Source organism: Pseudonocardia nantongensis (genome assembly GCF_046546495.1).
Classification (GTDB): Bacteria; Actinomycetota; Actinomycetes; order Mycobacteriales; family Pseudonocardiaceae; genus Pseudonocardia; species Pseudonocardia nantongensis.
In genome coordinates, this window is sequence record NZ_JBKGXT010000017.1 from 57,672 (window position 1) to 113,663 (window position 55,992).

Here is a 55,992-nt window from a genome sequence, read left to right on the forward strand (position 1 = left end):
CCGGGACCTCAACATGATCGAGACCGCGACGTTCTGGAAGGACGGCCCGGAGATCGAGACGGGCGAGCTGCGCACCGCCGACATCGGCACCGAGGTGTTCTTCCTGCCCGCGGCGAACCACACCGAGAAGGACGGCACGTTCACCAACACCCAGCGGCTGCTGCAGTGGCACCACAAGGCCGTCGAGCCGCCCGGGGACTGCCGCAGCGACCTGTGGTTCTACTACGAGCTCGGGAAGCGGCTGAAGGCCCGCGTCGCGGACTCGACCGACCCGTACGACCGGCCGTTGCAGGACCTGACCTGGGACTACCCGACCGAGACCGGCGCCACCGGGATCGTCGAGCCGAGCGCGGACGCGGTGCTGCGCGAGATCAACGGCACCGACGCGCAGGGCCGGGCGTTGAGCTCCTACACCCAGATGCGGGCCGACGGCTCGACCCGCGCCGGCTGCTGGATCTACTGCGGGGTCTACGCCGACGAGGTGAACCAGTCGATGCGCCGGCGGCCCGGCTCCGAGCAGGACCTGCCAGCACACGAGTGGGGCTGGGCGTGGCCGGCGAACCGGCGGGTGCTCTATAACCGGGCCTCCGCCGACCCGGACGGCAACCCGTGGAGCGAGCGAAAGAAGCTCGTCTGGTGGGACGGCGAGCGCTGGACCGGCGGCGACGTCCCGGACTTCCCGGTGGGCACCGCGCCCGGCTACCGGCCGGAGTCCGAGACCGAGGGCGTCGACTCGATCGGCGGGGACGAGCCGTTCATCATGCAGGGCGACGGCCGGGCCTGGCTCTACGCGCCGGCCGGGCTGCTCGACGGCCCGATGCCCACGCACTACGAGCCGCAGGAGTCCCCGGTCGGCAACGTGCTGCACCCGCAGCAGCGGGCGAACCCGGCGGCGCAGCTCTTTTACCGGCCGGACAACCGTTACCACACGCCCGGCGGTACCGCCTTCCCGTACGTGTTCACGACGTTCCGGGTCACCGAGCACCACACGGCGGGCGGGATGAGCCGCTGGACCCCGCACCTGAACGAGCTGGTCCCGGAGATGTTCCTGGAGGTCTCCCCGGAGCTGGCCGCCGAGCGCGGCCTGACCCACCGGGACTGGGCGCACGTCGTCACCGCGCGCTCGGCGATCGAGGGCCGGGTGCTGGTCACCGAGCGGGCGACGCCGCTGCGGGTCGCTGATCCGGCGGGCGGTACCCGGGTGATCCACCAGATCGGGGTGCCCTGGCACTGGGGTGAGAACGGGCTCTCCACCGGGGACTCCGCCAACGAGTTGCTGTCGGTGGCGCTGGACCCCAACGTGCACATCATGGAGACCAAGGCCGCGACCTGTGACATCCGGCCCGGGCGGCGCCCGCGCGGACCGGACCTGGTCACCTTCCTCGCCGACCGCCGGCGCGCCGCCGGCATGGAGGACTGAATGGGCAACTCGCTGTCCGGTCCGCTCGCGGACCCGAGCGCGGACGCCGGGTACCCGGACGACCACCCGCCGCGGGTCGGCTTCTTCACCGACACCAGCGTCTGTATCGGCTGCAAGGCCTGCGAGGTCGCCTGCAAGGAGTGGAACGCGCTGCCCGCCGACGGGGTGACCGACCACGGCGCCGGCGGGGACGTGTTGTCGATGACCGGGATGTCCTACGACAACACCGGCGGCCTGGGTGCCTCGACCTACCGGCACGTCGCGTTCGTCGAGCAGCGGGTCCCGGCGACCCGGTCCGCGACGACCGACCTCGGGATGCCGTCGATGGACCTGCCCGGCTCGGCCGGGTCCGGCGAGGACCGGGCGGACGCCACCGAGGTGCGCTGGCTGATGTCCTCGGACGTCTGCAAGCACTGCACACACGCCGCCTGCCTGGACGTCTGCCCGACCGGGTCGCTGATCCGCACCGAGCACGGCACCGTGCTGGTGCAGGAGGACATCTGCAACGGCTGCGGCTACTGCATCCCGGCCTGCCCGTACGGGGTGATCGACCAGCGCAAGGGCGACGGCAGGGCGTTCAAGTGCACGATGTGCCAGGACCGGCTCGGCGCCGGCATGGCACCGGCCTGCGCGACCGCCTGCCCGACCGAGTCGATCCAGTTCGGACCGCTGGACGAGCTGCGGGCCCGGGCCGACGAGCGGCTGGCCACGCTGCAGGGCCAGGGGGTGAGCGAGGCCCGGCTCTACGGCGACGACCCGGACGACGGCGTCGGCGGGGACGGAGCGTTCTTCCTGCTGCTCGACGAGCCCGAGGTCTACGGCCTGCCGCCGGACCCGGTCGTGACGACCCGGGACCTGCCCTCGATGTGGCGGCACGCCGGCGCCGCGGCGCTGACCGTGGCAGCGACCGTCGGTGCCGCGTTCCTGGGAGCGCGCCGGTGACCGCCCTTCCGGAATCGAGCCGGACCGAGCGGCGGCGCCGCAAAGGTGGCAGCGGCGAGCGCCTGATGGTGCCCGACACCGACTTCGCGAGCTATCACGATCGGCCCATCATCAAGCCGCCGGTGTGGAAGACCCCGGACGTCCCGGCCTACCTCTACCTCGGCGGGACGGCCGGGGTGGCGGCCGCGCTGGCCGCGCTCGGTGACCTCACCGGCCGGTCCGGGTTGTGTCGCAGCAGCCGGCTGGTGGCGGCGGGCGGCGCGGTCAGCAGCGTCGGGTTCCTGATCCACGACCTGGGCCGCCCGGAGCGGTTCCTGAACATGATGCGGGTGGTCAAGGTGACCTCGCCGCTGTCGGTCGGCTCCTGGATCCTCGCCCCGTTCGGCACCGCGACCGGCCTGGCCGCGGCGTCCGAGGTGACCGGGCTGCTGCCCGGGGCCGGGCGGGCGGCCGGGATCGCCGGGGGCGTCCTCGGCCCGGCGATGACCACCTACACCGCCGTGCTGCTGGCCGACACCGCGGTGCCCGGCTGGCACGAGGCCTACCGGGAGCTGCCGTTCGTGTTCGCCGGGTCGGCGCTCGCCGCGGGCGGCGGGTCGGCGCTGCTCACCGGGCACGGCGACGGCCCGGCCCGCCGGGTCGCGGTGGCCGGGGCGGCGCTGGAGCTGGCGGCGAGCCGGCGGCTGGAGACCTCGATCGGGATGAGCGCGCACGCCTACCGGACCGGGCGGGCCGGGCGGTTGCTGCGCGCGGCCCGGGCCGCGACCGTCGCCGGTGCCGCGGCCGCGCTGGCCGGCCCGGTCGCCGACGCCGTCCGCCGCCGCGCACCGCGCCGCCGCCGGGCGCTGGACGCGGTCGCCGGGCTGCTGCTCAACGCGGGCTCGGCGACGACCCGGTGGGGCGTGTTCGACGCCGGGATGGCCACCGCGCGCGACCCGGCCTACACCGTCGTCCCGCAGCGCGAGCGGCTGCGCCGGCGTGAGGCGGCCGCGGGGGAGTGACGGACCGGGACGCCTGCCCGAAGCGGATGGAGTTCGGGCCGTGCGGCGGGGTGCGCGACGACCTGATCTGCGAGCTGGGCACCGTGCCCTGCCCGTTCACGGCCGGGCCGGTCGTGCCGTGGACCGGCCCGCCCGGACACCCGGTGCTGCCCGGTGCGTTCGACGGCGGCGGGCCGGTGGTGCTCACCGACCTGACCTCACCGCCCTACGACGCCCGGGCGCTGGAGCGGGTCGTGGACACAATGAGCGGGACCTGCGACGCGCTGCTGGTCGGCCAGCACCACGACCAGCCGGACTTCCCGCCGACCATGCTGGCGGTGCTGGTGCGGGAGGCCGGCGGGCGGCCGTGGATCACCCTGACCTGCCGGGACCGGAACCGGGTGGTGCTCGAGCAGGACGTCGCGGGGCTCGCCGCGGCGGGCGCGGACGCCGTGTTCTGCGTGACCGGTGACGCCCGCGGACCCGCCGTGCGCCCGGAGGTCACCCAGGTGTTCGACCTGGACGGCCCGCGGCTGGCCGGGCTGGCCGCCGGGGCCGGTCTGGCGGCCGTCGTGCCGGAGTCGCCCGGCGCCGCGCCCCGCGAGATGCGGCCGGCCCGGCTGGCCGAGAAGCAGCGGGCCGGGGCGGGTGCGGCGGTGCTCAACCACGCGGGCCCGCCCGCCGCGGTCGCGGAGTTAGTGGCCGCGGCCCGGGCGTGCGGGGCGACCCTGCCGGTGCTGGCCGGGGTCGCGGTGTTCACCGACGAGCCGGGCGCGCGGACCCTGCAGGCATTCCCCGGACTGGACCTCGACGGGGACGTGGTGGAGCGGGTGCTCACCGCGGCGGACCCGGTGGAGGCGGGTATCGCGGCCGCCGTCGACGAGGCGGTGGCGCTGCTCGCGATCGACGGCGTGGCCGGTGTGAACCTGTCCGGGCGTGGCACCACCGGCGACGACGACACCGCCGCCGCCATCAAGGCCGAGATCGGGCGGCGGATCCGGGACCGGGTCGGGCGTAGAACGGCGCATGCGGGGTAGCCGTGGCCGTGAGCGAGGACGTACCGGAGCGGATGGAGCTGGAGTTCGACACCGTGGCCCGGTGGACCCGCGATGCGGTGGCCGAGCTCGGGCCGGAGCACGCCGTCCCGGCCGCGTGCCGGGGCAGCGCCAGCCCGGCCGGGCTGGACTGGCTGGTCCGGGCCTGCGGGCTGCGGGACGGGACCCGGCTGGCCGACGTCGGCGGCGGGGTCGGCGGGCCGGCCGCCTACGCCCGCGCGTCCGCCGGGGCCGTCCCGGTCGTCGTCGACCCGATGCCGGACGCCTGCGCGGCGGCCACCGGCATGCTCGGCGTTCCCGCGGTCGTCGGCGACGGCGCGCGGTTGCCGCTGGCCACCGGGTCGGTGCCGGTGTGCTGGTGCCTGGGGGTGCTGTGCACCGTCGAGGACAAGGCGGCGCTGCTCGACGAGCTGCACCGGGTGCTGGCCCCGGGCGGCGCGCTGGGGCTGCTTGTGTTCACCGCGGACACCGAGCGGCCGGCCGGGGCGCCGGACGGGAACCACTTCCCGACCGCCGCCCGGACCCGCACGCTACTGGCCGGGTCCGGGTTCGACCTGGTGCGCGAGCGGACGACGGGCACGCTCCCGCCGGCTCCCGCCGACTGGCAGGAGAAGATCGCCGAGGTGGAGGGGGTGCTCACCCGCGTGCACGGCGACGACCCCCGGTTCGCCGCTGCCGAGGACCAGTCGGCCCGGATCGGGCGGCTGATCGGCGACGGGACCGTCGTCGGGTACCTCATGCACGCCACCGCGCGCTGACCGGTTCGGCGTTCGGCTCACCCCGCGACGACCTCGAACCCGACCGGGACCACGTCCCCGGCGACCGCGCGGTGCCGTCGCGGGGCGCTCGGCAGGACCGCGAGCAGCGGGGGCCGGGGCAGCGCGGCGTCGGTCAGCACCCGGCCGGCCCGGCTCAGGGCCCGGTGCACGAACCGGTCCGAGCGTGCGGAGGGGCCGTGCACCGACAGCACCACCCGCTGGCGGACGACGTCGTCGACCGGCACGGCGATCGACCAGGTCAGGACCAGCCCGTCGGTGCGGCGGTCGACCGGACGGCGGTCGTAGGCCGTGCGCGGGTGGATGGTGGCGTGCGCGAACCCGAGCCGGGCGAGGTCGTCGTCCTCGGCGAGCAGCAGGAATGCCACGTCCCGGGCGAGCTCATCGGCGGGCAGCGTCGTCGTCATGGGGCCTCCTCGTTCGCCGTGCTCGCGTACGACGCTAGGGAGGTCCGGGCCAGCCACCCGCCAACCGCGGGTTAGCGGACGGTAAGGAGGTCAGGGGCCGCCCGAGCCCGCCGGCAGCAGCAGCGTCACCACGGACGGCGCGCGGCGCGCGGTGAGCCGCCCGCCTTCGGCCTCGGCGAGCCGGCGCGCCAGTGCGACACCCATCCCACCGGCGCCGTCGGACCCGGCCAGCGTGCCGTCGGCCGGTCCCGGGCCCTCGTCGGTCACGTCCAGCGCGATCGCGTCCGGCCCGGCCTCCCGGACCGCGAGCGCCACCGCGCCGGCGCCGTGCCGGTGCGCGTTGTCCAGCAGCACCCCGACGATCTGGCGGACCGCGGCCGCCGAGGCCTGCGGGGCGGGCAGGTTCGCCGGGCGGGTGGTGCGGAACGACCGGCCGTCCCGGGCCAGCCGGTCGGTCCACTCGGCCTCGGCCTCGGCGAGCAGCCGGTCCAGGACGACCGGGTCGGACCGGGTGCGCCGCTCGCGGGCCAGTTCCAGCAACTCGTCGATGGTGCGTTCCAGCCGGTCGACCGAGGCCAGCCCGTCCTCGACGGTCGCGGCCGTCAACCGGTCCGGGCGTTCCAGCGCGGACTCCAGCCGCAGCCGCAGCCCGGCCAGCGGAGTCCGGAGCTGGTGCGAGGCCTCGGCGGAGAACGCCCGTTCGCGGGCCAGGAGGTCGTCGAGCCGGCGTGCGGTGTCCCCGATCGCGGTGCCGACGAGATCGACCTCCCGGATCCCGGACGGCGTGGGCCGCACCCCGAAGTCGCCGTCGCCGAGCCGTCCGGCGTCGGCGGCGATCCGCTCCAGCGGCTGGGAGAGTCGCCGCGCCAGGCGCCGTGCGAGCAGCCACACGGCGAGCAGCACGACCGCGGCGAGCCCGGCGGTGCCCAGCTGGAGCGGCAGCAGCCGGGCGGCGAGCGCGCCCGGCGGCGACGCGACGCGCACGACCCCGACGAGGTCGTCGTCGGAGTCGGTCACCGGCGCGGCCACCACCAGGTCCTCGCGTGGGACGGACGGCAACCCGCGGTTCAGCGTGCGCTCCACCGGCTCGTCGGCGTGGACGGGGCCGTCGCCGAGCACCCGGTCACCGTCGTCGTCGTAGATCCCGACGAGCGCGGCGCCGGATCCGGCGGGCAGGGTCACCGGGGTGCGGTGCTCCTCCAGGTCGTCGCGCACCGAGCGGGCCGTGAAGTCGGCGAGGCGCTGCAGCGAGTCGTGCTCGCCGGTGGTGACGAACGCGGTCAGCCCGACCGCCAGCGGCGCACCGAACAGCACCACCGCGACGGTCGCCGCGAGCAGCGCCAGCCCGACGATCCGGGACCGCATCAGTCCTCCGGAGCCGGTGGCGGCTCGAGCCGGTAGCCGTGCCCGCGCAACGTGGTGATCACCGGGACCCGGCTCCCGGGGTGCTCGGCGAGGTGCCGGCGGATCGCGGCGACGTGCACGTCGAGGGTCTTGGTCGAACCGAACCAGTGCTCGTCCCAGACGTCGGCCATCAGCACCTCCCGGCGCAGCGCGACGCCCGGGTCGCGGGCGAGGCGGGCCAGCAGGTCGAACTCCCGAGCGCGCAGCGCCAGCTCGGCTCCGGCGACGGTCACCCGTCGGCTCGCGGTGTCCACCTGCAGGTCACCGATCTCGAGCCGGGACGCCTGCGACCCGTCGTGCCCGGCCCGCCGCAGGTGCGCGCGCACCCGGGCTAGCAGCTCGGTGAGCCGGACCGGCTTCGTCAGGTAGTCGTCGGCGCCGGCCTCCAGCCCGAGCACGACGTCCATCTCCGCGGCGCGCGCGGTCAGGACGACCAGCACCGCCTCCGGGCGGTGCTGCCGTATCCGCCGGCAGACCTCGAGGCCGTCCAGGTCGGGCAGGCCGAGATCGACCAACGCCAGGTCGACGTCGTCCTGCGCGGCGGCGTCCAGCGCGCCGGCCCCGTCCCGGACCCAGCGGGTGACGTAACCGCGGTCGGTGAGGCTGGCGTGCAGGACGTCGCCGATCGTGCGGTCGTCCTCGACCAGCAGGACGTGCGGCGCGGCTCCGGGCACGCCCGCCATTGTGGTCCCCGGACCGGTCCGCATGTGCCGGGAAATTCGTGCACCGCTCATGCCACCCTCGCGTAGTCGGATTGTCGTCGTGGTCGTTGCTGGGGGTCGATCCAGCGGGGTGGGACGAACTCCGGGAGCCCGTCGCGGATCCGCACGATCCAGGCCGAGTGGTGCAGCAGCCGGTGGTGGACCTTGCAGAGCATCACGCAGTTGGCCAGCGAGGTCTCACCCCATAGTTCCCACGGCACGATGTGGTGGACCTCGCACCAGGACGGGGGCCGGTCGCAGCCTGGATGGGCGCATCCACGGTCGCGGGCGGTGACCGCCCGCCGGATCCCCTCCGGAACGGTGCGGGTGGCCCGTCCGATGTCGAGGGGCTGGCCGGCGCCGTCCAGCACGATCGGCACGACCGCCGCGTCACAGGCCAGCATCCGCAGGCTCTGCGGGGTGCACTGCCCGCCGAAGTCCAGTATCGCGCCACGGGCCCGGCGCTGCAGGTCCTCCAGCCCGATCAGTACCGAGATCACCGGACGCCGCCCGCCGGTCTCGGGCAGCCGGCCGTCGTCGAGGCTGTTCGCGCAGACCTCGGCCAGCGCCTCGGCCTGCCGCTCCTCCGGTGAGCGGTCGTCGGTGGCGGTGCGGGGCGCGGCGAGTGCGTCGACCGCGGTCGCGATCGCGTCGAACAGGACCGGATCGTCGAACCGGCCCCGCAACGTGCCCCCGGAACCATCCCGGTGCGGGACGACTTTCAGGGTGTTGCGTTGTGGTGGCGGGGTGTCGTCGGGGGCCGGGCCGTCCTCGTCGAGGGCGTCGATCAGCCGGGTCGCCCAGGTGTGCAGCTCGGCCGGGGTGAACACGCACGCGTGTTCGGCGATCTCGGCCTCCGCGCCGGCGAGCCGCTCCGGATCGACCCGCCGCGCGGCATGGCTACCGAGCACGGTGGCGATCACGTGCACGTGCCGCAACCCGATCCGGCCCTCGGCGAAGCGCTGCGCGGTCGCCGGCAACACGGCCGGCAACTCGGTGCCGTCCAGGGCGATGCGCGGGTGCACCTGCTCGGCGACCACGGTGCGGCGGCGAGCCTCGGCCCGGTCCCAGTTCAACAGGTCGGCCAACGCCAGAGCCGGGTTGCGGTAGCCGCGCTCGGCGAAGGCACCGTCGCGGTCCAAGGACGCGACCGTGGACACCGTGACCCGGTCCAGCCGGCGCACCGCACCCTCGCACACGGTCAGCACCGACAGCCGCTCGTCGGCGGTCGCGCCGGGACCGGCGGCCCCGTCCAGCGCAGCGACCGCCTCGACGAGCAGGCGGTGCGCGGCGGCCAGCCGGTCGGTGGACATACACCCATCGTACTCGAACTAGTGTTCGAGTGCGGGTTCGTCGTCGCAGGTCACCGACCGTTCGGCGCGCCATCAACGCCATCCATGGTCAGCGGCACCAGGACTGTCCGATCTCCGCCCCACGGTCCTGTTGCGCCGTTGACCGTGACGCCGGGTGCCGGACGCCTCAAGTGCCGGTCGCTCCTGGCCGGCCCGCTGATGGCGGGCGGTCCTGGACCGAGGGGGTCCGGGCCCGTCGTCGTCGCAGGCCGACGATCGTTCGGCGACGTGCACACTGGAGCCGAGCCCGCCCCACCCGGAGGACCCGTGATCGTCACGTTCGACCTGTTCAGTGCCCTGACCGACTCCCGCGCCGGTGCGTCGGCGGCGTTCGCCGGGATCGCCGCCGAGCGCGGCTGGAGCCTCACCGGCGAGGAGCTCTACGACGTCTGGGACCGGCACAACAAGCAGGCCCAGCGCACCGCCCGGGCCGACCGCTGGGTCTCGTTCCGCGCGCTGTCCCGGCACGCGCTCGCCGCCGCGTACGCCGAACTCGGCCTGGGCGCCGATCCCTACGCCGACCTGAACCGGGTACAGGACGTCGCGAGCTGGCCACTGTGGCCCGACGTCGCCGACGGCGTGCGGGCCGTCGCGCAGCGGGCCCGGGTCGGCATCCTGTCCAACGTGGACGACGACTTGGCCGCAGCGACCCGGGCGTACCGGCTGGTCGAGCCGGATCTGGTGCTCACCTCGCAACGGCTGGGCGCCTACAAGCCGCACCCGGAGATCTACCAGCGGGCCCGCGAGCACGCGGGGGAGCTGGTGCACGTCGCGGCGTCCGCCCGGGACGTCCGGGGCGCGCTGGACGCCGGCATCGCCACCGTCCGCCTCGTCCGGCCCGGGCACCGGCTCGATCCCGCCGGGCCGGTCCCGGACGTCGAGGTGTCCGATGCCCGGGACCTCCCGGCCGCGCTCGACCGGCTCGGCTGACCGGGATCAGGACCCTGTCCAGCTCGGCGGGTGTCCCGCACCGAACGCCGCGACCGCGTCACGGAAGTCCCGCGAGCCGTAGACCCGGGACACCACCGCCTCCTCGTCGACCCCGGGGCGCAGCAGCTCCTTGGTGGCCCACTGGGTCAGCGGCGCGTTCGCGGTGAGCCGGCCGAGCAGCTCCGCCAGGCCGTCGTCGAGGTCGTCGACCACCCGGTGCAGGAACCCGGGCACCCGCGCTGCCTCGTCGGTCTCCAGCAGCCGACCGGTCAGCATCAGGTCCCTGGTCAGCGGGGTGCCGAGGGCGTCGACCAGCAATGCGAGGGTATCCGCGGACAGGCAGTTGCCCAGCGTCCGGGCGATCGGCACGCCGAACCGGGACCCGGGGGTGGCGATCCGCAGGTCGGCCGCGCAGGCGATCCCCATCCCGCCGCCGACGCAGTATCCCTGCACGGCCACGACCGTCGGGACCGTCACCGCGCGGAACCGGTCGAGGATCTCGGTGACCCGGTGCTCGTAGCCGACGCCGTCGCGCCCGGAGGTGAAGGCGGCGAACTGGGAGATGTCGGTGCCGGCGACGAACGCCTTGCCGCCGTCACCGCGGACCACGAGCGCGCGGATCTCGTCGTCGGCGTCGGCCCGCTCGCACGCGGCCACCAAGGCGTCGTACATCGCCCAGGTCAGCGCGTTGTGCCGGTGGATTCGCCGGAAGGCGAGGGTCAGCACGCCGTCCCCGGCCCGGGTCTCGACGTCGGCGTCCGCGGTGTCGCTCACTGCGTCGTTCATGCGGTGGCCTCCGGACCGGCGAACTCGGCGAGCACGTCCGCGGTGGCGGCCCCCAGCGAGGGCCCGGCGTCCCCCCGGCGCACCGGTGTGCGGGAGAACCGCATCGGCGAGCCGAGCTGGCGGACCGGCCCGACCCGAGGATGGTCGGCGTCCCAGAAGAAGTCCCGCTCGCCGAGTACCGGGTCGGTGAACACGTCGTCGTAGCCGCCGATCAGGGCGCACGGGACACCGGCGCCGCGCAGCGCCGCGATCACCTCGGCGGAGGACGTCGTCGTGGTCACCTCCTCGATCCGCCGGATCAGCTCGACCCGGTTCGCCAGGCGGGCGGACGGGTCCGCGAAGTCCGGATCGGAGACCAGCTTCTCCAGGTCCAGCGCGGAACACAGCGCCGCCCACAACCGTGGGGTGTTCGCACCGACCGTCACGTACCCGTCGCCGGTGCGGATCGCCTGGTACGGCGCGTAACGCTGGTGCGCCGATCCCTGCCGGTGCGCCACCGCGCCGTCGCCGAACCACATCCCGGCCTCCCAGACCGCGAGCGAGACCCCGGACTCCAGCAGCGAGACGTCGATGTGCTGACCGAGCCCGGAACGGTCCCGCTCGCGCAGCGCCGCGGTAACGGCCAGCGCCACGTACAGCGCGGTGGTCAGGTCGCAGAGCGGCACCCCGACCTTGGCCGGCTCGCCGTCCGGGTCGCCGGTGACGCTCATCAGCCCGCTGGCGGCCTGGGCCATGATGTCCAGCCCGGGCCGGTCCGCGGCCGGGCCGTCCTGCCCCCACCCGGACGCCGACGCGACGACGAGGCCCGGGTTCCGCTCGCGCAGCGCGGCCTGGTCGAGACCCAGCCGGGCCATCGCACCGGGACGCATGTTCTCCACCACGACGTCGGCCCGGTCGGCCATCCGCAGGAACGCGTCGTGGTCGCGGGCCTGCTTGAGGTCCAGGACGACCGACTCCTTGTTCCGGTTCAGCCGCAGGAACGGGGAGCTCTCGCCGTCCACGAACGGACCGCTCGCGCGGGTCTGGTCGCCGCCGTCCGGCGGCTCCACCTTGATCACCCGGGCGCCGAGGTCGGCCAGCTGCATGGTCGCGAACGGCGCGGCCATGAACGCGCCGACCTCGAGCACGAGGATCCCGCTCAGTGGTGGTTCCTGGGTCATGCTGTGCCTACTCCCTGTCGTCGCTGGGGTCGTCGCTACCGGGGTCGTCGAGAACGGGCGCTATACGGTATACAGAAGTGGAGCGGAGAGGAGCTGCGATGACTGCCGTCGACATCGGTGGCCGGGGCCGGATCGTCGCCCCGCCGAGCATGGCCGAGTTGGCGACCTCGGCGCTGCGCGGGATGATCCTCTCCGGCGAGCTGGCGCCGGGGGAGCGGCTGGTCGAGACGAAGCTGACCGAGCTCCTCGGGGTCTCCCGGCCGCCGCTGCGCGAGGCGCTGCAGACGCTGGGGTACGAGGGCCTGGTCGTCGCGCATCCCCGGCGCGGGGCGTTCGTGCGCAGCCTGACCCGGCACGACGTCTACGAGATCGTGACCCTGCGCGAGGAGCTGGAGGCCTTCGCCGTGCGGCTCGGCGTGCCGGTCCGCGACGAGCGGCGCCTGGTGGCGTGCCGGGAGGCGCTCGCCGCCTTCGCCGACGCCGGCCGGTCCGGTGACGAGGGACTGTTCACCCAGCGCAAGTACGACTTCCACCTCTCGATCGTGGCGGTCGCCGGGCACCGGCGGCTGACCGAGACCTACCGGTCGCTGTCGCTGCAGATGCAGCTGTGCATGGCGCTCAACCGCTCCGCCCGCCGGGACCGGGAGAGCCTGCTGCAGAACGTCGAGCGGCACCGCGAGCTCCTCGAGATCGTCGAGGCCGGGGATCCGGACGCGGTGCAAGAGGCGCTGGCCGACCACGGTCACGGCAGCTTCCTCGTCGACGTCGTCGACCGGCTCGAGGGCGGCACGCCGGAGTCCGAGGAGTGGCTGGCCGCCCGCCGGGCCGGAGCGGGCTCCGGGCACGCGAACTGACCGGTCATCCGGGCGGCCGCGGCCCGCAGCAGCGCCGCGGCCTCGCCGGCCCGGTCGCGGGAGAACCGGGTGGTCGGGCCGGACACCGACAACGCCGTCGGTGACGGAGCCCCCGGAACGGGTACCGCGACGCAGAACACGCCGAGTTCGTGCTCGGAGTCGTCCAGGGCGTGGCCGCGGTCCCGGGCCGCCGCGAGCTCGGCCAGCAACGGCTCGATCCCGGTGATGGTGTGCGCGGTCAGCCGGGGCGTGCCCGCGCCTGCCAGGAGCCGCCGGGCGGTCTCGGCGGGCATCTGGGCCAAGAGCGCCTTCCCGACCCCGGTGCTGTGCAGCGGCACCCGCCGGCCGATCTCGCTGAACATCCGCATCGAGTGCCGCGGCGACGGTGCCTGGGCGGTGTAGACCGCCCGGTCGCCGTCCAGGACGGCGAGGTTGGCGGTCTCGCCGATCGTCTCGGCCAGCGCCTTCAGACCCTCCGCGGCCCGCAGCCCCAGCATCCGGGAAGCCCGCTCGCCCAGCCCGACCAGCCGCGGCCCGAGTGTGTAACGGCGGTTGGCCAGCTGGTGCACCTGTCCGAGCTCCTGCAGGGTGCGGACGATCCGGTGGATCGTCGGCAGTGGCAGTCCGGTCGCCTCGGCCAGCTCGCTGACCGACAGCTCGCCGCGCGCCTCCGCCATGACCTCGAGCAGCGCGAAGGCGCGGGCGACGGACTGCACACCGGACGTGCCGCGTTCGGAGGCGCTCATCGGTGAGCTACAGCCAACCCGGGACGACGAACACCAGGCAGGTCACCAGCGGCGCGATCGCGCACATCGAGAAGCCCCAGATCATCAGGCCGCGGAAGACCCGCTCGTTCTGCTCGACCGGCGAGTTCGCGACGACCAGGGCACCACTGGTGGAGAACGGCGAGGAGTCCACCACCGACGACGAGATCGCCAGCGCGATGATCATCCCGACCGCACCGACCTCCCCGGCGAGCAGGAACGGGACGGCGAGCGGGATGAGCGCACCGAGGATCCCGGTGGTGGAGGCGAACGCCGACACGATCCCACCGATCAGGCAGATGATGATCGCCGCGAGCAGCGGGGCGCCGATCCCGGTGACCAGGTTGCCCAGCCAGTCGATCGTGCCGACCCGCTCCATCAGCGAGACGAACGTGACGATGCCGCAGATCAGCAGCACGGTGGGCCACGCGACCTGGCCGACGGCCGCCTTCGCCGACACCGGCGAGATCACCGACAGCACCGCGGCGACGGTCAGCGCGGTGAAGCCGACGTCGAGACCGAACGCCAGCGCCCCGACGGCCAGGGCCGCCAGCCCGATCAGGGTGAACCAGTGGTCGCGGGTCAGCGGCTCCACCCGCATCAGGTCGTCCGCCTCGGCGCCGGTGGCCCCGCTGGCGGCCCCGCCGGTGGCCCCGCTGGCGGCCCCGCCGGTGGCCCCGCTGGCGGCCCCGCCGGTGGCACTGCCGGTGCCGGCCCCGCCCGGCGACGCCGCGTCCCCGGCCCCGCCGCCGGACGGGGTCGCCGGTCCGCCGGCCGCGACCGTCGTCGAGGAGGCCGTCGCGCCGGAGAACGCCGCCGTGGCGGGCTCGGTCGAGGTCGTACGGCCGCCGGTCGCCGTGCGGCCGGATCCGGGAACCGTCGTGGTCGCCATCTCGGCGGAACGCTGCATCAGCTCGCGGCCACCGAAGATGAAGAACACCACGACGCTGAGCACCAGATTGAACAGGAACGACGAGACGAACAGCAGTGCCGGACTGCCCGGCAGGTTGTTCCGTTCCACCACGCCGTTCGTGATGCTGCCGAAGATGCTCATCGGCGAGAATCCGCCTGCGCTGCCGCCGTTGATGATGAGCAGGCCCATCAGCATCGGATTGATCCGGTAGCGCAGCGCGAATCCCATCCCGACCGGGGCGATGATCGCGACGGCGGCCGGGACGACCGCGCCCACCGCCGTGAGCGCGGCCGTGACCAGGAACATCACCCAGGGGATGAGGGCGATCCGGCCGCCCACCGCCCGCACCGCGAGCTGGATGAGCCGGTCCACCGTCCCGTTCCCCTTCGCGATCGCGAAGAGCAGCGTGACGCCGACCAGGATGATGAACAGGTCACCGGGGAATCCGGCGACGATGTCGTCGGCGTCCTCGCCGACGAATGCCGTCCCGACCACGAATGCGGCCACGAACGCCAGTGCGCCCATGTGGACCGGGAGAACGGTTGCGATCACGAATACGAGCGCCAGTGCGACGACCGTGATGAGTTGGATGGACATCGGGTCAGATCCTCTGTGGTCGACGGTGACGCAGGGGACTGGAATGCGAGTGCACAGCACTACGAATGCACGGCAATGCGAGTGCACGGCGGAGTCCGACTTTCCGCATGACGGAAGAGCCGTTCCCTTATTCGAGTATTAGCCGGGTCACATCCGGAGTGTCAACCCCCTCGACGGCGTGCTGTAGACGGTATACCGTTCGACCGGCGGGACCAGCGTTCCGTCATGCGGAACCGCTCAGAGCCGAGCGTCGGAGGACAGATGACGTACGCCGCAGGGCGCCACTTCCTGCAGATCCCGGGCCCGACCAACGTGCCGGACCCGGTGCTGCGAGCGATGTCGGCGCCGACCATCGACCACCGCGGTCCCGAGTTCCAGGGGCTCGCCCTCGAGCTGCTGCACGACATCCGGCCGGTCTTCGGCACGACGAACCCGGTGATCATCTACCCGGCCACCGGGACCGGCGCGTGGGAGGCCGCGCTGCGCAACACGCTCAGCGCCGGGGACGCCGTGCTGAGCTTCGAGACCGGGCACTTCGCGACGCTCTGGCAGGAGATGGCGCGCGGCCTCGGGCTCGAGGTCGATTTCGTGCCCGGCGACTGGCGGCACGGCGCCGACCCCGGCGTGGTCGCCGAGCGGCTCGCCGCCGACACCGCGCGCCGGATCAAGGCCGTGTGCGTGGTGCACAACGAGACCTCGACCGGCGTGGTGAGCCGGATCCCGGAGATCCGGGCGGCGATCGATGCGGCGGAGCACCCGGCGCTGCTGCTGGTCGACACGATCTCCTCGCTCGGGTCGATCGACTACCGGCACGACGAGTGGGGCGTCGACGTCACCGTCGCCGGGTCGCAGAAGGGGCTGATGCTCCCGCCCGGGATGAGCTTCAACGCGGTCAGCGACAAGGCCCTCGCCGCCTCCCGCGACGCGGGCCTGCGCTCGACGTTCTTCGACTGGTCCCCGATGCTCGCCGCGAACGAGCGCGGCTTCTTCCCCTACACCCCGAACACCAACCTGCTGTACGGCCTGCGGGAGGCGCTGCGCCTGCTCTACGACGAGGGACTGCCGAACGTCTTCGCCCGGCACGCGCGGCACGCCGAGGCGACCCGGGCCGCCGTCCGCGGCTGGGGCCTGGAGGTGCTCTGCCTCGACGAGCGCGAGCACTCCGGCTCGCTGACCGCGGTGCTGGTCCCCGACGGGGTGGATGCGGACAAGATCCGCGGCGTGGTCCTGGACCGGTTCGACATGTCGCTGGGGGCCGGGCTGGGCCGGCTCGCCGGGAAGGTCTTCCGGATCGGGCACCTGGGCTCGTTCAACGACCTCACCCTCGCCGGCACGCTCGCCGGCGTCCAGATGGGACTCAACCTGTCCGGTGTTCCGGCCGGTCCGGCCGGGATGGAAGCCGCGCTGGAGCGGCTGCAGGCCGACTGACCACCTCCGAGACCCGGCCGAACCGCGCGAGAGGACCCACCACCGCATGACCGCCGCACCGATCGCCGCCGCCACCGACGCTCGTCCCGCCGCGGACCTCGAGCAGGCGCTGCGCGCCCGGGTGCGCGGCGAGGTCGCCTTCGACGACTACACCCGGCACCTGTTCTCCCGGGACGCCAGCATGTACTCGATCATGCCGGCCGGCGTGGTCTTCCCGCTCGACCACGACGACGTCGCCGCCGCGGTCCGGACGGCGGGGGAGTTCGGGGTGCCGGTCGTCGCGCGCGGCGCCGGCACCAGCCTGGCCGGCCAGACCGTCGGGCCCGGCCTGGTGCTGGACACCTCCCGGCACCTGAACCGGATCGTCGAGCTCGACCCGGATGCGGGGACCGCCGTCGTCGAGGTCGGGGTGGTGCAGGACCAGCTCAACGCGGCCGCCGCGGCGCACGGCCTGATGTTCGGCCCGGACACCTCCACCAGCAACCGGGCGACGATCGGCGGGATGCTCGGCAACAACTCCGCCGGCAGCGGGTCGCTCACCTTCGGCATGACGATCGACCACATCCGGGCGCTCGACGTCGTGCTGTCGGACGGGTCCACGGCGCGGCTGGAGCCGGTGGACGAGGCCGAGCGGCTGCGCCGGGCGCAGGCCGACACCCTCGAGGGTCGGATCTACCGGGAGCTGCCCGAGCTGGTGAGCGCGCACGAGAAGGCGATCGCCGGGGGCATGCCGCTGTTCTGGCGACGGGCCTGCGGCTACCGGCTGGACCGGCTGGCCGGCTACGGCGAGGCGAACCCGTTCGACCTGGCGAAGTTCGTCGTGGGTGCGGAGGGGACGCTGGTGCTGGCCACCCGTGCCGTCGTCGACCTGGTGCCGAAGCCGAAGCGCACGGTCTACGCGGTCGGGCACTTCGACACCACGCACGGCGCGATCTCGGCCACCCTGGACGCGCTGAGCTGCGCGCCGCACCAGGTCGAGATGATGGACAGGACCATCCTCGACCTGTCCCGGGAGAAGATCGAGTACGCCGACCTGGGCAACCACCTGGTCGGCGACCCGGCTGCGCTGCTGTTCGTGTCGTTCTCCGGCGACGACGAGGCCGCCCTCGTCGAGAAGGTGGACGCGGTCGCCGACCTGTGGGAACGGCACGGGCACGGCTACCACACGCTCAAGCTGGTCACCCCGGCCGAGCAGGCCGCGCTGCTGAAGGTCCGCAAGTCCAGCCTGGGGCTGCTGATGGCCGCCGGGGAGGGGACGAAGCGCCCGCTGGCCTTCATCGAGGACACCGCGGTCGCGCCGGAGCACCTCGCCGCCTACACCGAGCGGTTCGCCGCGATCCTCGACGAGCACGGGCTGGAGGCCGGCTTCTACGGTCACTGCTCGGTCGGCTGCCTGCACATCCGGCCGTTCGTCGATCTCACCGATCCCGAGCAGGTCGACACGATGCGGGTGGTCGCGGAGAAGGTCAAGGACCTGGTCGCGGAGTACGGCGGCGTCAACTCCAGCGAGCACGGCGACGGCCTGGCCCGGTCCGAGTTCAACCGGGAGGTCTTCGGCGACGAGCTGTACGAGGCCATGCGCGCGGTCAAGCGGCTGTTCGACCCGGCAGGCGTCCTGAACCCGGGCAAGATCGTCGATGCACCGCCGATGACCGACAACCTGCGCGACCGGGACGCGCTGCCGCCGGCGCCGCCGCTGAGCACGGCGCTGTCGTTCGAGGTGGTCGGCGGTCCCGGTGCGGGGATGCGCGACGTGGCGGACCGCTGCATGAACATCGGCCTGTGCCGCAAGACCACGTCCGGGGTGATGTGCCCGTCGTACCAGGCCACCCTGCGCGAGGAGGACTCCACCCGGGGCCGGGCCAACGCGCTGGTGAAGGCGCTCTCCGAGCCGGACCCGGCGGCCGCGCTGGGCGACGACCGGCTGCACGAGATCCTCGATCTCTGCCTGATGTGCAAGGCCTGCAAGAGCGAGTGCCCGATGAGCGTCGACATGGCCTCGCTCAAGGCCGAGGCGCTGCACCAGCAGCACGAGACGCACGGCACCCCGCTGCGCTCACGGTTGTTCGGCGCGATCCGCTCGCTCAACCGGCTCGGCTCGGCGACCGCCCCGCTGTCGAACCTGCCGGGCCGGATCCGGCCGCTGCGGGCGCTGGCGGAGCGGACCGTCGGGATCACCGCGGCACGGCCGCTGCCGCGGTTCGCCCGGAACAACCTGGTGCGCTGGTACCGCCGCCGCGGCACACCGGTCGCCGGCGCCCCGCCGACCGGCACGGTGAACTGGCTGGCGGACTCCTTCACCACCTACACCGAGCCGCACATCGGCCGGGCCGGCATCGAGCTGCTGGAGGCCGCCGGCTGGCGGGTCGAGCTCGCCGGCGGTGGCTGCTGCGGGCGCTCCAGCCTGTCCAAGGGGATGGTCGACGACGCGCGGGCCAAGGCGTCCGGGCTGGTCGCCTCGCTGATCATCAACACCGAGTCGGACTCACCGATCGTCGGGTGCGAGCCGTCGTGCGTGTTCACGTTGCGCGACGAGACGCTCTCGCTGCTGCCCGACCGGCCGGAGGTGCGCCGGGTCGGGGAGCGGGTCCGGCAGGTCGAGGAGCTGCTGGTGGAGGCGATCGACGCCGGATCGCTGACGCCGTCGCCGTCGTCCTGGCTGGCCGGACGGCGGGTGGTCTTCCACGGGCACTGCCACCAGAAGGCCGAGGTCGGGACCGCGGCGACGGTGGCGCTGCTGCGCCGGATCCCGGGCCTGGAGGTCGCCGAGATCGACTCGGGGTGCTGCGGCATGGCCGGCTCGTTCGGCTTCGAGGCCGAGCACTACGAGACGTCCATGACGGTCGGGCGGGACCGGCTGCTCCCGGCCATCGAGCGCGAGCCCGACGACGTGCTGGTCGCCGCCACCGGCGTGTCCTGCCGGCAGCAGATCTTCCACGGCTCCGGGCGGACCGCCTGGCACCCGCTGGAGCTGCTGCGCTCCGCGCTCGACGGCGCCGGCGAGCGGCCGTGAGGCTCGTCCGCTACGCCCTCGACGGACGGGCGGGAGCCGGGTTCCTGGAGGCCGGACCGGACGGCGACGTCGTGCGCGCGCCCGGGACGGGCAGGGTGCTGGCCCGGCTCGAGGAGGTGCGGCTGCTCGCGCCGTGCGAGCCGCGCACGATCGTGTGCGTGGGTAGCAACTACGGGTGTCAGGTCGCGGAGAAGGGTCGCCCGCACCCGGTCGAGCCGGCGCTGTTCCTGAAGGCGCCGAACGCCGTCATCGGTCCGGAGGAGTCGATCCTGCACCCGGCCGAGGTGCACCGGCTGGAGTACGAGGGCGAGCTGGCGGTGGTGATCGGGCGGACCGCGCGGGAGATCCCCGAGGACGACGCATTGTCCTACGTGCAGGGCCTGACCTGCGCGAACGACGTCACCGCCGACGACTGGCGGGCCGACGGGCAGTGGACCCGGGCGAAGAGCGCGGACACCTTCTGCCCGCTCGGGCCGTGGATCGAGACCGACCTCGGCGACCGCGGAGCCGGCGGGCGCACGCTCAGCACCGAGCTCGGCGAGCGGACCGTGCAGCGCTCCGACACCGGTCGGATGATCTTCTCGGTCCCGGAGATCCTCGCCCACGTCACGCGGTGGATCACCCTGCGGCCCGGCGACGTCGTGCTCACCGGCAGCCCGGCCGGCGTCGGGCCGATGGTGCCCGGTGACCGGGTCACCGTCGAGATCGACGGGCTCGGGCGGCTCGCCAACCCGGTCGCCGCCCGGGCCGGAACGGGATCTCAGGTTCTGGGTGACCGGGTGTCGTAGCCGATCCGCGTCCGGACCCGGCGCGGACGGCCGCGCAGCACCTCGCGGAACGTCGCGGTGGCACCGAGGACGACGGTGGCGGAGAGCAGGATCTGCGTCCACATGGGACAACCTCCGGACTGGCTGTGTGCGGGACCGTTCCCGTCGACGTCGAGGATCCGCGCACCGGTCCCTGGCCAGAAGGGGCAGGGACGACGAGGGTCGTCAATATCCCGCCATCTGCATCCCGCCATCTGCCCGGCGACGTCCCGCCACCGCGCGCCGCGGTCGGCCGGTCGCGGCACTAGGGTTCGCACCGCACACGGCGTGGAACGGGGTGGGTGCATGGAGTCGCGGGAAGGTCACGCCTGGGGGACGGTGCTGCGTCCGCAGCAGCCGGGGACCGACGGCGCCCGGACCCGGGGCGCGGCGATCGGTGCCGGCCTCACCTGGATGGCGGCCTGGGGCCTGCGGATCGCGCTGATCGCGGTCGGGTTCGTGGTGCTGGGCTACGTGATCGGCATGTTCTGGTCGGTCGTCTGGCCGGTCGTCCTGGCGATCCTGCTGACCACGGTGCTGCGCCCGCCGGCCGGCTGGCTGATCAGGCACCGGCTCCCGCCCGCGCTGGCCTCGGCCGTCGCGCTGCTGGTCGCGGTCGGCGTGGTCACCGGGATCTTCGTGGCGATCGCCCCGTCCGTCGTCGGGCAGGGACAGCAGATCGCGAACGGCGTCGTGGCCGGGATCGGGCAGATCCGGGGCTGGCTGGCCGGTCCTCCGTTCAACCTCGGCGAGGGCGAGCTCGGCGGCCTGCTCGACACCGCCACCCAGCAGGTGCAGCAGAGCGCCACCACGATCGCCGGCGGCGTGCTGACCGGGGTCTCGGCGTTCGCGTCCGGGTTGCTCAACGTGGTGCTGGCGCTGGTCCTGTCGTTCTTCTTCATCAAGGACGGCCCGCGCTTCCTGCCCTGGCTGACCGCGATCAGCGGCCCGTCGGTCGGCCGGCACCTGAGCGCGGTGCTGAGCCGGATGTGGGCGGTGCTCGGCGGGTTCATCCGGGTGCAGGCCATGGTCAGCCTGATCGACGCGGTGCTCATCGGGATCGGGCTGGTGGTCATGAGCGTGCCGCTGGCGCTGCCGCTGGCGGTGCTGACCTTCCTCGGCGGCTTCATCCCGATCATCGGAGCGCTGGTCGCCGGTGCGCTCGCGGTGCTGATCGCGCTGGTCACCCAGGGGCTCACCACGGCGATCGTGGTGCTGGTGATCATCGTCGCGGTGCAGCAGCTGGAGGGCAACGTGCTGCAGCCGTTGCTGCAGGGCCAGAGCCTGCGGCTGCACGGTGCCGTGGTGCTGCTCGGCGTCACCGCGGGCGGGTCGATGGGTGGCATCGGCGGGGCGTTCCTCGCGGTGCCGGTGGTCGCCGTCGTCGCCGTGCTGCTGCGGTACACGGGCGAGCAGATCGACCGCAACGACCCGCGGAACGACGGCGCGGTCCCGCCGGCCGACGACGACGGCAGCGGCCGGTCCGAACAGGACGGTGCCGGGACGGGGACGGGGACGGGGACGGGCACGGGGACGGAGACGGAGACCGGGGCCGAGTCGACGAGCGCTGCCGCCACGGCGGTGGCGGCGTCGGAGGACGACCGCGCACCGGATGCGGACGCGCGCGGGGGCCATGCCTGACGTCCCGCCCGGTGGCCCGCCCCGAGCAGCGCGGAGAACGAGTCGTCGACGAGCACGATGTCGGCGACGCCGCGGGTCACCGCGCTGCCGCTGCGCCGGCTGTGCGTCGTCCGTCGATCGGGGACGACGGAACATCGGGCCGTGCGACCGTGTTGGACGGGACGGATCCGACATCAGGGAGGCACATCCATGACCGAGACCGCCATCCTCGCCGGCGGCTGCTTCTGGGGCGTGCAGGAGCTACTGCGCCAGCGGCCCGGGATCGTCTCCACCCGCGTCGGCTACTCCGGCGACCCGAACACCCCGAACGCGACCTACCGCAACCACGGCGACCACGCCGAGGCCGTCGAGATCGTGTTCGACCCGGCGGGGATCTCCTATCGCGAGATCCTGGAGTTCTTCTTCCAGATCCACGACCCGTCGACCAAGGACCGCCAGGGCAACGACATCGGCCGCAGCTACCGCTCGGTGATCTCCTACACGACCGAGGAGCAGAAGAAGGTCGCCCTGGACACCATCGCCGACGTCGACGCCTCCGGGCTCTGGCCGGGGCGCGCCACCACCGACGTGGAGCCGGCCGGTGACTTCTGGGAGGCCGAGCCGGAGCACCAGGACTACCTGCAGAAGTACCCCTACGGCTACAACTGCCACTTCCCGCGCCCGCACTGGGTGCTGCCGAAGCGGACCGCGACGACGAGCTGACGCCCCTCCCACCACGAGCGCCCGTCCCCGTACCCCGGGGGCGGGCGCTGCGTCGTCTGCAGGCCCGGCGTCGGGATCGGGTGGTTCGGATACGCCGTGCGTCGTAGGACGCTGCGCTGGACGCAGCAGCATCGTCAGTTCTGATGACCTCCGGTCCCGGAGCGCCTCGATCGTTAACGAGCCCCCGGCCCCTGGCGACGACGAGGTGTGTCCGGCGACGAGCGGGCACTCCGTTCCGCACACTGAGCTGGACCGTCGTCGCGCCGCTGATCTCCTTCTACAACACCGGCCGCCGGATCGCCGACGCCCAGCGTTCGGCCGGGATCCCGGTCACCTGCAACCCGGTGGTCGGGCTGCTGCTGTGCTTCGTGTTCGGCCTGCAGAGCCTCTACTACCAGGCCGAGCTGAACCGGATCGTCGACGCGTACGGGGCGCCGGAGCGGAGCCAGGTCGCCCTGGTCGGCTGACACCGCGTGCCGCACGGCCTGCCGGACCCGCAGATCGTCGAACGGCGGGGCCGCGTTGTTGGGAGCAGCGCGAGCGCCACGATCGGCACGAGCAGGCGTGCGGCCATCCGTTCCCCCGGCACCGACTGATCCACTGGTCCTGCCAGCACCCACCCCGGCAGTGGGGGTGGGGCGCCCGGGATCAGGTGGTGTGGGGGTGGAAGCGGCGCAGGCGCAGGCTGTTGGCGACGACGCACAGCGAGCTGACGGCCATGGCCGCGCCGGCCAGCATCGGGTTGAGCAGGCCGAGCGCGGCCAGCGGGATGGCCGCGGTGTTGTAGGCGAACGCCCAGAACAGGTTGGTCCGGATGGTGCCGAGCGTGCGACGGGACAGCCGGACGGCGTCGGCGGCGGCCCGCAGGTCCCCGCGGACCAGGGTGATGTCCGAGGCCTCGATCGCGACGTCGGTGCCGGTGCCCATGGCCAGGCCGAGGTCGGCCCTGGCGAGCGCGGCGGCGTCGTTGACGCCGTCGCCGACCATCGCGACGACCCGGCCCTCACCCTGCAGGCGTTCGATCACCGCGAGCTTCTCGGCGGGCAGCACGTCCGCGATCACGGTGTCCGGGCCGGTGCCGATCCCGACCTCGGCCGCGACCGACTCGGCCACCGCCCGGTTGTCCCCGGTCAGCAGCACCGGGGTCAGCCCGAGCCTGCGGAACTCCGCGACCGCCTCGGCCGAGGTGTCCTTCACGGTGTCCGCGACGACGAGCACCGCGCGGGCGGCGCCGTCCCACGCCACCGCGACCGCGGTCCGGCCCTGCGCGATCTCCCGCCGGGCCGCCTTCGCCAGCGTGCGGGTCAGCGGCACCGAGCACTGCTCCAGCAGACCCGGCCGGCCGACCAGCACCGCACGTCCCTCGACGGTGCCCCGCACCCCGAGGCCCTCGTGGTTGGCGAAGTCCCCGACCGTGGGGAGGTCGCCGGTGCGCCCGGCCGCGGCGGTCGCGATCGCGGCCGCGATCGGGTGCTCGGAGGCCCGTTCCAGCGCCCCGGCCAGCCGCAACGCCTCGTCGTCGGGCACCCCGGGGGCGGCGTGCACGCCGACCAGCGCCATCGCGCCGGTGGTCACGGTGCCGGTCTTGTCCAGCACCACGGTGTCCACCCGCCGAGTCGACTCCAGCACCTCCGGGCCCTTGATCAGGATGCCCAGCTGGGCGCCGCGACCGGTGCCGACCAGCAGCGCCGTCGGCGTGGCCAGGCCGAGCGCGCACGGGCAGGCGATGATCAGCACCGCGACCGCGGAAGTGAACGCGCCGGTCGCACCGACCCCCGCACCGAACCAGAAGCCGAGGGTGGCGAACGCGACCGCGATCACGATCGGCACGAACACCCCGGAGATCCGGTCGGCGAGCCGCTGCACGGCCGCCTTGCCACTCTGCGCGTCCTCGACGAGCCGGGCCATCTGCGCCAGCCGGGTCTGCGACCCGACCCGGGTCGCCCGCACGACCAGCCGGCCGCCCGCGTTGACGCAGGCCCCGACGACGCCCTCGCCGGTCCGGACCTCGACCGGCACCGACTCGCCGGTGAGCATCGAGACGTCGACCGCGGAGCTGCCCTCGACGACCTCGCCGTCGGTGGCGATCTTCTCGCCCGGCCGCACCACGAACTCGTCGCCGACGGCCAGGCGTGCGACCGGGATCCGGACCTCTGTCCCGTCCCGGCGGACCGTCACGTCCTTCGCGCCGAGCTCCAGCAGCGCGCGCAGCGCCGCCCCGGCCCGGCGCTTGGAGCGGGCCTCGAAGTACCGCCCGGCCAGCACGAACGTGATCACGCCCGCGACGACCTCGAGGTAGATGTTGCCGGCGCCGTCGGACGGGACGACGGTCAGCTCGAAGGCGTGCGTCATCCCCGGGGCCCCGGCGGTGCCGAGGAACAGCGCGTACAGCGACCAGGCCATCGCGGCCGTGGTGCCCAGCGAGATGAGCGTGTCCATCGTCGCCGCGCCGTGCCGCAGACCGGTCAGCGTCGCCCGGTGGAACGGCTCACCGGCCCAGACCCAGACCGGCACCGTGAGTACCAGCGAGGCCCACTGCCAGTTGACGAACTGCCAGGCCGGGACCATCGCCAGCACGACCACCGGCAGCGACAGCACCGCCGCCACCGCCAGCCGGTCGCGCAGGTCCAGGGTGCCGTCGGGATCGTCCCCCTCGGCGTCGGGGCCGGTCCGGGGGCCCGGCAGCGTCGCGGTGTATCCGGCCGCCGCGACGGTCTCGACCAGCCGGTCGGTGCCGATCCCGCCGGGGGCCTGCACGCGCGCCTTCTCGGTGGCGTAGTTGACCGTCGCGGACACGCCGTCGAGCTTGTTCAGCTTGCGCTCGACCCGGTTCGCGCACGACGCACAGGTCATCCCGCCGATGGCGATCTCGATCTGCTGCACCCGCTGCGGGGTGGTGGCGGTCACGGCGTGCCCACCGGCGCGTGGTCGGAGTGCCCGGTCCCCGCGCCGGCGCCACCGTCGACGATCCCGTGCCCGGCCACGGCCGGTGCCGGGCCGAGCCAGGACGGGGGCGGGACGGTGGTCCCGGCCAGGTACGCACCGGCGGTGAGCAGGGCGACGGCCGCGCCGTAGGCACAGAGACGGGCTGCGGTGCTCATCGTCGGGGTCCTCCCGGGCGGGGTCGGTGGTCAGGCCAGCTGGTAGCCGGCCTCCTCGACGGCGGAGCGGACGGCGTCGTCCGCGACCGGGGCGTCGCTGGTCACGGTGACCGCGCCGGTCGGGAGGTCGACCTCGACGCCGGTGACGCCGTCGAGCTCACCGACCTCCTCGGTGACCGAGGCGACGCAGTGCTGGCAGGTCATGCCGGTGACGGTGTAGGTGGCGGTGCTCATCGGGAACCTTCCCTCCGGGTCGGGGAGCGGTCAGGAACGGACCGGCGTCGCGGTCGCTCACCATCATACCCCCTGGGGGTACGAGTGCGCCGTCGCGTCCGGCCCGCGACGGCGAGTGTCGGCCCGGCTGCGGCGAACGGGCCGATGGTGCGGCGCAGGTCACCGCGGAGCGTGATCACCGGTGTCCCGGATGCCGGGTTCCGGTCGTCCGGCGGGGTGATCTCCGACCCACCGCATCGGTTCGATCACCGATCGTGGGTACAGAGGAGGGAGTGGGCCCGCCGGGGGAGGCGGCCCGACCCCCGGACGGCAGGAGGAACCATGCGCACCGCGGACGGCCCCGGACGGACCGGCCCCCGCCCGGCCGCCGACGACCCGGCCCGCCTGCGGCGGCGGGCCACCCGCTGGGAGGACGCGTTGAGCGTCCTGCTCGGCCTGCTCGCCGCGGCCGGGCTGGCCGTCGGCTGGGTCGCCGGTGGGGCGGCGCAGCAGGCCGTGCAGGAGCGCGCCGCGGTGGAGGCGGCGGAGCGGGCGCCGGTGCAGGCCACGGTCGTCGACCGGGTGGTCGCGGTGACGGAGATGCAGTCCGGGCAGCAGACCGCGACGGTGCGCTACACCACCCCGGACGGCCGGGAGGAGACCGGTGGGACCACGCTGACCGGGCTCTACGAGCCGGGGGACCGGGTCGAGGTCTGGGTGGACCGGTCCGGGGAGCTGGCGTTGCCACCGAGCACCGCCGAGGACGCGGTGGTGGTCGCCGTCGCGACCGGGCTGATGACGGTCATCGGGTGCGGGATCGTGGTGCTGCTGCTCGGCAGGCTCGGCTACTACTGGACCGGCGCGCGGATCGCCCGCGCCTGGGAGCTGGGCTGGGCCGACGTCGAGCCGCAGTGGTCCGGGCGGCGCCGGGCCTGACCCGGGCCCGCACCGGGCAGGCCGTCAGGGGGCCGGGGCGAGGGAACGCAGCCCGGCGTCGAACAGCCCGACCACCTCGTCGACCAGCTCCGGCAGGTCCGCCCCGCGCGGGTCGGCGCCGTGGTCGCCGAGCCAGTGCTGGACCGCGACCCGCAGCCCGGCGACGGCCGCGGCCGCCACCAGCGACGGGTGCAGATCGCGGGCCGGGTCGACGCCGGTACGGTCGGCGACCGCACCGGCCAGGGCCTGCTCCTGGGCCACGAACGCCCCGATCTGATGCGCCAGCAGGGTCGGGTTCCCGCGCAGCCGGCGCATCTGCAGCACCCGTTCCCGGTACCCGGGCTCGTCGACCACGGCCCGCAGCGCGTGCCGCAACGCCTCGGTCACCGGCTCGTCCGGCGGGCGCGCGGTGAACGCCTCGACCAGCGCGTGCGCGGACGCGGTGTCCCCGGCCACCACCGCCTCCTCCTTGGAGGCGAAGTAGTTGAAGAACGTCCGCGGCGCGACGTCGGCAGCATCGGCGATCCGGTCGACCGTCACGTGCTCGAGCCCGTGCTCGCTGCACAGCCGTAGCGCGGCCTCGGCCAGCGCGGCCCGGGTCGCGGCCTTCTTCCGCTCCCGCCGCCCTGGCGGGCAGGCGTCCGCCGGGTCAGCCACGGTCGGCTCCCACGTTGTCCCGGGCCGGGGTCCCGATCACCGAGACGGCCGGGACCCGGTCGGTGGCCGGGTCGTCGCGGGCGGGGCCGAGGTCGACGTCCAGGTGCAGGCCCTCGACCGGCACCGTCACCCGGTGGGCCGCCGGGCGGCCGTTCCAGTTGTAGATCGTGGAGACGGTGCCGGTGTCGACCTGGATCTGGTAGAGGCCGGTGTCGTCGGCCCGGGTACGGCCGAGTTCGCTGCCGTCGGTGTCCAGGACGGTCAGCATCGCGCCCCCGGCGGGGAATCCGTCGGCCCGGACGGTGCCGTGCAGCACCGGGCCTGGCGTGACGCCGTTCGTCTGGTGCCGGCCGACGGTGGCTGGTTCGTCGATCCGTTCCGGTCGCGGCTGCTCGATGTCGATGGTGTCGCGCAGCGGCTTCTCCCGCAGGAACGAGACCGCGATCAGGGCGAGCAGCGCCAGCGGGGCGGCGACCGCGAAGATGTCCGCGATCGCGTGCCCGTAGGAGTCCATCACGATCGACCGGATCGGCTCGGGAAGCTCGGCCAGGTTCGGCACCTGGCCACCGCTGACCGCGTTGGCCTGCCCGCCGATCCCGGCGTCGGCCAGCCCGGAGGCCGTCCGGGACGCCACCACCGAGGCCAGCAGCGCGCCCAGCCCCGCGACGCCGGCCGAGCCGCCCAGCGACCGGAAGAAGGTGACCGTGGAGCTGGCCGCGCCCATGTTGCGCAGGGCGACGGTGTTCTGCACCGCGAGCACCAGGTTCTGCTGGGTCGCGCCGACGCCGAGGCCGACCAGGGCCATCGCGATCGCGATCTGCCAGTACGGCACCGTCGAGGTGATGAGCAGTGCCTCGAGGGTGAGTCCCACGGTCAGCGACGCGGTACCGAACACCAGGTAGCGCTTCCACCTGCCGAACCGGCTGATCAGCTGCCCGGCGATGTTCGACGCCAGGAACATGCCGACGATCATCGGCAGGGTCATCAGGCCGGCCTCGGTCGCGCTCGCGCCGCGGGACAGCTGGAAGTACTGGGACAGGAAGATCGTCGAGCCGAACATCGCGACGCCGACGAACAGGCTCGCCACGGTGGCCAGCACGAACGTCCGGTCCCGGAACAGGAACGGCGGGATCACCGGCTCCTTCGCGCGGCGCTCGACGACGACCGCGAGCACCAGCACCAGCAGGCCGCCGCCGATCAGGCCGAGCGAGGTCGGCGAGCCCCAGGCGAACTGCTTGCCACCGAGCGAGGTCCACAGCAGCAGGGCCGAGACACCGACCGCGATCAGGAGCGCACCGAGGTAGTCGATCGAGACGTCGTCGCGCTTCTCGGTCGTCACGTTCAGCGTGCGCTGCAGCACCAGCAGCGAGATCGCCGCCAGCGGGACGCCGACGAAGAAGCACCAGCGCCAGCCCAGCGGCGAGTCCACGATGACGCCGCCGAGCAGCGGGCCGCCGACCACCGCGACCGACATGATCGCGGAGAGGTAGCCCATGTACCGGCCGCGCTCGCGCGGGGTGATGATCGCGGCGATGACCACCTGGGCGAGCGACTGCAGGCCGCCCATCCCCAGGCCCTGCAACACCCGGAACCCGATCAGCTGTGACGTCTCGGTGGCCAGCCCGCACAGCACCGAACCGACCAGGAAGATCCCGATCGCCGCCTGGACCAGCAGCTTCTTCGAGTAGAGGTCGGCGAGCTTGCCCCAGATCGGGGTGGAGGCCGTCATCGCCAGCAGCGAGGCCGAGACCACCCAGGTGTACTCGGCCTGGGTCCCGCCGAGGTCGCCCAGGATCCGGGGGAGGGCGTTGGAGACGATGGTGCTGGACAGCACGCCGACGAACAGGGCCATCAGGAGCCCGGTCAGCGGCAGGACCACATCCCGGCGGTGTTGGGCGCGCGTGCGCGATTCGGCAATAGTTGACGTCACACAACGAGTCTGGCCGCGAACATGCAGTGCGTGCAAGTTTGCGGGGTGTGCGTCGCCGCACATCGCGCATGTCTGCAGACCCGGCAAAACCGGCACTCCGGCACACGGAGCGACGACTCGGGACCTGCATCCCGGGATCTACCGCCCGGCGGTGATCCGGGCCAGGCGCCGCTGCGTCGGCCACTTGACGTCGGTGGCCCAGCCGAGCTTCTCGAACAGCCGGATCGTCCCGGCCGAGATGTCGATCTCGCCGCGGCCGACGCCGTGCCGGGCCGAGGTCGGGTCGGCGTGGTGCAGGTTGTGCCAGGACTCGCCCATGCTCGGGATCGCCAGCAGCCAGACGTTGGTCGAGCGGTCCCGGGACCGCCACGGCCGCTCGCCGACCAGGTGGCAGATCGAGTTCGTGGACCACGCGACGTGGTGCGAGACCGCGGTCCGGACCAGCCCGGCCCAGAAGAACGCGGTGAACGCGCCCCACCAGGTCCCGGTGACGAGCCCGCCGACCAGCGCCGGCCCGAACAGCCCGGCGATGGTGATCACGCTGAAGGCCCGGTGCACCCGGTCGAGGTCCGGGTCGGCGAGCAGGTCCGGGGTGAACCGGCGCTGGTCGGTGAGCGAGCGGTCGAAGATCCAGCCCATGTGGGCGTGCCAGAACCCGCGCACCAGCGCGGCCGGGGAGGTGCCGTACCGCCACGGCGAGTGCGGGTCGCCCTCGGCGTCGGCGTAGGCGTGGTGCCGGCGGTGATCGGCGACCCAGTGCCGGACCGGGCCCTGCACGGCCAGGCTCCCGGCGACCGCGAGCGCGATCCGCAGCGCCCGGTTGGCCTTGAACGAGCCGTGCGTGAAGTACCGGTGGAAGCCGACGGTGACACCCAGCATCGAGATCGCGTAGAGACCGAGTGCCATCCCGGCGTCGAGCCAGGACAGGCCCCGGCCCCAGGCCAGCGGGACCGCCGCGAACAGGGCGAGTGCCGGGACGATCGCGAAGGCGTAGACGAACAGGTGCGGAACGGGGTGGCGGAGCTGATCGGAGAGATCGCGGGAAGCTGCGGGCCGGGTGTCGGTCACGGCCTCCGATCGTTCCGGTTCGCACCACCCCGGTCAGTGGGGAGAACCCCCGTTCCGGCGGCCCCGGTCATGCGGTTCCCGGCCATGGCTGCCCCCGGTCATGACGGCACGGGCGTTGGCGACGTGACCGACCATGACCGCTGCGGCCCATCCGCCGTCGCCGGCCCGCATCGCCGCGACGATCTCCACGTGGTGGGCCAGGCTGCGGGCGAGCGACGCCGCGTCGTAGGTGTGGAAGGTGCGCAGGACGACCGGTGCGTGGATCACGCCGGCCAGTGCCGACGCGAGCGCGGGCGCGTCGGCGATCTCCACCAGGCGTGCGTGGAAGCGCCGGTTCAGCTCGACCAGGCCGTCGAGGTCCTGGTCGGGGCCGGGCGCGCCGGTCGCGAGCATCGTCCTGGCCAGCGCGTCGAGCTCGTCCAGCTCGGCCGGGGTGGCGCGGGCGGCGGCCCGCTCGGTGGCGCGCGGCTCCAGGGCCCGCCGGACGTCGAAGATGTCGTCCAGGTCGGTGTCGGTGAACCGGGTGACCCGCGCTCCGCGGTGCGGATGCAGCTCGACGAGCCCCTCGGCGGCGAGCCGGGTCAGCGCCTCCCGGACGGGGGTGCGGGACAGGCCCAGCCGGTCGGCCAGTTCGACCTCACCCAGGTGCGTGCCGCCGGGCAGCGCGCCGGAGAGGATGTCCTCGCGCAACGCGTGCTGGGCCCGTTCGGACGCTCGTCGCGGTGCCGTGTCGACCATCGGCTCTGCGCACCTCCTCGTGTATGCAACCTACGAGGGTACGTGCGACGCGCAATCCGGGGAGGCTGGTCAGCGCACCGAACACAAGGCACGATTGCGGTAGTTGTACACAACGAGAAAGGGGAGGCCCGTGGCCGACCTGCTCAGCCGTCCCGGCGACCGACGTGCCCGGCTGCGTGCCCTGATCGACGCCGGTGAGCCCGTGCTCGCCCCGGGGGCCTACGACGCGCTGTCCGCCCGGCTGGTCGAGCAGGCTGGGTTCGACGCCTGCTACATGACCGGGTTCGGGACCACCGCGGGCCTGCTCGGCCGGCCCGACGTCGGGCTGCTCGGCGGCGCGGAGATGGCCGCCAACGCCCGCCGGATGGTGGCCGCCACCGACCTGCCGCTGGTCGCCGACGCCGACACCGGCTACGGCAACCCGATCAACGTGGTGCGTACCGTGCGCGAGTACGAGCAGGCCGGGGTGGCCGCGCTGCACCTGGAGGATCAGGTGATGCCCAAGCGCTGCGGGCACCTGACCGGCAAGCAGGTGGTCCCGGCCGGCGAGATGGCGGCCAAGGTCCGGGCCGCGGTGGACGCCCGCACCGACCCGGACCTGCTGATCATCGCCCGGACCGACGCCGCCGCCGTCGACGGGCTGGACGCGGCGCTGGAGCGGGCGCGGCGCTTCGCCGACGCCGGCGCGGACCTGCTGTTCGTCGAGGCGCCGACCTCGGAGGAGGCGATCGAGACCGTCGCCACCGAGCTGAGCGGACACCGGCTGGTGTTCAACTGGGCCGAGGGCGGCCGGACGCCGGCGCTGTCCCGGGAGCGGCTGGCCGAGCTGGGGTTCGCGCTGGTGCTCTACCCGGTCGGGACGCTGCTGGCCGCGACCGCGGGGATGCGGGAGCTCTTGGAGCGGCTGCGCACGGACGGCACCCCGGCCGCGATGCTCGACCGGCTCGGCGGCCTGGACGCGTTCACCCGGATCGCCGGGATCGACGAGGTGCGCGAGCTCGAGGAGCGCTACCGCGACGACGCCGGGGCGTGACCCGTACCCGCCCCGGACGCGGCAAACTCGCCGGTGCCCGGGCCGGCCGGGTACCCACCCCGAGTGGCGCCTCCCTGTGTCGTGGCCCACACTCGGCGGCACGTGACCCGTTGACCTGCAGAAGTCGATCGACATGACGCCGACCGGCGGGGCACGACCCGACTCCCCAGGCGGTGAATCGTGCGGCAGAGCTCTCCGCGGCTCCGTATCTGCGAACGATGCTGGACCTCGGTGTCCGACGGCTCGGTGTGCCGGATCGCCCGGCACACCGAGCCGCCCGACGACGCACCCGTGTTCAGCTACCGGCATCTCGACGGCGACCCGGCGTGCACCGGCGCGCAGCAGCCCGAGCTCGAGTCCAGGGATGTCACGTGAGCGTGCCCCGAGGAGCGGATCCCCGCCGGTTCCCGCCCGCGCGTCCCGGCCTGGCAGCCGTCCCGGCGCAGGCCCGCGACCGGGCGCCGGGCGACCCCACCGTGGTGTCCGCGGAGCACCAGCGGCTGCGGAACAGCCTGAGCCCGGTGCTGGCGGGTCTGCGCTGGCCGGCGTACCGCTGGCAGGTGCTGGCCGAGGCGGAGGCGTGGGGCGTCAGCGGTCTGGTCCGCGAGCAGCTGGTGCCGCTGCCGGACGGCCGCTACCCCTCCCTGGAGGCGATCCTCGAGGTGCTCGCCGCGGTCGCCCGCGGCCGGGCCCGGCGACCGGCTCCGGCCCCGGCGATCGGCGCCGACCGGCTGCATCCTGCCGAACGCGCGGTCGTCCGACGGCACGCCGGGCCGGGATCGGGTCCGGCCCGGCACACGGGCTGATACCACCGGCGGCCGAACCCTGGGTGTGACCGCTCGAATGTCGCCGAGGGGCACCACACGGCTGCGCGGAGGTCGAGAATCCGCGCTGTGGTGCCCCTCGACGGGGACCGAGCCGGGGGGCCGGCACCGCCCGGCCCGTCACAGCCGGCTGCGGTGTTCCTCCGGCAGGGCGGCCAGCCAGCCGTCCCGCAGCGCCGCGGCGGCGGTGGCGTCCAGCTCCCCGGGCAGCCGGAGCCGGGACAACCCGCCGTCCGGGAACACGTCCAGCCGCAGGTGCGTGGCCGCCGGGGCGTCCGGGAGCAGGAACCGGTGCCGGGTGTCCGGCTGCACCGGGATCCGCTCCAGCAGCGCCCGCCAGTCCCCTCCGGCACGGTCGTCGCGGGTGGAGACCGACACCCAGCCGGGTGCGTTCCCGACGAACCAGGTGGTGTCGACCTCGACGTACCGGGGGACGCCGGCCGCCGCGAGGGCGAACTCGACCGAGTCGTTGCCGCCGTCGCGGCGCCGGGCGTTCTCCCAGCCCTCACCCATGTGCCGGGCCCTGCCGGGCAGGACCAGGTTGCCGGGGGAGGAGTAGAACTCGTCCGAGCAGCCGGTCACGTGCCCGCCGTTCTCGGCGGCGAGCAGGTCGACGGTGCCGTCGAGGAACCGCGGGTCCGGCAGCACCCGGCCGAGCGCCCGGAACCGGGCGATCCCGCCGTCCGGGTGCATGATCAGGCGGACGTGGGTGAACCGGCGCGCGTCGGCGACCGGGTAGACGTTCGCGGTGTGCCCGGCGCAGGCCGACCGCGGGACGATCTCGTGCCAGGTGGCCTTCGCCAGCTCGTCCGTCGACGGGTAGCCCTCCACCGACGCCGCCTCGACCGCGATCTCCGGTGGGTAGTTGCCCTTGAAGAACGCGGTGTCGACGACGACGTGGTCGAGCACCCCGGCCGCGCCGAGCCGGATCAGGGCCCAGTCGTGCCCCGGCTCGCGCCGGCGCCGGGTCTCCCAGCCGTCGTAGACCTTGCCCTTGAGCCCGAACTCGTCCGGGTCGAAGCGCGGCGGGGCGGCGGTGATCAGGTTCTCGCGCACGGCGAAGAACTCGTCGTTCGCGGCGACGACGGAACCGCCGAGCGCCCGGGAGGCGAGATCGATCAGGGACGGGTCGGGCCGGGTGGATTCGGACACGGGTCCTCCTTACCGTGCAGCGGGGGTCGGGTTCAGGTGCGGTGGACCAGGGCGGTGGGTGCGTCCTCCGGCGACGTGGCGAGGTCCTCGAACTCGGTGACCGCGTCGATCTCGGCGGCGCCCATCGCGATGTTCGTGACCCGCTCCAGGACGACCTCGACGACCACCGGCACCTTGTGCTCGCGGGCCAGCTCGGACGCCCGCCGCAGGGTGGACGCCAGCAGCTCCGGATCGGTGACCCGCAGCGCCACGCAGCCCAGCCCCTCGGCGACCCGGACATGGTCGACGCCGTACCCCTTCGGCGGAGCCGGCCGCTCCGGGTCGTCGAGGTCGTGCGCGCCGGCGTGGATGTTGTCGAACCCGAGCTGCACGCAGTGGTCCATGTCGAAGGCGCGCTGCGCCTGCCGGATCAGCCCCAGGTAGGAGTTGTTGACCACGACGTGCACGTAGGGCAGCTGGAACTGGGCGCCGGCGGCGAGCTCCTCGAGCATGAACTGGAAGTCGTAGTCCCCGGACAGCGCGACGACCGGAGTGTCCGGGTCCGCGGTGACCGCGCCGAGCGCGGCCGGGATGGTCCAGCCCAGCGGGCCCGCCTGCCCGGCGTTGATCCAGTGCCGGGGCCGGTAGACGTGCAGGAACTGGGCGGCGGCGATCTGGGACAGCCCGATCGTCGTCACGTAGCGGGTCTCCGGGCCGAACGCCCGGTTCATCTCCTCGTAGACCCGCTGCGGCTTGATCGGGATCTCGGTGAAGTGGGTGCGGCGCAGCATTCTCGCCTTCCGCTCCCGGCACTGCGCGGCCCAGTGCGAGCGGTCCGGCAGCGTGCCCGCGTCCCGGCGCCGGCGGGCCTCGTCGAGCAGCACCCGCAGCGCGGCACCGGCGTCGGAGACGACGCCGTAGTCCGGCGCGAACACCCGCCCGATCTGGGTCGGGGAGATGTCGACGTGCACGAACCTGCGGCCGCGGGTGTAGGTGTCCAGCCCGCCGGTGTGCCGGTTGGCCCACCGGTTGCCGATCCCGAGCACGACGTCGGACTCGAGGAAGGTGGCGTTGCCGTAGCGGTGCGCGGTCTGCAGCCCGGCCATGCCGGCGGCCAGCGGGTGGTCGTCCGGGATGGTGCCCCAGCCCATCAGCGTCGGCACCACCGGGACGCCCAGGACCTCGGCCAGCTCGACCAGCTGGTCCGACGCGCCGGCGTTGACGATCCCGCCACCGGCCACGATCAGTGGCCGCTCGCCGGAACACAGCAGGTCCAGCATCTTCGACGCCTGGGCGGGCGTCGCCGCGGGCCGGTGCACCGGCAGCGGCGTGTAGGTCTCCGGGTCGAACTCGATCTCGGTCTGCTGCACGTCGACCGGCAGGTCGATCAGGACCGGCCCGGGCCGTCCGGAGCGCATCAGGTGGAACGCCTGGGCGAACGCCCACGGCACCTGCGCGGCCTCGAGCACGGTCATCGCCATCTTCGTGACCGGTGCGGCGATGGCGGCGACGTCGACGGCCTGGAAATCCTCCTTGTGCAGCCGCGCCACCGGCGCCTGCCCGGTGACCGCCAGGATCGGGATCGAGTCCGCCGCCGCCGAGTACAGGCCGGTGATCATGTCGGTGCCCGCCGGACCGGACGTCCCGACGCAGACGCCGATGTTGCCGTTCCCGGAGCGGGTGTAGCCCTCGGCCATGTGCGCGGCGCCCTCGACGTGCCGGGCGAGCACGTGGGCGATGGATCCGTGCCGGCGCATCGCCGCGTAGAACGGGTTGATCGCCGCCCCCGGGACGCCGAACGCCTGCGTGGCGCCCTCGATCTCCAGGATCGCGACGGCCGCGTCGACGGCCTTCATCCGGGTCATGACACACCCCCGCTGAGGCCCGCGATCGTGCGGTGCAGTGCGGAGTGGTCCAGCCCGCCGTCACCCGCGGCCCGGGTCGCCGCGACCAGCTGCGCGACCAGCGCGCCAACGGGTGTCACCACCCCGGCGCTGCGGGCGGCGTCCGAGACGATGCCCATGTCCTTGTGGTGCAGGTCGATCCGGAACCCCGGGGCGTAGTCGCCGTCCAGCATCTTCGACGCCTTCTGGGTCAGCACCGCCGACCCGGCCAGCCCGCCACCTAGCACCTCGACGGCGGCCGGCAGGTCCGCCCCGTGCGCCTGCAGGAACACCAGCGCCTCGGCGACCAGCGCGATGTTGCCGGCGACGATCAGCTGGTTGGCCGCCTTCACGGTCTGCCCGGCACCGCCCGGCCCGACGTGCACGACGGTCTTCCCGACCACGTCGAGCAGCGGGCGGGCGGCGTCCACGTCGTCCTTCGCGCCGCCGATCATGATCGACAGGGCGGCGTTCTCGGCGCCGGCCTGACCGCCGGAGACCGGGGCGTCGATCATCCGCAGCCCGCGCCCGGCCGCCTGCGCGGCCAGGTCCGCGGCCACGTCCGGCCGGATGGTGGAGAAGTCGATCACCAGGGTGCCCGGGGCGGCGGAGTCGAGGACCCCGCCCTCGCCGGTGAGCACCTCGGTGACGTCGGGGGAGTCCGGCAGCATCAGCGCGACGACGTCGGCGCCGTCGACCGCCTCGGCCACCGACCCGGCGGCCCGGCCGCCCGCGGCGACCAGCGGGGCGGTCTTCTCCGGGCTGCGGTTGTAACCGGCCACGTCGTGCCCGGCGCGGGCCAGGTGGCCGGCCATCGGGCCGCCCATGATCCCCAGCCCGACGAATCCGATGGTGCTCATGCGATGCCTCCTGCGGCGACGCCGGCGCGGGCGGCGCCGGACGGGTGGACGGTGCGGCCCGCGGCGCTCATGCGGTGCTCCGGACGGCCGCGCGCGGGCCGGCGAGCCAGCCGAACGGGTCCGCGGTGACGGGCTTGTACTCGAGCGCGATGCGCCCCCGGTAGCCGGCCGCGTACACCCGGTCCAGCAGGTCCGCGACCGGCAGGTCCCCGGTGCCGGGCTCGCCGCGGCCGGGGGCGTCGGCGATCTGCACGTGCCCGATCCGGTCGGCGTAGCGGTCGATCGCGGCCGCCGGGTCGTCGCCGTTCACGGCCAGGTGGAAGACGTCGAGCAGCAGCCGCACGTCGTCGGAAGCGAGCCGGTCCAGGACGGCGACGGCGTCCGCGGCGGTCTTCAGCGGGTAGGCGTCCACCCCGCTGACCGGTTCCAGCAGCGCGACCGCGCCGATCCGGGCGGCGGCCCGGCCGGCCAGCGCGAGATGCTCGGCGGCGAGGTCGTCCTGGGCCTGCGGGGCGAGCCCGTCGATCCGGTTGCCGTAGAGCGCGTTGAACCCGGTGGTGCCGAGCCGGGACCCGATACCGACGGCGACGTCGACGTTGTCGGCGAACTCGGCCGCGCGGGCCGGATCGGAGAGGATGCCGCGCTCGCCGGCGGGCATATCACCGGCCGCGAAGTTGAGCCCGGTCAGCGTGACGCCGGCGTCGGACACGGCGGTCACGAACGCCTCGACCTCGGCGTCGGAGGGAACGGAGCGGTCGAAGGGCCACCAGAACTCGACGGCGTCGAACCCGGCGGCGGCCGCCGCGGCGGGCCGCTCCAGCAGCGGCACGTCCGGCAGCACGATCGAGCAGTTGACGGAGGGCGGGAGGGGAAGAGAGATGGACACTGCTGCCTCCTCGACGAGGACAGATCAGGGGGGTGCGGATCGGGACGGTGCGGATCGGGACGCTGCGGATCGGGACGGTGCGGATCAGGCGGGCTCGGGCAGGCCCTTGTAGGCCCGCCACCCGCCGGTCGCGGTGATGTCGGCGAGCTCGGCGGCCTGGCGTTCGAGCACGCCGGGCCGCAGCCCGACGGCCAGGACGTCCCGGCCGTCGTCGAGCTCGATGACGGTGAGCTCGAGCTCCGGCGGCTCGTCCGGCAGGAAGTCGGTGCGGATCGCCGAGAGCGGGACGTCGTAGATCTCCCCGGCGAGCTCGACGCCGCCGGACGGGTCCTCCAGCAGGGCCGGGAACGCGTCGCGCACCGCGTACATGCGGTAGTGCGGTGCGGTGCGTACCCCGCCCAGGAACGGGTGGGTGGACACGTTGTGATGGAGCCGGCCGCCCCGCATCGCGTCGCCGGAGCAGAACAGTGCGGTCATCGACGCCTCCACAGCTTCCACGATGCGGAAAATTGATTCCGTTGTGCGGTGAGAATCGCAACACGGCCACCGGAGACTGTCAAGGATCGGCTGCGCTCGGCGACCCTTGACGGCGCCGTGACCGCCGCCATACCTTCATTTCGTCAGTCAAGAGAGAACTTTCATATCGCGGAATCACGAGGTGGCCCCAATGACGGGACCCGGCACGACCCGCGCTACCGCCGCAACGTCCGGCGACCCGGACTCGCCCCCGGACGTCGCCTCCTCGGCGGCCGCCACCGGCGTCGAGGTCAGCCCGCGGCTCTACAACCGCGACCTCGCCCCGACCTGCGCCGAGGGTCGCTCCTGGAAGGCCTACAACATCTTCACGTTGTGGGCCGTCGACGTACACAGCCTCGGCAACTACGGCTTCGCACTCGGCCTGTTCGCGCTCGGCCTCGGCGGCTGGCAGATCCTGGTGTCGCTGGGTGTCGGGGCGCTGCTGCTGTTCGTGCTGCTCACCGTGGCCGGCTACATGGGCTACCGGACCGGCCTGCCGTTCCCGGTGATGAGCCGGATCGCGTTCGGCATCCGCGGGGCACAGCTCCCGGCACTGGTCCGCGGGGTGGTCGCGATCGCCTGGTTCGGCATCCAGACCTACCTGGCCACCCAGGTGCTGACCGTGATGGTGCTCGCCGTGGCACCCGGCGCCGCACCGCTGGAGCAGGCGTCGTTCCTCGGGCTCTCCGCGCTCGGCTGGATCTGCTTCCTCGTGCTCTGGGTGGTCCAGGTGGGCATCCTGCTCTACGGGATGGACGGCATCCGCCGCTACGAGGCGTTCGCCGGTCCGGTCGTGCTGCTCACCCTGGCCGGGCTGGCCGGCTGGATGCTCTGGCAGACCGGCGGGGACATCGCGATGTCGGTGCCCGAGCCGCTGACAGGTGGCGCGATGTGGGTGCAGATCCTGGGCGGCGCCTCGCTGTGGACCGCGATCTACGGCACGTTCGTGCTCAACTTCTGCGACTTCTCGCGGAACTCCACCAGCACCGGGGCGATCCGCCGGGGCAGCTTCTGGGGCATCCTGCCGAACACGCTGTTCTTCGGGTTCGTCGTGGTGGTGCTGGCCGGCGGCCAGTTCCGGATCGGGGGCCAGGTGATCTCCAGCCCGAGCGACGTCGTCAACACCATCCCGAACACCCCGTTGCTGCTGCTCGCCTCCGCGGCGCTGCTGGTGCTGACGGTCGCGGTGAACCTGATGGCCAACTTCGTGGCGCCCTGCTACGCGCTGTCCAACCTGCTGCCGAAGGTGCTCGACTTCCGCCGTGCGGGCATCGTCAGCGCGGTGCTCGGCCTGGTGATCCTGCCGTGGAACCTCTACGACAGTCCACTCGTGATCACCTACTTCCTGGGCGTCCTGGGTGCCCTGCTCGGCCCGTTGTTCGGGATCGTGATGGCCGACTACTGGCTGGTCCGGCGCGGCCGGATCGACATCCCGGCGCTCTACACCGAGGACGCCGACGGCAGCTACCACTACCGGCAGGGGATCAACTGGCGGGCGATCGGGGTCTTCGTGCCGTCGGCCGTGGTCGCCGTGGCGGTCGGGTTCGTGCCCGCGCTGGAGCCGGTCGCGCCGTTCTCCTGGTTCCTCGGTGCCGCGCTCGGCGCGATCCTGACGGTGCTCACCGCGCCGCGGGGCCGGCAGTACCGCGCGGTGTCCGGGGGACCCATCGCCGTCACGTCGTCCGGGCACTGATCGCCGTGCGGATCCTCGTCGTCAATGTCAACACCACCGCCTCGGTGACCGAGGCGATCGCCGGCTCGGCCCGCGCCGTCGCCGCCCCCGGCACCGAGATCGTCGGGCTCACGCCCCGGTTCGGCGCGGAGTCGGTGGAGGGCAACCTGGAGAGTTACCTGGCCGCCGTCGGGGTGGCCGACGCCGTCGCCCGTTACGACCAGCCCTTCGACGCCGTCATCCAGGCCGGGTACGGCGAGCACGGCCGGGAGGGCCTGCAGGAGATGCTCGACGTCCCGGTCGTCGACATCACCGAGGCGGCCGCGACCACCGCGATGTACCTCGGCCACCGGTACTCGGTGGTGACCACGCTGGACCGGACGGTGCCGCTGATCTCGGACCGGCTGCTGCTGGCCGGGCTGGACCGGCGGTGCGCGTCGGTGCGGGCGTCCGGTCTGGCGGTGCTGGAACTGGAGCAGGACCCGGACCGGGCGGTCGCCGCGATCGTCGACCAGGCGAAGCGGGCCGTCGCGGAGGACCACGCCGAGGTGATCTGTCTCGGGTGCGGCGGGATGGCCGGGCTGGAGGAGAAGGTCCGCTCGGAAACCGGCGTGCCGGTCGTCGACGGGGTTCCGGCCGCGGTCACGATCGCCGAGTCGCTGGTGCGGCTCGGGCTGGGCACGTCCAAGGTGCGGACCTACGCCGCGCCCCGGCGCAAGCAGATCAGCGGATTCCCGTTGGAGGAGAAGTGAGCTACGACCTGGTGGTCCGCGGGAAGCGGATCATGACGACGGCCGGTGAGCGCCCGCGCGAGGTGGGTGTGACGGCCGGGAAGATCGTCGCCATCGAGCCGCTCGGCAACGGCCTGGACGGCGAGCGGGTGCTCGAGCTCGCCGAGGACGAGGTGCTGCTGCCCGGCCTGGTGGACACCCACGTGCACGTCAACGAGCCCGGCCGCACCGAGTGGGAGGGCTTCGCCTCGGCGACCCGCGCCGCCGCGGCAGGCGGGGTCACCACGATCGTCGACATGCCGTTGAACTCGATCCCGCCGACCGTCGACGTCGGCGCGCTCGAGGTGAAGCGCAAGGTCGCCGCCGACCAGGCGTTCGTCGACGTCGGGTTCTGGGGTGGCGCGGTGCCGGGCAACATCGGCGACCTGCGCGGGCTGCACGACGAGGGCGTCTTCGGCTTCAAGTGCTTCCTGCTGCACTCCGGGGTGGACGAGTTCCCGCCGCTGGACGCCGACGAGATGGAACGCGACATGGCCGAGCTGGCCACGTTCGACGCCGTCATGATCGTGCACGCCGAGGACTCCCGGGCGATCGAGAAGGCGCCCACCCCGCAGGGGGGCCGGTACGCGTCGTTCCTGGCGTCGCGGCCGCGCGGCGCGGAGAACCTGGCGATCGCCGAGGTGATCGAGCGCGCACGGTGGACCGGGGCGCGGGCGCACGTGCTGCACGTGTCGTCGTCGGACGCGCTGCCGATGCTCGCCACCGCGCGCCGGGACGGGGTCCGGATCACCGCCGAGACCTGCCCGCACTACCTGACGCTGTTCGCCGAGGAGATCGCGGACGGCGCGACCACACACAAGTGCTGCCCGCCGATCCGCGAGGCGTCGAACCGGGAGCTGCTCTGGGAGGGCCTGCTCGACGGGACGATCGACTGCATCGTCTCCGACCACTCGCCGTCGACGGCGGAGCTGAAGCTGCTCGAGGCCGGTGACTTCGGGCAGGCCTGGGGCGGCGTGTCGTCGCTGCAGCTGGGACTGTCGCTGGTGTGGAGCGAGGCGCGCCGCCGCGGCGTCGGGCTGGCGCAGGTCGTGCAGTGGATGGCGGCCCGGCCCGCCGAGCTGGTCGGCCTGACGTCGAAGGGTCGGCTGGCCCTGGGTTACGACGCCGACCTGGTCGTCTTCGCGCCGAACGAGGCCTATGTCGTCGACCCGGCGGCGCTGCACCACAAGAACCCGGTGACCGCCTACGCCGGCCGGTCGCTGTCCGGCCGGGTGCGGCGGACGATCCTGGCCGGCCACGACATCGACGTGGCCGCCGGTGCGGCCCCGCGCGGACGGCTGCTCCGTCGCGGGTCGGTGGAGCGGATCGCCCGGTCCGCCGAGGTCCCCGCCCCGGCGCCGGAACACGGCTAGACTTCCGTCATGCGGAAGAACGAGTCCGACCCCGGCTCCGGATCCGGCTCTGGATCCGGTACCGCCGCCGTGAACGCGGCGGCGCCCGCCCGGTCCGGCACCGTCCAGGCCGTCGAGCGGGCCGTCGACCTGCTGGAGGCGATGGCCGACGCCGGCGGGACGGTCAGCCTGTCCCACCTGGCCGCGACGTCCGGGCTGCCGCTGCCCACGATCCACCGGCTGGTCCGGACGCTCGCCGGACGCGGCTACGTGCGGCAGCAGTCGTCCCGGGAGTACGCGCTCGGCCCCCGGCTGGTCCGGCTCGGCGACACCGCGGGCCGGTTGGTCGGCGTCTGGGCCCGGCCGCGGCTGGCCGAGCTGGTCGACGCGCTGGGGGAGAGCGCCAACCTGGCGTTGCTGGAGGGCACCCAGGTCGTCTACGTCGCCCAGGAGCCCGGCCGGCACTCGATGCGGATGTTCACCGAGGTCGGACGCCGGGTGTCCCCGCACTGCACCGCCGTCGGGAAGGCGCTGCTGGCCCGGATGGACCCGGCCCGGGCCCGGGAGGTCATGCGGCACACCGACCTGGTCGCGCACACCGACAACACGATCACCGACCTGGACGCCTTCGACGCGGAGCTGGACCGGGTCCGGTCCGCCGGCTATGCCGTCGACGAGGGCGAGCAGGAGCTCGGGGTGCGCTGCGTCGCCGTGGCGCTGGGTGGGCCGCTGCCCGCCGCCGTCTCCATCTCCGGGCCGACCACCCGGATGACCGACGCCCTGCTGGACTCCGCCGTTCCGCTGCTGCAGGCCGCCGCCGACGCCCTGGTCGACGAGATGGCCCGGCAGGACGCCGCCACGGCCTGACCTCGCCGGTCCGGACGATGACCATGCCCGGGAGCGTGGGCCACGACTGCGAACGGAGCCCACGACCGGCCTCCGCGCCGGTGCTCCGTCGTCATCCTCGGCGGCATGACCCTCGAGGGGCTCCTTGTGCGGCAGGCCGGCGTCGTCAGCCGTACCCAGGCTCTCGGCTGCGGGTTCTCCGGCCGGACGATCGCCCGGCGGGTGTCGTCCGGTGCGTGGCGGGAACTGTTCCCGGGCGTCTACCGGGTCGCCGGGCACCGCCCGTCGCACGAGGGCCGGGTGCGGGCCGCGAGCCTCTGGAGCGGGGAACTCTGCACCGTCTCCGGGCCGGCCGCGGCGTTCTGGCACGGCATGCTCGACACGTGTCCGGGGATGATCCGATTGACCCTTCCGCGCGACCGGCATCGACGTCCGCGGCCGGGGATCGTGCTCTACCGCCGCGACCTGGCAGCCGACGACCGCACGAGCCTTCGGGGCCTCGCGGTCACGTCGCCCGCGCTCGCCGTCCTGGAGACGGCACCGGGGCACGGGCCCCGGTTCCTCGACCGGGCGCTCCAGCGGCACGTCCGCTTCGCCGACCTGCATGCCGCCTACTGCCGTCATCTCAGTGCCCGCGGGAACGGGCCGATGAGCGTGCTCCTCGTGGCCTGCGCCGATCGCGCCGACTCGGCCACCGAGCGGCTGATGATCCGGTTGCTGCGGGACACGGGCATCACCGGGGCTGCGGCGCGCAGCGTGATCAACGCCCGAGTGTCGATCGGTGCCACGGATGGCACCGATCGACACTCGGGATTCGATCAGCTCCCGGCCGGGGGACGCGCGGACGGTGCACCCGGCTCACCAGCCCTGGCCGGGATCGAACGCCGGGCCCGGGTCGGGCTCGTCGTCGCGGCGGACGGTGCCCTCGATCAGCCCGTACGGCCGGTCGTCGGCGTGGAACACCTCGCCCGGGTTCTTCAGCCCGAACGGTTCGAGGTCGAGCAGGAAGTGGTGCTTGTTCGGCAGCGAGAACCGGATCTCCCCGATGCCGGGCTCCGCGGCCAGCACCTCGGTGCCCATCGCGTACAGCGTCTGCTGCAGGGCCAGGCTGTGGTGCCCGGCGAACGCCGAGGCTATCGCCCCGACGACGGCGCAGTGCGCGGCGTCGAAGTCCGCCGGCGGCGTCGCGTGCCACCACTGCGACGTGACCTCGGTGGCCATCACGCGGTCGGTCGTCGGGGCCAGGGTGGTGTAGCGGTCGGCGTAGAAGGTGTGGAACTCCGAGTCGGTCGTCTTGAGCACCACCAGGCCGCGCACCCCGGACACGACCCACTCCTGGCCCGCCGACGACCGGGTGACCGTCGTGGTGCGGACGTGCCCGCCGTCCCGGGCGAACGCGTGCGGGTGCGGCACACCGGCGTGCTCGAGCCGCCGCCACGGGTAGGTCTCGACCTGCACCCGGACCCGGCTGACCTGGTCGACCTCGGTGAAGTGCCGGGCCAGCGCGAGCCCGAACAGCTCCGGTGTGCGCACGGCGTCGCCGGCCTCCTTGGCGAACGCGTTGACCGTGTTCTTGATCGCGTCCGTGGTGAGGACCTTGGAGTTGTCGCCGGTCAGGTGTGTGTCGGCGAAGTCCCCGGACAGCGCCACCGAGACGTTGTGGTCGACGATCTCGTGCGGGTCGGTCTCGCGGAAGATCCGCACGACGCGGACCTCCGCCTTGCCGTACTGGGTGTGGCCGAGGACGGGCATCTCTGGTCAGCTCCCGAGATAGGTGGAGTAGGAGAACGGGGACAGCAGCAGCGGGACGTGGTGGTGCCGCTCGGTGGTGGCGGGCCGGAACGTCACCACCACCTCCGGATAGAACGGCGCTCGGCCGCTGGACTGCAGGTAGGCGGCCGTGTCGAAGGTGATCCGGTGGTCGGATCCGGCGATCAGCGCGGCGCTCTCCGGCGCGCGCCAGCGACCGTCGTCGTCGGTCGTGCCGGAGGCGATCTCGGTCCAGCCGGCGCCCACCGAGCGGGACAGCGCCACCGGGATGCCCGCGGCGGGCCGCCCGAGCGCGGCGTCGAGGACGTGCGTGGAGAAGCTGCTCATCGGGCCAGCACCTCCCGCACCCGCAGGGCGGTGATCTCGGCGAGCTGCCCGGTGGCCTCGGCGCGCTCGGTGGCCGGGTCGTTGCCGAGCCGGCGTTCCAGCTCGGCGAGGATCGCCTCGGCGTCCCGGCCGGCCGCGCGGATCAGGAACACGTGCCCGAAGCGCTCCTCGTAGCGGGCGTTGCCGGCGGCCAGCCGGGCCGTGGTGTCCGTGCCGGCGTCGACGCCGGACTGCTCGCGGCGGGAGAACGCGGCGCCGTCGGCGTGCGCGCCGCCGGGACGCTCGCCGATCCGGGGGTGCCCGGCCAGCGCGGCGTCGATCTCGGCGGCATCGAGGTCGAGCACCGCCTTCTCGGCGGCGGCGGCGAGCTCGTCGGCGTCGACGTAGGGGCGGCCGGCGAGCACCCGCTCGGCCCAGCCGGGGGAGGTGTTGCACGCGCGGAGCGCACCGTGCAGCGCGTCGGGGGGCGCGGAGTTGAAGCGGTCGAGGGTGAGGCCGTCCGGCATGCGCGGTCCTGCTTTCGTATTCCGTATTGCGGAATCGGGTTTCCGAACAACGACCATATTCGGTGCGGTCCGGGGGAGTGTCAAGGGTCACTCTGCGCACTGCGACCGAACGGCCCTCGCGGACCCGCACGGCGCGGCGGAGCATCGCGCGGCATGGACACCGCGGAGCAGCTGACCACCGGCTGGGAACCGCACGTCCCGGCCGGGGACAGCCTGGCCCGGCGCTTCGTGCTGTCCTACGCCGACCGGCTCGTGGAGTGCGCGGCGCGCACCGGCGGGCGGTCCACGGTGATCGGCGGGGCGGTACTGGCCGATCTGGACTCGCCGTTCGGCTACGACAACGCCGTCGTCCTCACCGGCCCGCCCGACCCCGCGACCCTCGACGCCGTGCTGGTGGCGGCCGGCGACTTCTTCCCACCGCAGCGCTGGTGGGTACTGCTGTCGCTGTTCGCGCTGCCGGACCTCGGGGACCGCGGCCTGGCCAGGGTCGGCCACCCGCCGCTGATGCTGCGCACGCCCGGACCGCTGCTCGTCCCGCAGTCCGGCCTGGAGATCCGCGCCGTCCCGGACGCCGACCCGGCCGATTTCGAGTCGGTGCTCGTCGAGGGCTTCGGGCTCGCCGACGTCGGCCGCCCGGCGGTGGCCGACCCGCGGCTGGTCGGCGGGCTGCTGCACCTCGTCGTCGGCTACGCCGGCGGCGCGGCGGTGGCGACGGCCGGCGCCGGCATCCGGCACGGGGTGATCGAGATCGACTGGGTGGCGGTGCGGGCCGGGCACCGGGGTCGCGGCTACGGCGCCGCGGTGACGGCCGCGGTGTGCGGCGTGGCGCCGGAGCTGCCGGCGATGCTGATCTCGAGTGACGACGCCCACCCGGTCTACCGGCGGCTCGGATTCTGGGACCTCTTCCGCGCGACCATGTGGGAGCACCCGGCGGCGTGACCCGCCGCACCCGTTCCCGCGCACCCGCACCGCCTCCGTCCGGCCGCCGGCGCGGTGGTCCCGCACAGCCCGGTCGATTGTGGGATCGCACGAATCTCCCCGGTCGGGACCGCGCCGCGTTCGTCGGTCGTGACCGTGCCGTGCGCCGTCCCGGCGGGCGCATGGTGACGCAGGTCGCAATCCGTCCACCGCCGTTCCCGGTCCCGGCCACCCGCCGCCGGAGCTCGCACGACCGCACCGTCGCGTCCCGGCGCCCGACCCGTCGGGCGTCCACCCCAGAACGAAGGTCCTCCGATGCGCCTGCCGCGCCGCCGCCCGTCCACCGCTCCCGACGACACCGCCCCCGACGACACCGCCCCCCGCGACACCGCCGATCCGGTACATCCGGTCGACGCCGTCCCGCCACCCGGGAGGCTCGCCGCCTACGGCCTGCAACACGTCCTCGCGTTCTACGCCGGCGCCGTCGTGGTGCCGATCCTGCTGGCGAACGCGATCGGCCTGGACGAGCGGCAGCTGATCCACCTGATCAACGCCGACCTGTTCACCTGTGGCATCGCCTCGATCATCCAGTCGGTCGGGCTCGGCCGTCGGATCGGCGTACGGCTGCCGCTGCTGCAGGGCGTCACCTTCACCGCGGTCTCGCCGATGATCGCGATCGGGCTGGCCGCGGGCGGCGGGACCGAGGGCCTGACCACGATCTACGGCGCGGTGATCGTCGCCGGTCTGGTGACGTTCTTCGCCGCCCCGTACTTCGCCCGGCTGCTGCGCTTCTTCCCGCCGGTCGTCACCGGCACGGTCATCACCGTGATCGGGCTGGCGCTGCTGCCGGTCGCCGCGACCGACGCCGTCGGCGGCGCGGACGCCGAGGATCCGGGCAACCCGCTGTACCTGGCCCTGGCACTGGGCACGCTGGCGGTGATCGTGCTGATCCAGCGGGTGTTCCGCGGATTCATGGCGACCGTCGCGGTGCTCGCCGGCCTGGTGCTCGGCACGCTGGCCTCGGTGCCGTTCGGGTTGGTCGAGCTGTCCGGGGTGGGGGAGTCGGACTGGGTCGGGGTCACCACTCCGTTCCACTTCGGGTGGCCGCAGTTCTCGGTCGCCGCGATCGTCTCGATGATCGTCGTCATGATGATCACCGCGGTGGAGACGACCGGCGACGTGATCGCCACCGGTGAGATCGTCGGGAAGAAGGTCGGGAGCGACGACGTCGCCCGTGCCCTGCGGGCCGACGGCGTCGCCACCACGCTCGGCGGCACCCTGAACTCGTTCCCCTACACCTGCTTCGCCGAGAACGTCGGCCTGGTCCGGCTGACCAGGGTCTCCAGCCGGTGGGTGGTCGCGGCGGCGGGCGTGTTCATGATCCTGATCGGGCTGGTGCCCAAGGCCGGCGCGCTGGTCGCCGCGGTGCCGCACCCGGTGCTCGGCGGGGCGGCCCTGGCGATGTTCGCGACGGTCGCCGTCGTCGGCATCCAGACGCTGTCCAAGGTGGACTTCCATGACCACCGCAACGTCGTGGTCGTCGGGTCCGGGATCGGGGTGGCACTGTTCGTGACGGTGCAGCCGGACGTCGCGCAGGCGCTGCCCGGGTGGGCGCAGGTGATCCTCGGGTCCGGTATCACCGCGGGCAGCATCGTCGCGATCGGGCTGAACCTGCTCTTCTTCCATACCGGACGCCGGCCCGCCCCGGCCGCGACGCCCGACACGGTCTCCTGCGACGAGATCGCCGGCCTGGACCGGGCCGGGTTCGCGGCGCTGTTCGGCACGCTGTGGGAGGGCCCGACCGACGTCCCCGCCCGGGTGCACGCCCGCGGCCCGTTCCCGGACGCGGCCACCCTGCGCGCCGCGCTGCAGGACGAGCTGTTCGCCGCGCCGGCCGGGGAGCAGCGGGCCCTGATGGCGCACTACCCGGACCTCGGCGGCCTGGTGCACGGTGCGCACAGCGGTCCGCGCGCCGCCGCTGGGACCGGCCCGGCGGCCACCCGTCCCGAGCCCGGTGCTGCCGCGGTGCCGGCCCTCCGGGACCGGCGCGGGCTGGCCCTGCTCGACGCCGACGACCGGGAGGAGCTCACCCGGGTCGCCGCGGACTACCGGGAGCGGTTCGGGTTCCCGCTGATCGTCTGCCTGCGCGACGCCGGGGACCGGTCCGCCCTGCTCGCCGCCGCCCGCCGCCGGCTCACCCACCCGTCCGCGCAGGAGCATGCGGCCGCGCTGGTGGAGGTGGCGAAGGTGGCCGGGCACCGGTTCGACGACCTGGTGCGGCCCGACCGTCCCGCGTGATCACCGGGGGTGGAGCGCGACGTTCGCTCAGCGAGGCTCCCGCTCCACGACGGTCGATCACCGGGACTGCAGCGCCAGGTAGAGGTCGACCCGGTCGGCGAACCGGGCCAGGTTCCGGCCGGTCAGCTCCTCGATCCGGCCGATCCGGTAACGGACGGTGTTCACGTGCAGGTGCAGCCGGGCCGCGCTCCGGCTCCAGGACCCGGACTCGTCGAGGAAGGTCTCCAGGGTCGCGGCCAGCTCGGTGCCGGTGCGGGCGTCATGGTCGGTGACCGGGCCGAGGACCTGGGCGGCGAACCCGCGCCGGACATCGTCGGGGACCCCGGCCAGCAACGCCACGTGCGAGGTGATCTCCCCGGCCCGGACCGACGCCACCGGGCCGGGGCGGGTCGCGGCGAGCCCGGCCGCGTGCTCGGCCTCGCCGAGCGCGCCGGACAGCGCGTCCGCGGCCGACGGCCGGGACGCGCCGGCGTGCAGCCGCCACCCGCCCACCCCCGGCCCGAGCCGGTGCAGCGCCGCGAGCACGCCCGTCACCGGGTCGGCACCGCCAGACGCGTCACCCGGGACGGCGAGGACGGCCACGGCGGCGTCACCGTGCACCCCGACGGCTGCCGGGCCGGTGCCGACCAGGGCGTCCACCAGCAGGGTGTGCGCGGTCCCCGGCGGGGCGCCGTCCGCGCGCAGCACCAGCACCGTCAGCGTGCCGTCCGGTTCCACCCCGGCCTGCCGCAGCCGGACCCGGGTCTCCGGGCGGTCGCCCTCGCCGGCCGCGATCCGGGCCAGGGCGTCGTCGGCGATCGGGCGGGCGACCGCGGTGCCCTCCCGGCGCCGGGACCGGTCCAGCGCCGCGATCGCGGCGAGCTCCCCGACGGCGTCCACGGCCTCGGTGTCCGGTTCCTCGCCGGCGGGGGACTCCGCGGCGACCAGCCAGCCGGTCGCCCGTGCGGTGCCCGGGGCGGCCGGGACGACCAGGTACCGGGCGGACCGGCAGCGCGCCGTCACCGGCAGCCGCTCGGCGGTCAGGAAACCCGCGACCACGGCGTCCCGCTCCGCCTCCGGCAGCGGCGGACCGGCCAGCAGGCCACCCCCGGCCGTCAGCACCCGGCAGGTCAGTCCGGTGCCGGTCGACACCGTCGCCGCCAGCTCGCTCAGCGCCGCCCCGCCCGCGAACGCCGCGAGCAGCCGCCGGTGCCGGCCGAGCGTGTGCGCGAGCCGGTCCCCGCGGGCCGCCGACAGCGTTCCGACGACGACCTCGGTGACGGCCCCGAAGGACACGTCCACCGGCACCGCGAGCAGCACCAGGTCGTGCCGCCGGCAGGCGTCCACGACGTCGTCGGGGACTTGGCCGAACACCGCCTCCCCGGCGACCAGCGCGGCCGCCCCGGCCGCGGCGACGGCGGCCACGAACCGCTCGCTGTCGGCCGCGCTCGTACGCCACACCAGCCCGGACAGCACCACCTCGCCGCCGCCGAGGTACCGCGACGGGTCAGGCAGGTCGGTGGTGTAGACCCAGCGCACCGGCCGGTCCAGCGCAGCGCCGCCGTCCCCGCCGTGCAGGACGCGCAGCCGCAGCTCCGGCCGGGCCACCAGCTCGGACAGCAACATTGGAGGAACCTACAACCGTCGTGGCCGCAGGCGGACACGATTCGTCATGGACGTGCCTTCTGTGCGTGACGTCGACGCGGTTCCCTGGCTGTCATGGAGCCGATCGTCATCGAGGGCGCGCACGTCGTCACCGTCAGCGGGCCGGAGTACCCGGATGGGCACGTCGTCGTCGAGGGGAACCGGATCGCGGGCGTCGGGGCGGGTCCGGCGCCGCGTCCGGACGGTGCGCGGGTGATCGACGGTCGCGGATGCCTGCTCACCCCCGGGCTGGTCAACACCCACCACCACCTCTACCAGTGGGTCACCCGCGGGCTCGCGGTCGACGCGACGCTGTTCGAATGGCTCTCGACGCTCTACCCGGTCTGGGCCGGGATCGACGAGCACGCCGTGCACACCGGCGCGACCGGGGCGCTGGCCCGGCTGGCGCTGTCCGGCTGCACCACCTCCACGGACCACCACTACGTCTTCCCGCGCGAGGGCGGCGACCTGCTCGGAGCCGAGATCGCGGCCGCGTCCGAGGTGGGCCTGCGGTTTCACCCCACCCGCGGGTCGATGGACCTGGGCCGCAGCTCCGGCGGGCTGCCGCCGGACCACGTCGTCGAGGACCCCGACACGATCCTGGCCGCGTCCGCCGACGCCGTCGCCCGCTGGCACGACCCGGCGCCGGACGCGATGACCCGGATCGCGCTCGCCCCGTGCTCGCCGTTCTCGGTGACCGGAGGCCTGATGCGCGACTCCGCGGCGCTGGCCCGCGAGCTCGGCGTCCGGATGCACACCCACCTCGCCGAGACCGCCGACGAGACCGACTTCTGCCGCGAGCACTTCGGCTGCACCCCCACCGAGTACGTCGCCGGCCTCGGCTGGACCGGCGACGACGTCTGGTTCGCCCACACCGTGCACCTCGACGACGACGCCGTGAAGACCATCGGCTCGACCGGCACCGGTGTCGCGCACTGCCCGACGTCGAACGGACGGCTCGGGGCCGGGATCGCCCGGGTCCGGGACCTGCTCGACGCCGGCGCCCGGGTCGGGCTCGGCGTCGACGGCGCCGCCTCCAACGAGGGCACCCACCTGCTGGAGGAGGTCAAGCACGCGGTGCTGTTCGCCCGCGCCGTCGGCGGGCCGACCGCGCTCGGGGTCCGGCAGGCCCTGGAGCTCGGCACCCTCGGCGGTGCCCGGGTGCTCGGTCGCGGCGACCAGATCGGTTCGATCGACACCGGGAAGCTGGCCGACCTGGCGCTGTGGCGGCTCGACGGCCTGGCGCACGCCGACGTCGCCGACCCGGTGGCCGCGCTGGTCCTCGGCTCACCGCCGCCGCTGCGGCTGCTGCTGGTCAACGGCCGGGCGGTCGTCGAGGACGACCGCGTCGGCACCGTCGACACCGACGCCGTCGCCGCCGAGTGCGCCGCGGTGCACCGCACGCTGCTCGACCGGGCGGGGTGAGCCCGGTGGACCTGCACACCGTCACCGGGTTCCGGCGGGCCCGCACGCGGGCCGATCTCGCGCTCGCGCCGGGGGAGCGCATCCTGGGCGGCGGGACCTGGCTGTTCTCCGAGCCGCAGCCCGACGTCACCGGCCTGGTCGACCTGACGACGATGGGCTGGGAACCGCTGACCGTCCGCGACGACGGCGGCCTCGACATCGCCGCCACAGCCACCATCGCCGAGCTGGCGCGGTTCGGGGAGGCGACCGGGCGGCCGCTGCTCGCGCAGTGCGCGCACGCGCTGCTGGCGTCGTTCAAGATCTGGCACACCGCGACCGTCGGCGGGAACGTCTGCCGGTCCTACGCCGCGGCCGGGATGGTGGCGCTGTGTGTCGCGCTCGACGGGGTGGCACTCGTCTGGACCCCGGACGGCGGCGGGTACCGGATCCCGGTCGCGGACCTGGTCACCGGGAACGGGACGAACGCGTTGCGGCCCGGTGAGGTGCTGCGCGCGCTCGAGCTCCCGGGACCCGCGCTGCGCGCCCGCACCGGGTTCCGGAAGATCGCGCTCGCCGACCTCGGGCGGTCCGGGGCTGTGCTCACCGGCCGGGTCGACGACGACGGGTCCTGCGTCTTCGGGATCACCGCCGCGACCGCCGCGCCCACCGCGTTGCGCTACCCGGCCCCGCCCGGGCCGGACCGGCTGCGCGCCGACGCCGCCGCGCTGCCCGGCTACTACACCGACCCGCTGGGCAGCGCGGACTGGCGGCGCCAGGTCAGCGGGGTACTGCTCGCCGAGATCCACGAGGAGGTCGCGGGATGAAGTTCCGGGTCAACGACGTCGAGTGCCACGACGAGCCGCGCCCCGGCCAGTGCACCCGCACCTTCCTGCGCGAGCACGGCCACACCGAGGTGAAGAAGGGCTGCGACGCCGGTGACTGCGGCGCCTGTGCCGTGCTGCTCGACGGGCGTCCGGTGCACTCCTGCATCGTCCCCGCCCAGCGGCTGGACGGCGCCGAGATCACCACGGTCTCGGGGCTCTCCCGGGACGGGGAGCTGCACCCGATGCAGCGGGCCTTCGTGGAGAACTTCGGGTTCCAGTGCGGGTTCTGCACCGCCGGTCAGATCGTCACCGCGGCCACCCTCACCGACGACGATCTGGACGACCTGCCGCGCCGGATGAAGGGCAACCTGTGCCGTTGCACCGGCTACCGCTCGATCCGCCAGTCGATCGAGGCCGGGGTACGCGCCGCCGGGGCCACCGAAGTGTCCCCGGGGGCACACTCGCCTCTGCCGGGGCCCCGAGGGTGCCCCTCGGACGGGGGGCCGGGCGCGATCGGGACGTCGGCGCACCCACCCGCGGCGGAGCGCGTCGTCACCGGGACCGAGCCCTTCACGTTCGACACCGACCTCACCGGCGCGCTGCACCTGCGGGTGCTCGCCGCCCCGCACGCGCATGCCCGGATCCGGTCGATCGACACCACCGCCGCGGCGGCCGCACCCGGGGTACACCTGGTGCTGACCCACCACGACGTCCCGGACGTCCGCTACTCCACCGCCCGGCACGAGCACCGCGACGACGACCCGGACGACACCCGGATGCTCGACGACGTCGTCCGGCACGTCGGGCAGCGGGTCGCCGCGGTCGTCGCGGAGACCCCGGCCCAGGCCGAGGCGGCCTGCCGGCTGATCGAGGTCGACTACGAGGTGCTGCCCGCCGTGCTGGATCCCGAGCAGGCCCGGCGCCCCGGCGCGCCGGTGCTGCACCCGGAGCGCACCCCGCACGACCGGGTCGACGACGCCGCCCGCAACGTCGTCCTCGCGGTGCACGGCGGGCACGGCGGCGACGTGACCGACGCGCTGGCCGCGTCGCCGGTCACCGTGTCCGGCACCTGGCGGACGTCGCGGGTCAGCCACGCCCAGCTCGAGTGCCACGGCGCGATCGGGTCCCTCGACGGCCCGCTGGAGGACGGGGGCCGGCTGGAGATCCGGGCCGGCACCCAGGTCCCGTTCCTCGCCCGCGACGAGCTGTCCCGGCTGCTGGACCTGCCGCCCGACCGGATCCGGGTCCGCACCGCGCGCCTCGGCGGCGGGTTCGGCGGCAAGCAGGAGATGTTCGCCGAGGACCTGGTGGGGCTGGCCGTGCTGCGCACCGGCCGGACCGTGGCGCACGAGTTCTCCCGCACCGACGAGTTTCAGCGCACCGCGCTGCGGCACCCGATGCGGGTCGGCGTCACCCTCGGCGCCGACGCCGACGGCCGGCTCACCGCGATGAAGCTCGACGTCCTGTCCGACACCGGCGCCTACGGCAACCACTCCCGCGGGGTGCTGTTCCACGCCGTCGCCGAGTCGGTCAGCGTCTACAACTGCCCGGTCAAGCACCTCGACGCCGAGGCCGTCTACACCAACAACGTCGCATCCGGGGCCTTCCGCGGTTACGGGCTCGGTCAGGTGCTGTTCGCCGTCGAGTCCGCGATGGACGAGCTCGCGGTCGCGCTGGACATGGACCCGTTCGCGCTGCGCCGGCTCAACATGGTGGGGCCCGGGGACCCGCTGCACGTCGCACACACCCCGGAACCGGAGCACGACCTGCACTGGACCAGCTACGGCATGGACCAGTGCCTGGACCTGGTCCGGGACGGGCTGGCCAGGGACGCGGGTGCCCCGGACCCGCCCGGTCCGCAGTGGCGGGTCGGGGAGGGGATGGCCCTCGGGATGATGACGACGATGGCGCCGTCCGGGCACGCGTCGACGGCGTCGGTCACGCTGCTGCCGGACGGCCGGTACCGCCTCGGCGTGGGCACCGTCGAGTTCGGCAACGGCACCACGACCACGCACCGCCAGGTCGCCGCGGCCGCGCTGGGGACCGTCCCGGACCGGGTCGTGCTGCACCACGGCGACACCGACGCCTGCGGCTACGACACCGGCGCGTTCGCCTCCGCCGGGACCACGGTGGCGGGCAAGGCGCTGCACCGTGCGGCACTGGAGCTGCGGGACCTGGTCCTGGCGGTGACCGGACCCGGGCAGCTGCACCCGGACGGCGTCCGGACGCCGGGCCGGGACTGGTCGTTCGCCGAGGTGCTGGAGGCGGCCGGGTGTCCGGACGGGATCACCGGCACCGGTAGCGAGCCGGGGGACGAGCGGGCGATCGTGGCGAACGTGCACGGCGCGCGGGTCGCGGTGAACGTCGCGACGGGCGAGGTTCGGGTGCTGCGCGCGGTGCACGCCGCCGACGCCGGCACCGTCCTGAACCCGGAGCAGCTGCGCGGGCAGATCGAGGGCGGGGTGGCGATGGGGGTGGGCTCCGCGCTGTACGAGGAGGTGCTGGTCGGCGACGACGGGGCGGTCGTCAACCCGATGTTCCGGGCCTACCGGGTGCCGCAGATGGCCGACGTCGGCCCGGTCGAGGTGCACTTCGCCGACACCCACGACGACCTGGGCCCGTTCGGCGCCAAGTCGATGAGCGAGGCGCCGTACAACCCGGTGGCCCCGGCGATCGGGAACGCGATCCGCCGGGCGCTGGGCGTGCGGCCCTACCACCAGCCGTTCTCCCGGGACCGGGTGTGGCGGTTGGCCGACGGTGCCGGCCTGGGCTGAGCTGTCCGGTGCCGGTCAGCCGAGCGCCCGCACCACCATCGCGACGGCCGCGCGGCGGCCGACCTCGTTCGCCGCGAGCGGGCTGTCGCCGGTGATGACGTTGCGGTCGGTCGTGCAGGCTCCGGTCATGTCCTGGTTGACGACGGTGATCCCGTCGTGGCTCAGCTGCTCGGCGAGCAGCCACGGGAGCTCACCGGGCAGGTACCCGATGTCGACGTTGGCGCCGGCGTCGAGGGCGTCCGGGAAGACGCACATGTCGTAGCCGGCGAACACCGAACGGTCCCGCCCGAGCGTCGTCGACAGGAAGGCGGCCGGACCGTGACAGAGCGAGACGATCAGGCGGTCCGTGGCCATCGCCCACTCCAGGGTGTCCCGCACATCGGTGCTGAACGGCAGGCCGGACAGCGCGCCGTGCCCGCCCGGGACGAACACGGCCAGGTAGTCGGAGTCCTCGCCGAGCTCGTCGGCGACGATGTCGGCCAGGGACTTCGGCGAGCGCCA

51 protein-coding genes and 2 pseudogenes (2 of these 53 running past the window's edge) are annotated in these 55,992 nt (G+C 74.0%); 27 read left to right on the plus strand and 26 right to left on the minus strand.

Annotated elements, in window-relative coordinates; translation table 11 throughout:
• The 5 genes in view from fdh to ACLFMI_RS18710 are tightly spaced (at most 8 nt apart) and all read left to right on the plus strand, a layout consistent with a single transcriptional unit that may run on beyond the window.
• Positions 1-1,420, plus strand: partial view of a formate dehydrogenase gene (fdh, locus tag ACLFMI_RS18690; RefSeq protein ID WP_410949253.1) — the 3' portion only. Its footprint begins 1,799 nt before the window's first position; 1,420 of the gene's 3,219 nt are visible here — the last part of the coding sequence; its start codon lies beyond the left edge, outside the window; the stop codon is at positions 1,418-1,420.
• A complete protein-coding gene (locus ACLFMI_RS18695) occupies positions 1,421-2,362 on the plus strand; it encodes a 4Fe-4S dicluster domain-containing protein (protein ID WP_410949179.1) in 942 nt (313 codons plus the stop codon).
• The gene (gene nrfD, locus ACLFMI_RS18700; protein ID WP_458788593.1) at positions 2,359-3,363 is read left to right on the plus strand and encodes an NrfD/PsrC family molybdoenzyme membrane anchor subunit; all 1,005 of its coding nucleotides are present in this window, start codon (positions 2,359-2,361) and stop codon (positions 3,361-3,363) included. The genes ACLFMI_RS18695 and nrfD overlap by 4 nt, the downstream gene beginning before the upstream one ends.
• The gene (locus tag ACLFMI_RS18705) at positions 3,360-4,379 is read left to right on the plus strand and encodes a methylenetetrahydrofolate reductase (protein WP_410949180.1); all 1,020 of its coding nucleotides are present in this window, start codon (positions 3,360-3,362) and stop codon (positions 4,377-4,379) included. Before nrfD ends, ACLFMI_RS18705 begins: the two co-directional genes overlap by 4 nt.
• 8 nt (positions 4,380-4,387) lie before the next feature.
• Positions 4,388-5,155 carry a methyltransferase domain-containing protein gene (locus tag ACLFMI_RS18710; RefSeq protein WP_410949181.1) on the plus strand — a complete coding sequence of 256 codons (768 nt, stop codon included), beginning with the start codon at positions 4,388-4,390 and terminating at the stop codon, positions 5,153-5,155.
• Positions 5,156-5,172: 17 nt separating this feature from the next.
• Here the strand turns inward: ACLFMI_RS18710 and ACLFMI_RS18715 are convergent, their stop codons facing one another.
• The 4 genes from ACLFMI_RS18715 to ACLFMI_RS18730 form a co-directional block, all read right to left on the minus strand.
• Complete coding sequence (locus tag ACLFMI_RS18715) at positions 5,173-5,580, minus strand: hypothetical protein (RefSeq protein WP_410949182.1); 408 nt, start codon at positions 5,578-5,580, stop codon at positions 5,173-5,175.
• 90 nt (positions 5,581-5,670) lie between these two features.
• Positions 5,671-6,945, minus strand: a complete 1,275-nt coding sequence (locus tag ACLFMI_RS18720) for a sensor histidine kinase (protein WP_410949183.1) — start codon at positions 6,943-6,945, stop codon at positions 5,671-5,673.
• The gene (locus ACLFMI_RS18725; RefSeq protein WP_410949184.1) at positions 6,945-7,658 is read right to left on the minus strand and encodes a response regulator transcription factor; all 714 of its coding nucleotides are present in this window, start codon (positions 7,656-7,658) and stop codon (positions 6,945-6,947) included. Before ACLFMI_RS18725 ends, ACLFMI_RS18720 begins: the two co-directional genes overlap by 1 nt.
• Before the next feature lie 56 nt (positions 7,659-7,714).
• Complete coding sequence (locus ACLFMI_RS18730) at positions 7,715-8,998, minus strand: HNH endonuclease signature motif containing protein (protein WP_410949185.1); 1,284 nt, start codon at positions 8,996-8,998, stop codon at positions 7,715-7,717.
• 306 nt (positions 8,999-9,304) lie between these two features.
• On the opposite strand from ACLFMI_RS18730, the gene ACLFMI_RS18735 reads away from it, so the two are divergent.
• Positions 9,305-9,967, plus strand: a complete 663-nt coding sequence (locus ACLFMI_RS18735) for an HAD-IA family hydrolase (RefSeq protein ID WP_410949186.1) — start codon at positions 9,305-9,307, stop codon at positions 9,965-9,967.
• Positions 9,968-9,973: 6 nt separating this feature from the next.
• Here the strand turns inward: ACLFMI_RS18735 and ACLFMI_RS18740 are convergent, their stop codons facing one another.
• Both ACLFMI_RS18740 and ACLFMI_RS18745 read right to left on the minus strand, forming a co-directional pair.
• Positions 9,974-10,753 (minus strand): enoyl-CoA hydratase, encoded by a 780-nt coding sequence (locus ACLFMI_RS18740; protein WP_410949187.1) that lies wholly within the window; start codon positions 10,751-10,753, stop codon positions 9,974-9,976.
• Complete coding sequence (locus ACLFMI_RS18745; protein WP_410949188.1) at positions 10,750-11,913, minus strand: CaiB/BaiF CoA transferase family protein; 1,164 nt, start codon at positions 11,911-11,913, stop codon at positions 10,750-10,752. Before ACLFMI_RS18745 ends, ACLFMI_RS18740 begins: the two co-directional genes overlap by 4 nt.
• A 98-nt stretch (positions 11,914-12,011) precedes the next feature.
• On the opposite strand from ACLFMI_RS18745, the gene ACLFMI_RS18750 reads away from it, so the two are divergent.
• Complete coding sequence (locus ACLFMI_RS18750) at positions 12,012-12,767, plus strand: GntR family transcriptional regulator (protein ID WP_410949189.1); 756 nt, start codon at positions 12,012-12,014, stop codon at positions 12,765-12,767.
• Here the strand turns inward: ACLFMI_RS18750 and ACLFMI_RS18755 are convergent.
• Together ACLFMI_RS18755 and ACLFMI_RS18760 are read right to left on the minus strand one after the other, a co-directional pair.
• Entirely contained in the window at positions 12,656-13,513 is an 858-nt protein-coding gene (locus ACLFMI_RS18755; protein WP_410949190.1) for an IclR family transcriptional regulator, read from the minus strand. The two genes, ACLFMI_RS18750 and ACLFMI_RS18755, sit on opposite strands and share 112 nt — an antisense overlap.
• Before the next feature lie 7 nt (positions 13,514-13,520).
• Positions 13,521-15,041 (minus strand): SLC13 family permease, encoded by a 1,521-nt coding sequence (locus ACLFMI_RS18760; protein WP_410949191.1) that lies wholly within the window; start codon positions 15,039-15,041, stop codon positions 13,521-13,523.
• 261 nt (positions 15,042-15,302) lie between these two features.
• Here ACLFMI_RS18760 and ACLFMI_RS18765 point away from each other — a divergent pair, with 261 nt between their 5' ends.
• Genes ACLFMI_RS18765 through ACLFMI_RS18775 form a run of 3 tightly spaced genes read left to right on the plus strand, consistent with a single transcriptional unit; the run spans position 15,303 to position 20,270 of the window.
• Positions 15,303-16,469 (plus strand): pyridoxal-phosphate-dependent aminotransferase family protein, encoded by a 1,167-nt coding sequence (locus ACLFMI_RS18765; protein ID WP_410949192.1) that lies wholly within the window; start codon positions 15,303-15,305, stop codon positions 16,467-16,469.
• A 46-nt stretch (positions 16,470-16,515) separates the two neighbouring features.
• Entirely contained in the window at positions 16,516-19,482 is a 2,967-nt protein-coding gene (locus ACLFMI_RS18770; protein WP_410949193.1) for an FAD-binding and (Fe-S)-binding domain-containing protein, read from the plus strand.
• Positions 19,479-20,270 (plus strand): fumarylacetoacetate hydrolase family protein, encoded by a 792-nt coding sequence (locus ACLFMI_RS18775; RefSeq protein ID WP_410949194.1) that lies wholly within the window; start codon positions 19,479-19,481, stop codon positions 20,268-20,270. Before ACLFMI_RS18770 ends, ACLFMI_RS18775 begins: the two co-directional genes overlap by 4 nt.
• Here the strand turns inward: ACLFMI_RS18775 and ACLFMI_RS18780 are convergent.
• Positions 20,243-20,374 carry a hypothetical protein gene (locus ACLFMI_RS18780; protein ID WP_410949195.1) on the minus strand — a complete coding sequence of 44 codons (132 nt, stop codon included), beginning with the start codon at positions 20,372-20,374 and terminating at the stop codon, positions 20,243-20,245. The two genes, ACLFMI_RS18775 and ACLFMI_RS18780, sit on opposite strands and share 28 nt — an antisense overlap.
• 220 nt (positions 20,375-20,594) lie before the next feature.
• Between ACLFMI_RS18780 and ACLFMI_RS18785 the strand changes: the two genes are divergently transcribed.
• The 3 genes from ACLFMI_RS18785 to ACLFMI_RS18795 all read left to right on the plus strand — a co-directional run bounded on the left by ACLFMI_RS18785 (position 20,595) and on the right by ACLFMI_RS18795 (position 23,098).
• A complete protein-coding gene (locus ACLFMI_RS18785; RefSeq protein ID WP_410949196.1) occupies positions 20,595-21,929 on the plus strand; it encodes an AI-2E family transporter in 1,335 nt (444 codons plus the stop codon).
• A 189-nt stretch (positions 21,930-22,118) separates the two neighbouring features.
• Positions 22,119-22,631, plus strand: a complete 513-nt coding sequence (gene msrA, locus ACLFMI_RS18790; protein WP_410949197.1) for a peptide-methionine (S)-S-oxide reductase MsrA — start codon at positions 22,119-22,121, stop codon at positions 22,629-22,631.
• Between the two features lie 143 nt (positions 22,632-22,774).
• A complete protein-coding gene (locus ACLFMI_RS18795; RefSeq protein ID WP_410949198.1) occupies positions 22,775-23,098 on the plus strand; it encodes a hypothetical protein in 324 nt (107 codons plus the stop codon).
• A gap of 181 nt (positions 23,099-23,279) precedes the next feature.
• Here ACLFMI_RS18795 and ACLFMI_RS18800 read toward each other — a convergent pair whose 3' ends face one another.
• From ACLFMI_RS18800 to ACLFMI_RS18810, 3 genes are read right to left on the minus strand one after another with little or no spacing between them, the layout of a single operon-like run.
• Positions 23,280-25,538 carry a heavy metal translocating P-type ATPase gene (locus ACLFMI_RS18800; RefSeq protein ID WP_410949199.1) on the minus strand — a complete coding sequence of 753 codons (2,259 nt, stop codon included), beginning with the start codon at positions 25,536-25,538 and terminating at the stop codon, positions 23,280-23,282.
• Positions 25,535-25,732, minus strand: a complete 198-nt coding sequence (locus ACLFMI_RS18805) for a hypothetical protein (protein ID WP_410949200.1) — start codon at positions 25,730-25,732, stop codon at positions 25,535-25,537. The genes ACLFMI_RS18800 and ACLFMI_RS18805 overlap by 4 nt, the downstream gene beginning before the upstream one ends.
• A 30-nt stretch (positions 25,733-25,762) precedes the next feature.
• Positions 25,763-25,966, minus strand: coding sequence for a heavy-metal-associated domain-containing protein (locus tag ACLFMI_RS18810; protein ID WP_410949201.1), 204 nt, complete (start codon positions 25,964-25,966; stop codon positions 25,763-25,765).
• Positions 25,967-26,287: 321 nt separating this feature from the next.
• On the opposite strand from ACLFMI_RS18810, the gene ACLFMI_RS18815 reads away from it, so the two are divergent.
• Positions 26,288-26,881 carry an Rv1733c family protein gene (locus tag ACLFMI_RS18815; protein WP_410949202.1) on the plus strand — a complete coding sequence of 198 codons (594 nt, stop codon included), beginning with the start codon at positions 26,288-26,290 and terminating at the stop codon, positions 26,879-26,881.
• A 24-nt stretch (positions 26,882-26,905) separates the two neighbouring features.
• On the opposite strand, the gene ACLFMI_RS18820 is transcribed toward ACLFMI_RS18815, so the two are convergent.
• The 4 genes from ACLFMI_RS18820 to ACLFMI_RS18835 form a co-directional block, all read right to left on the minus strand.
• Entirely contained in the window at positions 26,906-27,538 is a 633-nt protein-coding gene (locus ACLFMI_RS18820) for a TetR/AcrR family transcriptional regulator (RefSeq protein ID WP_410949203.1), read from the minus strand.
• Positions 27,531-29,417: an MDR family MFS transporter gene (locus tag ACLFMI_RS18825; RefSeq protein WP_410949204.1), complete on the minus strand. Its 1,887-nt coding sequence runs from the start codon at positions 29,415-29,417 to the stop codon at positions 27,531-27,533. Before ACLFMI_RS18825 ends, ACLFMI_RS18820 begins: the two co-directional genes overlap by 8 nt.
• A 189-nt stretch (positions 29,418-29,606) precedes the next feature.
• Positions 29,607-30,536, minus strand: a complete 930-nt coding sequence (locus tag ACLFMI_RS18830) for an acyl-CoA desaturase (protein ID WP_410949205.1) — start codon at positions 30,534-30,536, stop codon at positions 29,607-29,609.
• Between the two features lie 33 nt (positions 30,537-30,569).
• A complete protein-coding gene (locus ACLFMI_RS18835) occupies positions 30,570-31,274 on the minus strand; it encodes a GntR family transcriptional regulator (RefSeq protein WP_410949206.1) in 705 nt (234 codons plus the stop codon).
• A 130-nt stretch (positions 31,275-31,404) separates the two neighbouring features.
• On the opposite strand from ACLFMI_RS18835, the gene ACLFMI_RS18840 reads away from it, so the two are divergent.
• The 3 genes from ACLFMI_RS18840 to ACLFMI_RS18850 all read left to right on the plus strand — a co-directional run bounded on the left by ACLFMI_RS18840 (position 31,405) and on the right by ACLFMI_RS18850 (position 33,113).
• Entirely contained in the window at positions 31,405-32,307 is a 903-nt protein-coding gene (locus ACLFMI_RS18840) for an isocitrate lyase/PEP mutase family protein (protein WP_410949207.1), read from the plus strand.
• A gap of 231 nt (positions 32,308-32,538) precedes the next feature.
• On the plus strand, positions 32,539-32,682 hold the full coding sequence (locus ACLFMI_RS18845) for a hypothetical protein (RefSeq protein WP_410949208.1): 144 nt from the start codon (positions 32,539-32,541) through the stop codon (positions 32,680-32,682).
• Positions 32,679-33,113, plus strand: a complete 435-nt coding sequence (locus ACLFMI_RS18850; protein ID WP_410949209.1) for a hypothetical protein — start codon at positions 32,679-32,681, stop codon at positions 33,111-33,113. The genes ACLFMI_RS18845 and ACLFMI_RS18850 overlap by 4 nt, the downstream gene beginning before the upstream one ends.
• Before the next feature lie 138 nt (positions 33,114-33,251).
• Here ACLFMI_RS18850 and alc read toward each other — a convergent pair whose 3' ends face one another.
• The 5 genes and pseudogenes from alc to ACLFMI_RS18875 form a co-directional block, all read right to left on the minus strand.
• Positions 33,252-34,283 (minus strand): allantoicase, encoded by a 1,032-nt coding sequence (gene alc / locus ACLFMI_RS18855; protein ID WP_410949210.1) that lies wholly within the window; start codon positions 34,281-34,283, stop codon positions 33,252-33,254.
• A 32-nt stretch (positions 34,284-34,315) separates the two neighbouring features.
• Entirely contained in the window at positions 34,316-36,127 is a 1,812-nt protein-coding gene (gcl, locus tag ACLFMI_RS18860) for a glyoxylate carboligase (protein WP_410949211.1), read from the minus strand.
• A pseudogene (locus ACLFMI_RS18865) lies at positions 36,124-37,023 on the minus strand (NAD(P)-dependent oxidoreductase); the annotation flags it as partial. The pseudogene ACLFMI_RS18865 and the gene gcl, both read right to left, overlap by 4 nt.
• Positions 37,024-37,072: 49 nt before the next feature.
• Positions 37,073-37,885, minus strand: a complete 813-nt coding sequence (locus ACLFMI_RS18870) for a hydroxypyruvate isomerase family protein (protein WP_410949255.1) — start codon at positions 37,883-37,885, stop codon at positions 37,073-37,075.
• Between the two features lie 90 nt (positions 37,886-37,975).
• Entirely contained in the window at positions 37,976-38,368 is a 393-nt protein-coding gene (locus ACLFMI_RS18875) for an allophanate hydrolase-related protein (protein WP_410949212.1), read from the minus strand.
• Positions 38,369-38,558: 190 nt separating this feature from the next.
• On the opposite strand from ACLFMI_RS18875, the gene ACLFMI_RS18880 reads away from it, so the two are divergent.
• The 5 genes and pseudogenes from ACLFMI_RS18880 to ACLFMI_RS18900 all read left to right on the plus strand — a co-directional run.
• Complete coding sequence (locus ACLFMI_RS18880; protein ID WP_410949213.1) at positions 38,559-40,100, plus strand: NCS1 family nucleobase:cation symporter-1; 1,542 nt, start codon at positions 38,559-38,561, stop codon at positions 40,098-40,100.
• Between the two features lie 5 nt (positions 40,101-40,105).
• Positions 40,106-40,831, plus strand: a complete 726-nt coding sequence (locus tag ACLFMI_RS18885) for an aspartate/glutamate racemase family protein (protein WP_410949214.1) — start codon at positions 40,106-40,108, stop codon at positions 40,829-40,831.
• The gene (allB, locus tag ACLFMI_RS18890) at positions 40,828-42,222 is read left to right on the plus strand and encodes an allantoinase AllB (protein ID WP_410949215.1); all 1,395 of its coding nucleotides are present in this window, start codon (positions 40,828-40,830) and stop codon (positions 42,220-42,222) included. The genes ACLFMI_RS18885 and allB overlap by 4 nt, the downstream gene beginning before the upstream one ends.
• A 9-nt stretch (positions 42,223-42,231) precedes the next feature.
• Positions 42,232-43,068: an IclR family transcriptional regulator gene (locus ACLFMI_RS18895; protein WP_410949216.1), complete on the plus strand. Its 837-nt coding sequence runs from the start codon at positions 42,232-42,234 to the stop codon at positions 43,066-43,068.
• A gap of 105 nt (positions 43,069-43,173) precedes the next feature.
• Positions 43,174-43,308 (plus strand): annotated as a pseudogene (locus ACLFMI_RS18900) (type IV toxin-antitoxin system AbiEi family antitoxin domain-containing protein); the annotation flags it as partial.
• A 597-nt stretch (positions 43,309-43,905) separates the two neighbouring features.
• Here ACLFMI_RS18900 and pucL read toward each other — a convergent pair.
• From pucL to uraD, 3 genes are read right to left on the minus strand one after another with little or no spacing between them, the layout of a single operon-like run.
• Positions 43,906-44,799, minus strand: a complete 894-nt coding sequence (gene pucL / locus ACLFMI_RS18905; RefSeq protein WP_410949217.1) for a factor-independent urate hydroxylase — start codon at positions 44,797-44,799, stop codon at positions 43,906-43,908.
• A 6-nt stretch (positions 44,800-44,805) separates the two neighbouring features.
• The gene (gene uraH / locus ACLFMI_RS18910; protein ID WP_410949218.1) at positions 44,806-45,144 is read right to left on the minus strand and encodes a hydroxyisourate hydrolase; all 339 of its coding nucleotides are present in this window, start codon (positions 45,142-45,144) and stop codon (positions 44,806-44,808) included.
• Positions 45,141-45,650 carry a 2-oxo-4-hydroxy-4-carboxy-5-ureidoimidazoline decarboxylase gene (gene uraD / locus ACLFMI_RS18915; RefSeq protein WP_410949219.1) on the minus strand — a complete coding sequence of 170 codons (510 nt, stop codon included), beginning with the start codon at positions 45,648-45,650 and terminating at the stop codon, positions 45,141-45,143. The genes uraH and uraD overlap by 4 nt, the downstream gene beginning before the upstream one ends.
• Before the next feature lie 153 nt (positions 45,651-45,803).
• Here uraD and ACLFMI_RS18920 point away from each other — a divergent pair, with 153 nt between their 5' ends.
• Positions 45,804-46,589 (plus strand): GNAT family N-acetyltransferase, encoded by a 786-nt coding sequence (locus ACLFMI_RS18920; RefSeq protein ID WP_410949220.1) that lies wholly within the window; start codon positions 45,804-45,806, stop codon positions 46,587-46,589.
• A 294-nt stretch (positions 46,590-46,883) separates the two neighbouring features.
• Entirely contained in the window at positions 46,884-48,866 is a 1,983-nt protein-coding gene (locus tag ACLFMI_RS18925) for a solute carrier family 23 protein (RefSeq protein ID WP_410949221.1), read from the plus strand.
• A 57-nt stretch (positions 48,867-48,923) separates the two neighbouring features.
• Here the strand turns inward: ACLFMI_RS18925 and ACLFMI_RS18930 are convergent, their stop codons facing one another.
• Positions 48,924-50,471, minus strand: coding sequence for a PucR family transcriptional regulator (locus ACLFMI_RS18930; RefSeq protein ID WP_410949222.1), 1,548 nt, complete (start codon positions 50,469-50,471; stop codon positions 48,924-48,926).
• A gap of 93 nt (positions 50,472-50,564) precedes the next feature.
• Here ACLFMI_RS18930 and ACLFMI_RS18935 point away from each other — a divergent pair, with 93 nt between their 5' ends.
• From ACLFMI_RS18935 to ACLFMI_RS18945, 3 genes are read left to right on the plus strand one after another with little or no spacing between them, the layout of a single operon-like run.
• Complete coding sequence (locus ACLFMI_RS18935) at positions 50,565-51,914, plus strand: 8-oxoguanine deaminase (RefSeq protein ID WP_410949223.1); 1,350 nt, start codon at positions 50,565-50,567, stop codon at positions 51,912-51,914.
• Between the two features lie 5 nt (positions 51,915-51,919).
• A complete protein-coding gene (locus ACLFMI_RS18940) occupies positions 51,920-52,717 on the plus strand; it encodes an FAD binding domain-containing protein (RefSeq protein ID WP_410949224.1) in 798 nt (265 codons plus the stop codon).
• Positions 52,714-55,491: a molybdopterin-dependent oxidoreductase gene (locus ACLFMI_RS18945; RefSeq protein WP_410949225.1), complete on the plus strand. Its 2,778-nt coding sequence runs from the start codon at positions 52,714-52,716 to the stop codon at positions 55,489-55,491. Before ACLFMI_RS18940 ends, ACLFMI_RS18945 begins: the two co-directional genes overlap by 4 nt.
• Before the next feature lie 15 nt (positions 55,492-55,506).
• On the opposite strand, the gene hchA is transcribed toward ACLFMI_RS18945, so the two are convergent.
• Positions 55,507-55,992 carry the 3' portion of a glyoxalase III HchA gene (gene hchA, locus ACLFMI_RS18950; protein WP_410949226.1) on the minus strand. The gene runs 390 nt beyond the window's last position, so only the last 486 of its 876 coding nucleotides appear in the window; the start codon falls outside the window, past its right edge; the stop codon is at positions 55,507-55,509.

Excerpts from the sequence above, each read along its gene's own strand:
- ACLFMI_RS18805 (WP_410949200.1), bottom strand. The coding sequence starts at position 25,732 with ATGAGCACCGCAGCCCGTCTCTGTGCCTACGGCGCGGCCGTCGCCCTG.
- ACLFMI_RS18815 (WP_410949202.1), top strand. The coding sequence starts at position 26,288 with ATGCGCACCGCGGACGGCCCCGGACGGACCGGCCCCCGCCCGGCCGCC.
- ACLFMI_RS18930 (WP_410949222.1), bottom strand. The coding sequence starts at position 50,471 with ATGTTGCTGTCCGAGCTGGTGGCCCGGCCGGAGCTGCGGCTGCGCGTC.
- ACLFMI_RS18895 (WP_410949216.1), top strand. The coding sequence starts at position 42,232 with ATGCGGAAGAACGAGTCCGACCCCGGCTCCGGATCCGGCTCTGGATCC.
- ACLFMI_RS18780 (WP_410949195.1), bottom strand. The coding sequence starts at position 20,374 with ATGTGGACGCAGATCCTGCTCTCCGCCACCGTCGTCCTCGGTGCCACC.
- ACLFMI_RS18695 (WP_410949179.1), top strand. The coding sequence starts at position 1,421 with ATGGGCAACTCGCTGTCCGGTCCGCTCGCGGACCCGAGCGCGGACGCC.
- ACLFMI_RS18750 (WP_410949189.1), top strand. The coding sequence starts at position 12,012 with ATGACTGCCGTCGACATCGGTGGCCGGGGCCGGATCGTCGCCCCGCCG.
- ACLFMI_RS18880 (WP_410949213.1), top strand. The coding sequence starts at position 38,559 with ATGACGGGACCCGGCACGACCCGCGCTACCGCCGCAACGTCCGGCGAC.
- ACLFMI_RS18720 (WP_410949183.1), bottom strand. The coding sequence starts at position 6,945 with ATGCGGTCCCGGATCGTCGGGCTGGCGCTGCTCGCGGCGACCGTCGCG.
- msrA (WP_410949197.1), top strand. The coding sequence starts at position 22,119 with ATGACCGAGACCGCCATCCTCGCCGGCGGCTGCTTCTGGGGCGTGCAG.
- ACLFMI_RS18755 (WP_410949190.1), bottom strand. The coding sequence starts at position 13,513 with ATGAGCGCCTCCGAACGCGGCACGTCCGGTGTGCAGTCCGTCGCCCGC.
- ACLFMI_RS18945 (WP_410949225.1), top strand. The coding sequence starts at position 52,714 with ATGAAGTTCCGGGTCAACGACGTCGAGTGCCACGACGAGCCGCGCCCC.
- ACLFMI_RS18745 (WP_410949188.1), bottom strand. The coding sequence starts at position 11,913 with ATGACCCAGGAACCACCACTGAGCGGGATCCTCGTGCTCGAGGTCGGC.
- ACLFMI_RS18740 (WP_410949187.1), bottom strand. The coding sequence starts at position 10,753 with ATGAACGACGCAGTGAGCGACACCGCGGACGCCGACGTCGAGACCCGG.
- ACLFMI_RS18875 (WP_410949212.1), bottom strand. The coding sequence starts at position 38,368 with ATGACCGCACTGTTCTGCTCCGGCGACGCGATGCGGGGCGGCCGGCTC.
- ACLFMI_RS18810 (WP_410949201.1), bottom strand. The coding sequence starts at position 25,966 with ATGAGCACCGCCACCTACACCGTCACCGGCATGACCTGCCAGCACTGC.
- ACLFMI_RS18770 (WP_410949193.1), top strand. The coding sequence starts at position 16,516 with ATGACCGCCGCACCGATCGCCGCCGCCACCGACGCTCGTCCCGCCGCG.
- ACLFMI_RS18795 (WP_410949198.1), top strand. The coding sequence starts at position 22,775 with ATGACCTCCGGTCCCGGAGCGCCTCGATCGTTAACGAGCCCCCGGCCC.
- pucL (WP_410949217.1), bottom strand. The coding sequence starts at position 44,799 with ATGCCCGTCCTCGGCCACACCCAGTACGGCAAGGCGGAGGTCCGCGTC.
- ACLFMI_RS18785 (WP_410949196.1), top strand. The coding sequence starts at position 20,595 with ATGGAGTCGCGGGAAGGTCACGCCTGGGGGACGGTGCTGCGTCCGCAG.
- ACLFMI_RS18835 (WP_410949206.1), bottom strand. The coding sequence starts at position 31,274 with ATGGTCGACACGGCACCGCGACGAGCGTCCGAACGGGCCCAGCACGCG.
- ACLFMI_RS18715 (WP_410949182.1), bottom strand. The coding sequence starts at position 5,580 with ATGACGACGACGCTGCCCGCCGATGAGCTCGCCCGGGACGTGGCATTC.
- ACLFMI_RS18935 (WP_410949223.1), top strand. The coding sequence starts at position 50,565 with ATGGAGCCGATCGTCATCGAGGGCGCGCACGTCGTCACCGTCAGCGGG.
- ACLFMI_RS18925 (WP_410949221.1), top strand. The coding sequence starts at position 46,884 with ATGCGCCTGCCGCGCCGCCGCCCGTCCACCGCTCCCGACGACACCGCC.
- ACLFMI_RS18730 (WP_410949185.1), bottom strand. The coding sequence starts at position 8,998 with ATGTCCACCGACCGGCTGGCCGCCGCGCACCGCCTGCTCGTCGAGGCG.
- ACLFMI_RS18760 (WP_410949191.1), bottom strand. The coding sequence starts at position 15,041 with ATGTCCATCCAACTCATCACGGTCGTCGCACTGGCGCTCGTATTCGTG.
- uraD (WP_410949219.1), bottom strand. The coding sequence starts at position 45,650 with ATGCCGGACGGCCTCACCCTCGACCGCTTCAACTCCGCGCCCCCCGAC.
- ACLFMI_RS18765 (WP_410949192.1), top strand. The coding sequence starts at position 15,303 with ATGACGTACGCCGCAGGGCGCCACTTCCTGCAGATCCCGGGCCCGACC.
- uraH (WP_410949218.1), bottom strand. The coding sequence starts at position 45,144 with ATGAGCAGCTTCTCCACGCACGTCCTCGACGCCGCGCTCGGGCGGCCC.
- ACLFMI_RS18920 (WP_410949220.1), top strand. The coding sequence starts at position 45,804 with ATGGACACCGCGGAGCAGCTGACCACCGGCTGGGAACCGCACGTCCCG.
- gcl (WP_410949211.1), bottom strand. The coding sequence starts at position 36,127 with ATGACCCGGATGAAGGCCGTCGACGCGGCCGTCGCGATCCTGGAGATC.